Raw genomic sequence first — 43,112 nt, 5'->3', positions numbered from 1 at the left:
CACCAGCCGCTCTCGTGCTCGAATGTGCCCACCGGGCGTTGGAAGTTCGGGCTAGCCAAGCACGACCCGGACCCGGTGCGTGGCGCCGTCGTCCACGAGCGGGATCGCGGCGCCGCCTGCGCTCAGTACGAGTCCGTCGAGCTCCGCCGACGCCACCCCGCGGCTGACCCCCTGCGGGTTCTCCACGACGATCTCGTACCGTGCGGAGTGATAGCGGAAGTCGATCTCGTAGTGCGGCCACGCGCGGGGGATGCAGGGATCGAGCAGGAGCGTCGTTCCGCGCAGCCGGAATCCCAGGATCCATTCGACACCGGCCTGGTACATCCAGCCCGCCGACCCGGTGTACCAGGTCCAGCCGCCGCGACCGACATGCGGCGGTTCGGTGTAGACGTCGGCCGCCATGACGTAGGGTTCCACCCTGTACCGATGGACCCCGGCCCGGGTGCTGGCGTGGTTGATCGGGTTCAGGATGGAGAACAGTTCGCCCGCCTTGTCTCCGTCGCCCAGGGCGGCGAAGGCGAGGACCGACCAGATCGCCCCGTGGGTGTACTGGCCGCCGTTCTCCCGGATGCCCGGCAGATACCCCTTGACGTAGCCCGGATCGACGTCGGAATGATCGAACGGCGGAGTGAACAGGAGAACGAGACCATCGCCACGTCGAACGAGGAATTCCTCGACCGCGGCCATCGCCCGCTCGGCGTGGGGAGGATTGGCTGCTCCCGACAGGACGCTCCACGATTGGGCGATCGAGTCGATCCGGCACTCGGCGTTCATCGCGGAGCCGAGCGGTGTGCCATCGTCGAAGAACGCTCGGCGATACCAGTCGCCGTCCCAGCCGTGGCGCTCGAGGGCCCGCCGGAGCGCCTTCATGTGGGCGCGCCAGCGCTCCGCACGAGGACGCTCACCGCGGGCCTCCGCGATCGGCACGAAGCCGGCCAGGGCCGTGTGCAGGAACCAGCCCAGCCAGACGCTCTCGCCGCGGCCCTCACGGCCCACCCGATTCATGCCGTCGTTCCAGTCACCCGACCCGATGAGCGGCAATCCGTGCACGCCGAGCGCTAGGCTCCGGTCGAGAGCCCCCGCACAGTGCTCCAACAGCGAAGCCGACGCCGATGAGCGTTCCGGCTGGAAGTAGGCGTCCGTCTGGTCCGGCCGCAGCTCCGGCCCATCGATGTACGGGACGGTCTCGTCGAGGACCGCCGTGTCGCCCGTGACCGCAAGGTAGCGATCCACCGCGTACGGCAGCCAGAGCCGATCGTCCGAGATCCGGGTGCGGACGCCTCGACCCGATGGCGGATGCCACCAGTGCTGGACATCACCTTCGGCGAACTGATGTGCCGCGGCTCGCAGGAGGTGTTCCCGGGTGAGCTCGCGCCTCGAGGTCACGAGGGCGATGACGTCCTGGAGCTGGTCCCGGAACCCGTAGGCGCCGCCAGCCTGGTAGAACGCCGTCCTCGCCCACAGCCGGCACGCGAGCGTCTGGTAGATGAGCCAGTCGTTGAGCATGATGTCCATCGAGCGGTCCGGCGTCCGCACCTGGACGGTGCCCAGGGTATCGTCCCAGCGGCGCACCACGTCGCGCAGCGTCGCCTCATGGTCGGCCCTTCGCCCGCGCTGGATGAGGTTGGCCGCCGCCGCGGCGTCGTCCGCCTCGCCGAGGAGCACGAGCACCTGGGTCCGCGCCCCGGCGGCGAGCTCGAAGCTCGTCTGCAGGGCGGCGCACGGATCCATGCCGGCACCGGTGGCTCCCTGGAGACGGTGACCGCGGTCCATCGCGGCCGGCCGGTCCGGAGCGCCATTGCGGCCGAGGAATTCGGTCCGATCCGCCGTCCACGCCGTCTGCCGTCCGCCAAGGTCGAGGAAGGCGACCCGGCCGCCGAATTCGGTATTCCACGGGTTGCGCACGAGGAGCGCCCGGGTCTCCGGCTCCAGCGCGGTGACGATCCCGGGCGCGCTGGCCCCGCGCGAGGTGCCGAGCACCCACTCGGCGTAGGCGGTCACGGACAGGCGCCTGGAGCGACCGGATCGGTTCTCGATGGTCAGCACGGAGATCTTCAGGGGGTCGTCGGGCGGCACGAACTGGACGAGGTCGAGTTGGATGCCGTCGTGCAGGTGCTCGAAGCGGCTGTATCCGGCACCGTGACGGGCGACGTACGTCGATGCCTCGCGGCGGATCGGCAGGATCGTCGGACCCCACAGCTCGCCATTGTCGTCATCCCGGACGTAGATCGCCTCGCTCACCGGGTCGCTGACGGGGTCGTTGGACCAGGGGGTGAGCTGGTTCTCGCGGCTGTTCCCGGCCCAGGTGTAGCCCGACCCCGACTCGGAGACCAGGAAGCCGAATGACGTGTTGGCGATCACATTCGACCAGGGCGCCGGAGTGGATTGTCCGGGGCCGAGGATCGCCACGTACTCACGCCCCCGTTCGGCGAAGCCACCGAGTCCATTGAAGAACTCGAGCTCCGGACGCGGCGCGGACGCATCGCTCGACGTCTCCCGCGAACCAGGCGGCGCTGCGGGAGGAGGCGCGGGCCGCGCGATCCGCTCGGGACGTTCGAGGCGGATGACCTGATCGGCGAGGCTGCCTCGTCGGCTCAGCAGGACGGCCCGGGCGGCGGTCTGGAGGAGCGTGCGGTCCTCCGCGGACAGCTGGTCGCCGCGGAGGATGTACACCCCGCCGCGGCCCGCATGGCCGTCGTGGACGAGGATGGACTGGCTCGTCCGGACCAGGGTCTCGAGCGAATCGTGGAGGCTCTGTGCGTAGGTGGCGCCATGCTCGTTGAGGATCACGAGGTCGACGTCGATGAGTTTCAGCCGCCAGTACTCGTGTGCGCGGAGGAGCTGCCGGACGATGTCAAGGTCCTCGGCTTCGTCGATCCGCACCAGGACGATCGGCAGGTCGCCCGAGATGCCGTGGGCCCACAGGCCGGGTGCTCCCCGCTCGTTGCTGGCCAGCAGGCCTGCGGGTGGCCGCAGCGACGGGTCCGAGTAGAGGATCCGGTTGGCCAGCCGCTGGAAGAGGTGGGCCTCGTCGGACTCGATCCCGAGGTGATGGAGCTGGACCTGCGCCTGCGTCCAGGCCAGGGTCGCGGCGCGTTCGAAGGTGGCCGCCTCTCGGTACTTGTCGGCCAGGTCCAGGACCTGGTCGCGCGATTCGGCGACGACCGTGGAGTAGATCGCGTGGGCCGTCGCGCCGGGGTCGAGCCGGACCCGACAGCGGAGGCTGAAGATCGGATCCAGCACCGCTCCCACCGTGTTCGAGAGCGGACGCCCGTCGATGACCGCGACCGGCGAGCGGACCGCCCGGCCCCGGCCGAGGAAGCGGGCGCGATCCGTTTCGTACTGGATGACCCCGCCAGCCTCCCCCTCGACCGCCGCGACATGGGCGGCCCAGATCGGCTGCTCGTCCCTGGATCGTGGACGACGCGTCGCGAGGAGGGCACCGATCTCGGGGGCGAATTCGGTCTCCACGAAGAGGTTCTGGAAGGCCGGGTGAGCGACATCGGCCGCCTGCGGTGCGAGTGCGATCTCCGCATAGGACGTCAGCTCGATCTCGCGACTGTGCGAGCCGAGATTGGTCAGCGACACGCGGCGGATCTCCGCGTCGTGCTCGGCGGACACGACGATGGTCAGGCTCGTCGCGATCGAGCCGTCGCGGCGGGAGAACTCGGCGTGGTCCTCCGCGTACGTGACCTCGTAGCTGTCCGCTTCGGTGCCGCTTGGCTGATGACCCGCCGACCACACCACCCCGCTGTGCATGTCGCGCAGGAAGAGGTAGCTGCCCCACGAGTCGCGCGTCACGTCCTCGCGCCAGCGGGTGACCGCCACGTCGCGCCAGCGGCTGTAGCCGGATCCGGCCGCGGTCACCATGACCGCGTAGCGCCCGTTCGACAGCACATGCGTGCGCGGGATCGCGTCATGGGGCGAGGTGAAGCGACGGAGGACCGGCGGCACGAGGTCGCGCACGTCGGCGGCACTCTTGACCTCTTCGGCACGTGGGCGGGCCACGAGCACATCGCGCGGCATCCGCTCCTGGAGCAGCAGCTCCGTCGCCTCGACGATCGGGTCGGCATGGAAGCGCTCCACCATCGCGCGGTCGTTGAGGACGTTGCCGAGGGCCACCAGCGCCATCCCCTGGTGGTGGGCCATGTAGCTCTTCACGATCGCGACCGACTCCCCTTCGGGCAGCCGGCGCGGCGTGTAGTCGAGCGCCTCGCGAAAACCGAAGGGTCCGAGCGCTCCGGCGCGCTCCAACCGCGCGAAGTTCCGGACTGCGGCCTCGGGCTGGATCATCGCTCCGAGGGCGGTCGCGTACGGGGCGACGACGACATCCTCACTCAGGCCGCGCTTCAGCCCGAGGCCGGGCACGCCGAAGCTCGAGTACTGGTACGTCTGGCCGAGGTCGCGCGCGTTGAAGGCCGACTCGGAGATGCCCCAGGGGACGCCGAGCTCGGCGGCGTAGCTCATCTGGCGGGCGACCACGAGCCGGTACGTGTGGTCGAGCAGGCTGAGGGCGGGAGCGCGCATCACGAGGACGGGCATGAGGTACTCGAACATGGACCCGGACCACGAGATGAGGGCGGATCCACGGCCGACCGGCGTCAGGGCGCGACCGAGCCGGAACCAGTGCTCCGGGGCGACATCCCCCTTGGCGATGGCGAGAAAGCTGGCGAGGCGGGCCTCCGAGGCGAGGAGGTCGTAGTAGCTCGGATCCAGCGTGCCGTCCCGGACCCGGAACCCGATCGAGAAGAGCTTGCGGGTGGGGTCGAAGAGGAAGCCGAAGTCGGTCTCGCGAAAGAGCTGCTGGGCCTGGTCGGCGATCGCCTGGAGCCGCCGAACGAGCACCGCCGCGGCCGGCGGACTCGCGGCGGCGTCGCTGACCGGCGGATCGGAGAGCTCGGCGATCGTCGGCATGGCCGACGATCGCACGGAGGGTTGGAGCGGAGGAGGCTGGAGCAGCGCGAGGTCGCGAGCGTGGCTGCTCACGGCCAGCCGCGCTGCCTCGGCCCACGTCGCGAGCTCGCCATTCGCTCCCGCTCCACGCTCTGCGGTGAGCGCCGCGGCAACGTCCGACAGCGTCCGGGTGTGCGCGGCGAGCTCGCCCAGGCGGGTCACCCAGGCCTCGGGCGTCGTGGGGACGGCGGCACTCGCCCCTGCAGGCGGCTCGAGGGCTTCGTCGAGGTTCCGCTGGGTGAGCGTCTGACTTCTGCGGTCGTCGACGACCGCGCCGGCGGCCTCCCGGGTCAGCGCGATCGCGTCACCGATCCCGGCCAGCGCCGCCGCCACCGGAAGCGGCTGGTCGATCATCTGGCGGCAGGCGTTGGACAGCACGAGGAGATGGCCGGCGAGGTTGCCACTGTCCACCGAGGACACGTACGCCGGCTCGAGCTGGCGCAGGTCACGCGTGTCGTACCAGTTATACAGGTGCCCCCGAAAGCGGTCGAGACTCCTGACAGTCGCGAGCGTCACCTCCAGGCGCTCCACCATCTCGAGCGTCCCGATCCACCCGAAGTCGCGAGCCGTAACGGTCGCCAGCAGGTACATCCCGATGTTCGTCGGCGAGGTCCGATGCGCGACGACCGGGCTGGGATCGTCCTGGAAATTGTCGGGTGGCAGCCCGTGGTCCTCCGGGCCCACGAAGGCCTCGAAGAATCGCCAGGTCCGGCGGGCGGTCAGGCGGAGGGCCTGGATGTCGCCGGAAGAGAGCTGCTCCGCAGCCGAGTCCGGGGATGGTCGGCTGATCCATCGGGCGACGAGGGGCGAGATCAGCCACAAGAGGACGAACGGCGCGGCGATCCAGAGCGCCCCCGGCTTCATCGCGAGGACGAGGACCGCGGTGGCGGCCGCGATCGCGACACCGCCCGCCATCTGGCGATAGAACCCCGCGAGGTCGAGGTCGTTGCTCGCCTTCGCCTGTGCGGCGGTCGTCCATTCAAGGAGGTTCCGCCGCGTGACATAGAGCCGCACCAGGGTCCGCACGATCGCGTCGACCATGAGCCAGGCCTGATGCGCGAGGAGCGTGAGGCCGACGCCCACGTGAGCCGCGGCGAGCGTGAGGTCCGCGCCCACGGCTCGCAGGTGGCTGCGCTTGGAGATGCCCTTCCGTCGTGGCAGCAGTCCCGCGAGGACGGGCAGCGCCGCGGGGAGGATGACCGAGGCGAGAACGAACGAGGTCCACAGGACGGCCGAGACCGACGGGAGTGTCCAGGCCGCGACGAGCGTGGCCAGTGTGAGCGGGGCGGACATAGTCCGGCGCAGGTTGTCGATCATCTTCCAGCGCGCGATGCCGGGCATGGATCGGCGGCTCGACCGGCCCGTCGCGTCGCGGGCTCGACCAAGGATCCACGGCAGGAGCTGCCAGTCGCCCCGCGCCCAGCGGTGCTGGCGGGCCGCCGAGACGAGGTAGTTGGAAGGAAATTCATCGAACAGCTCGACATCGGTCACCAGTCCGGCCCGGGCGAAGACGCCCTCGAACAGGTCATGGCTGAGGAGCGCGTTCTCGGGCACCCGCTCCGCCATCGCCGCGGCGAAGGCGTCGAGGTCGTAGATCCCCTTGCCGGTGAAGCTCCCTTCGCCGAACAGGTCCTGGTAGACGTCGGAAACCGCCGATGCATAGGGGTCGATCCCGGCCGATCCGGAGTAGATCCGCTGGAAGATCGATGCCTCGTGCTCGGCCGGGAGGGTCGAGGTGATCCGTGGCTGGAGCACGCCGTAGCCGTGGGTCACCCGGCCTGCCCGGGGATCGAACGTCGCCTGGTTGAGCGGATGGGCGATCGTCCCGACGAGGCGCCCCACCGCGCCCCGGGGCAGCCGCGTGTCGGCGTCGAGCGTGACCACGTAGCGCACGTCCGTCGGCGGGGTCGACGCGGCCCGCCCGGTGGTGAGGATGCTCGTCGTCGCAGAGCCGCGGAGCAGGGCGTTCAGCTCGTGAAGCTTGCCGCGCTTGCGCTCCCAGCCCATCCAGCAGCCCTGGGCCTCGTTCCAGCGTCGCTTCCGGTGGAGGAGCAGGAACCGGGCACCTCCACCGGGAGCCGCGCCGTGGCGCTCGTTGAGGCGATCGATCGCCGCCGCCGTCGCCGCCAGCAGCTCGTCGTCGCCCGGGGCACGCTCGCTCGGGGCGTCGAGCCAGTCCGAAAGCAGGGCGAACCGGAGATCGCCCTCACGGTTCCCCAGGTAGTGGACCTCCAGGCCGCCGACCTGAGCTTCCACATCCGCCTCGCTTGTGAGGAGCGTCGGCACGACGACGAGCGTCCGCAGCCCGGACGGCACGCCGTCGTCAAGATCGAGCCGGGGCAGCGGTCTCGGGCCCAGGACCCGGGTGACCTCCCGGTTGACGAGGGCCATCGCGAGGTCGGAGGCCGGGCCGAGCGCGAGGATCGCGACGACGAGGATGCCCCCACCCGTGGCGCCACGATCGCCGGACAGGAGGACAGGTATGGCGAGGATGAGCCCCGCGACGAGCGCGAACGTACCGACGTAGCGACTCGTGGCGTGCCGCACGTAGGCACGCCTCAGCCGGCCCGCCAATGGCACCCGAACGCCGAGAGCACGCTCGAACGCGAAGCGGCCGTCGGAGACAAGGAAGTAGCCGGGATCTCGACGGCCCGCTGGCGGGGACGCCTCGACGTCATCAGTCGAGGGCGGGGCGTCCGCCAGGGCCGCGGCCTTCCGGGCGACCTCGACCTCGGTCAGGCGCGAACCCCGGGCCAGCTCCTCGATGGCGTGCCGGTAGCGATCTCGAGTCGCGAAGTCCATCTCCCCGAACGGACTTCCTGCCCGAAGGACCTCGTCGACCAGGCTCACGCTTTCGACGAACTTGGCCCAGTCGAACCACGAGATGAGGCGCATGCTCGTGATCACGTTGCGGACCGTGACGTTCATCGTCGCCTGGCGCTGGTGCTCGAGACGGACCACCTCCTCGGCGGTGGTCCCCTGCGCCGCGAGGAGCTGTTCGAGCCAGCGGAGAGCGGGCGTGACCGCAGGGTCCTGATCACGCAGGCGCTGGAAGAGCTGGACACGGGCGGCCGTCGGGAGCGCCGCACGCGAGAGCCGACGCAGCGATGCCGCCGCGACCTCCGGGCTGTCCGTACCGAGGCCGAGCAGGCCGTCGGCGAGCTCGTCCGCCTTCTGGCGCGCCGCCCGGCTGCGTACGATCTCCTCCGCGACGCGGCGGAGGTTGTCGACGAGGAGGATCCGGAGGCTGATCGCGATCGCCCAGAGCTCGCCGATCGTCAGCGGCTGCACCTCCTGATAGGCGTGCACCATGCGCCGCAGGCTCTCCGGGTCCAGGCGGCTGTCCGTGTGCGCGACGTAGGCCCAGGCCAGACCGAGGACCCGCGGGTAGCCCGCGAGATGGCCCTCGGCCAGCTTGGGAAGCTCGCGGTAGTAGTCCGGGGGCAGGTCGTCGCGGATCTCACGGAGCTGCTCGTCGACGATGTGGAAGTTGTCGACGAGCCATTCGGCGGCCGGGGTGATGGAACGTTCGTCCTTGATCGCCCGGGCGAGGATGCGATACGACTCCACCAGGACGCGGCCGTTCTCGGCGATGCGGGGCCGGACGGCGTGCCCCCGACGGGGCGTGGCAGTGACCGTCTGGGCGGCGGCGAGAGTCTGCGCGTGCTGCTCCAGCCGCTCCACGCTGAAGAGCTCCGCGACGATCGGCTCATCGAGCTCCGCCTGCGGGCGAACCCGTCGGCGATCGCGGCCGAGCGGGTCTCGGACGGGCTGGTTCGATCTCATCATCCGTTCTCAGGGCATGGCCTGATCCGGCCTGCCGTCGCCTCCACGTGGGAACGTGTCGATGATACCCACCGCTCCGCGTACTCGCGGCGCCAGGCGACTCGGACGTCGCATCTCCGTCGCGCCTCGCCCCCATCGCCGATCGCGAGTGGCTCCCAGCTCAGGTCGCGCGATCCGCGCCACGACCCGATCGCCGTCGGGCGCGATACCAGGCGAGGTACTTGAGGTCGGCATACCGCAGGGCCAGGGCTTCGCTCAGCTGGTGGAGGACGTGCGGCGAGGGGCGCTTGACGGCGTCATTCTCGAGCTTGCTCAGTGGATGTCGATAACCACAGTTGCCAATACACCGGCCCCGTGGTTGACTGCAAGCACGGCAGCGGCCGGAGCGTCGCCCGGCGGAGGTCCTGGTGTCCCCCAGGGTGACGTCACCGAAGCCCCGCCAGGCGAAAGGTCGTGTCCGATGTTGTTCCTGCAACTGTTGGTCTTCGCGATCGCCGCCACGATCGGCCTCGCGATGCTGCGATTGGCCCGCGAGCATGTCGGCCGGACGCCACTCCCGGAGGGCAGACGCAGGCTCGCCTTCATGCTGGCGTTCCTGGTCCTGCCCCCGATCGCGCTCGGGTCGCTCATCGAGCCGGCCGCGGCCGCGGGCCAGGCCGGCGGGATCGCGTGGGTGCCCCTGTACATCGTGCTTCTGACCGTGCTCGCCGTCCTCATGTGGATCGTCGTCCTGATCGTCCGGCTGGTCGCGCCCGGCCGGTCCGGCCGGCTCCTCCTGATCGCGCTCGGCGGGACCGAGCGAGATCCAGAAGAGGTGCACGTCGACCCGCCACTGACCGCCGAGCTGGCGGAGAGCATGGCGCTCGTCGACCGGACCAACGCCGCGTTCCCACGGGGCGCGGAGTTCCCTGCCCAGATCGACCGTCCGGGCTTCCGCTTCGCCTGGGATACCCTCGATGCGGCCACCGCGACCCTTGAGGGCCACATCGCCGACGACTACCGCCTCGGTGTCGGCGTCGCTTCCGCGGCGACGGCCATGGCGAGGGACGCTCGCAGCCGTCTCGACACCCTCCGCGGCCTCGCGGTCGGCCACGGGCAGGCCTGGACCGGCAGCTGACTCGAGCCCGTGGGCCGGCAGTGAGCCGACTCCGGGATGAACGTCGTCACCTTCATCGGTTTCACGTCAGAGCCGGCCGGGAACGCGAAGGAGCGCGCTGCCGAGGCGCAGACCGGCGCCGGCCAGTTCGTGCTCGAGACCCCGGCTGAGCCAGTAGCGCTCGAACAGGACTTTCCCCGCGTGCCAGGTTCGGCCCGGACGACGCAGGGCGACGGCCGGTTCCGGATCGGCGAAGAAGTCGCCCGCGGCGAAGCCCGCCACTCCGGCACCGAGTTCCACCCAGCAGTAGCCGTGACCATCGAACCGGCCGGCCGGTCCACCCTCGATCCGTGATGCGATCTGGGCGGCCGCAACCTCCGCCTCGGCGTGGGCGAAGACGCCGGCCTTCGGCAGGAGCTTGCCGTTGGCAAGCATGATCGCCGTCACGTCGCCGATGGCGAAGACGTTCGGCGCGCTCGTCTCGAGCGTTTCGCGGTCAACCGGGATCCAGCCCGTCGGACCGGCCAGACCGGAGGTGGCGACCACCGCGGGTGGGCGATGGGGCGGGACTGCCGCGAGCAGGTCATAGCCGGCGACCGACCCGTCCGCGAATCGGACCTGGCGCGGCGCCCCGTCGTAGGCCTCGATCGGATGCCCTGGGAAGTAGCCGATGCCTCGTTCCTTGAGGAGGTCCACCACGGCCCGGCCCAGGACGGGGCCGGCCACCGGCATCGGCGCTGGCTCGGGCATGTGGAGCTCGATCGTGCTCCGGTCGCGAAGACCCCGTCGCCGGAGGTCGGCGTCGATGAGGAAGGCGGCCTCGTAGGGCGCCGCCGGGCACTTGAAGGGCAATCCGCTGACGGCCACGATGACGCGGCCGCCGGAGAACCCTGCGAACGCGTTCGCGAACCGCCCGGCCCCCTCGAGCGTGAAGAAGTCGTGGGCGGCATCGGCATAGCCCGCGATCGCCTCCGGGGCGAGCTCGGCGCCGAGGGCGACGACGACCGCATCGGCGGTGAACTCGCCGGCATCGGTCGACACGCGTCGCGCGACCGGGTCGAGCCCGCGAACATGGCTCCGCACGACCTCGATCCCCGGCTGGAGCATCTTCGCCAGCGGGCGCGAGATGGCCGCCGGCCGGCGCCGGCCGACCATGAGCCACAGGAGCGACGGCGCGAAGACCTGGTCGGCGTCGCGGTCCACGACGACGACGCGGTGCTGGCGGCTCAGTCGGCCGCGGAGGGCGTTCGCCGCCGCGGCACCGCCGATACCGCCCCCGAGAACGAGAACCGTCGCCATGGTCGGCCTCCTGCCGGCTAGAAGCTCAGGACCTTGTCCGCCCACAGCGTCCAGGTGGTCAGCTCGGCCATCGATGAGCGATGGGCACCCTCGATGAGTGCCTCGTCGTGCATCCCGCGGGCCGCCATGCACGTCCCGCAGGCACCGATGGGCACCCCCTTGACCCTGAGCCCGGTGAGCATCCGCTCGATGTTGTAGTAGCCCTCGGGGGTCTCCTGACCGCGCTGCCCACAGCGAACCGCATCGGCCATGAGGAAGAGGCGGAGTTCGACCTCGCGCTCCTTCGCCAGGCTGAGCGCGAGTCGGAGGCCGTTGTACGAGCGCTCCGTGCCGTACGGCGGATCGTTGAGGATGACGAGGGCGTTCACGCGGGCATCCCTGCTGCCGGGCCGACGGCGATCGGCAGGCCAGCCAGGCGCCACTCGGGGAAGCCGTCCGCGAGACGCCGCGCGGAACGACCGTGGCTGCGGAGCAGTGCGACCGCCTGGGGGGCGAGGACGCAGTAGGGACCTCGACAATAGGCGACGATCTCGGCGTCCCGCGGCAGGCGGGTGAGCAGATCGCCGAGTTCGGCGAGCGGAACCGACAGCGCACCCGGGATGTGGCCCGCGAGGTACTCCTCACGGGGACGGACGTCGAGGATGGTGACCGCGCCCGATCGAGCGCGATCCCAGAGCTCCCCGCGCGTGACGGGTTCGAGCTCGTCGGGCGTTTCCAGGTACGCGACGACGGCCACCTCGAGTTCGGCGAGCCGCGCTCGTGCCGCGCCGCGAAGGACGCTGAGGAGTCGATAGACATCGTCGCCCGCGAGCCGGTAGTGAACCCGCTGCCCGTCCCGACGGGTCTCGACCAGGCGAGCCGCCCGGAGCGCCTGGAGGTGCGAGGAAGCGAGGGCGACGCTCATGTCGCTGGCGGCGGCGAGCGACTCGACCGGACGCTCGCCCTGGGCAAGCAGATCGAGCAGTTCGATCCGGCGGGGGCTCGAAAGTGCCTTGCCAATCCGGGCAAACTGTTCGTTGAGCGCCGTGGTCGCGGTGCGCTCGGTGGTCATTCGCATAGTCTAACGAGTCTTTGACGATCGGGCACTGCGGTCTCGCGCGTGAATTGCGGTGACGAGCGGCAGGGCGGATCGGCAGGCCCCGGGCAGGCCGAACGACCCTAGCGCCGAAGCACCACGCCGCGCACCGTCCGATGTCCGATGGAGACCGATGCCACAGCCGCCAGCGAGCCGATGACGATCCCGCTGCGCGTCCGTCGGCCTGGCTCCATCGACCTCGATCGGGCGATCCTCGCACTCGGGGATCTCGCCTGGCTCGGCCGACCGACCGACGGACCGCCGGGCGACCCGCAGCTCCGCCACATCGCGACCGACCTCGACCTTCCGATCCTCGACGGCAGCTCGACCGGACCCGTGCGGAAGGCCGCGTTCATCGACCTCGGGCCCGCCCGACATGTCGGCGATCGGGTGCTCGTCGAGATCGCCTGGCGGTCGGCGAGCTTCGCCCCGCTATTCCCGGTCTTCGCCGGCGAGCTCTCCATCTCGGCGCACGACATCGTCCTCGACGGTCGCTACGCGCCGCCGCTCGGGAAGGTCGGCCTCCTCCTCGACCAGACCCTCCTGCACCTGGTCGCCCGCCGCACCGCGGGCGCGCTCGTCGCCCGCCTGGCCAGGAAGTTCGAAACGTAGGCGGTCCCGGTCACGTAGGCGGTCCGCGCTCGGACGACGCAGTTCTCAGGTCGCACTCACCCGGCGCTCAGGTACGTGAGCGAGCCTGTGGGTCGTGCCGCTTCCCCGACCTTTGAGGTTCCTCCATGCGTCCACCGTCTCAGCGCCGGTTCATCGCCTTCGCCCTGGTTTCCGGACTCGCGCTCGGTGTCGCCGGGACCGTCGGCGCCTACTCGCTTCGCGCGACGCCCACAGCGCCGACGGGCGTCTCGTCGGTCGAGCGCGCGTCCCTCGAGCGACTCCTCGCCAACGTCACGGTGAAGCCGACCGGCGAGACACGGCGGTTCGACCTCACGGTGACGAAAGCCGCCTGGGAGCTCCTCCCGGGCCTCGCGACCGAGGCGATCACGTTCAACGGGACGGTCCCGGGCCCGGCGATCCGGGTGACCGAAGGGGACACGGTCGAGGTCGTCGTCCGGAACGCACTCGCCGAGGCCACCTCCGTTCACTGGCATGGCCTCCACGTGCCGAACGACCAGGACGGCGTCGCGGGCATCACGCAGCCTCCGATCGCGCCGGGCGCGACGTTCACCTACCGCTTCACGGCGCCGCATGCGGGCACGTTCATGTACCACGCCCACGGTCCGAACAGTCGCGGGCAGATCGATCAGGGACTCTATGCTCCGTTCATCATCGACCCGCAGGGTGCCGATCCGATCGCGGCAGATCGTGAGTATGTGCTCGCCATCGGCAACTGGATGGTCGGGGCCGGGATGGCCGGCATGGACGCGATGGGCATGGCGTACGACTACTTCACGATCAACGGCAAGTCCTACCCCGCCACCGCGCCGATCGACGTGACCGAGGGCGATCTGGTTCGGCTGCGGTTCATCAACCCGAGCCAGACGATCCATCCGATGCACCTTCACGGGACGGACATGGCGGTCGTGGCCAAGGATGGCGAACGGCTGGCGGCGCCTCAGCGGCTGAACACCTTGTCCATCCTGCCGGGCGAGACGTACGACGTCGTCTTCCGAGCCGACAATCCCGGCGCCTGGCTCCTCCACTGTCACGATCTCCACCACGCCTCGAACAACGGCCAGGAACCGGGCGGGCTCATCGTCGTCGTGAACGTGCGAGCCAAGGGCGGGACCTCCTCGCCCGCGCCTGCCGGGTCGACGAGCCCGAGCCCGAGTCAGGTCCCGGGCCATACGATGGCGCCGGACATGACCGCGATGCCGGGAATGAGCTCGATGCCCGGGATGACCCACTGACGGAGGCCACGTCGCCATGAGCGAGGCCGCTCGCATCCTCGTCGTCGACGACGATCCGAAGATCCGGACGGTCGTCCGCCGCGGCCTCGCCTACGAGGGTTACCGCGTGGTGGAGGCGGCCTCGGGTGAGGAGGGCCTGGAAAAGGCTCGCGAGCACCTGCCCGACCTCATCGTCCTCGACGTCATGATGCCCGGCATGGACGGCCTCGAGGTGACGCGCCGACTGCGCTTGGCCGGCGACGAGGTCGCGATCCTCATGCTCACCGCCCGCGACGACGTCAAGGACCGGGTCGAGGGACTCGAGATCGGCGCCGACGATTACCTCGTCAAGCCGTTCAGCTTCGAGGAGCTCCTCGCCCGCGTCCATGCGCTGTTGCGCCGGCGGACGGCCCCCGCGGGCGAAGTCCTCCGGTTCGGCGACCTCGAGCTCGACGTGGACGCGAGGGAGGCTCGCCGGGACGGGCGGACGATCGAGCTGACCACGACCGAGTTCAGCCTGCTCCTGCTGTTCATGCGCCATCCGCGCAAGGTGCTCACCCGCGACGTGATCATGGAGCACGTCTGGTCGTACGACTTCGAAGGTGAGTCCAACGTCCTCGAGGTGTACGTGCGGTACCTGCGGAACAAGCTCGAGGCGAACGGCGAGGCGCGCCTCCTCCACACGGTCCGCGGCGCCGGTTACGTCCTGAAAGCGTGAGGAGTTCTCCGCGACGGCTGTCGATCAGGACGCGGCTGGCCCTCATCTACACCGGGCTCCTCGCGGCGGCCCTCGTCGCCTTCGGCACGGGCATGTATCTCGTCCTTCGCACCGAGCTCGAGGTGTCGTTCGACGCGGGGCTGCTTGCGAACGCCGAACACGCCGCGGGCGCATTCGCTCAGGACGCCGACGCGAGCGGCCGACTGCGCCCGGCGGCGCGGATGATCGAGCAGTTCGCCTCGACCGGTGGCCGGGTCGTCGTCCTCGACGCGAACGGCGCCGTGCTCGCCGATTCCGCTCCGGCCCGGAGCCCGGGGCTGTCGATCGGGCCCGAGGATCTGGCGGCCGCGGATCGCCACGCCCACGCGATTCGCGAGCTGACCACCGGTGGTGACGTCCTCCGGTTGACGGTCGAGCCCGTCGTCGTCACGAGCGGCAGCCGGGTGGGATACGTGGCATGGGCCGACTCGACCCGTCCATTGCGCGACCTCCTCACCACGGTCAGTGCCGCCCTGGTCATCGGCGGCACCATGCTCATCGGGCTCGCGCTCGTCGGCGGACTCGTCCTGGCGCGGCGCGCCCTGGCTCCGGTCTCCGACGTCACCGAGACGGCCCGCGCGATCTCGCTGTCCGGCGACGTTGCGGCGCGGGTCGAGGCGGGTCGACCCGGCGACGAAGTCGGCGAGCTGGCCGTCGCCTTCAACGAGATGCTCGCGGCGCTCGAGCAGAACCATCAGGCCCTGCAGCGGTTCCTCGGCGACGCATCGCACCAGCTCCGGACGCCGCTGACGACGATCCGTGCGAACCTGGATCTCGCGGAACGGTCGAACCTGCCCGCCGGCGAGCGGGAGGCGATCCTGTCCGACGCACGCGACGAGGCCGAGCGGATGGGCAGGCTCATCGGCGATCTCCTCTCGCTCGCCCGCGCCGAGTCGGGGGCACGGCTCGAGTTCGGTCCGGTCGAGCTCGACGCCGTGCTCGTCGAGTCGGTGCGGCGCCAGCGCCAGGCCGCCCGGCGGGTCCGGATGAGCGTGGCCACCGTGGAGCCGGCGGTCGTCGACGGCGACCGTGACCGGCTGCGCGAGCTGTTCGGTATCCTCCTCGACAACGCCGCGCGCTATACGCCGGACGGCGGGACCGTCACGGCCAACCTGGAGGTCCGCGCTGGCCGCGCGATCGTCAGGGTCGAGGACACGGGCATCGGCCTCGAGGCGACCGACCGGGAGCGGATCTTCGAGCGACTCTATCGCGGAGCTCGGGCGCGTGAGATGCGACCGTCGGGGACCGGGCTCGGCCTGGCGATCGCTCACTGGATCGTCGAGTCGCACGCGGGGACGATCGAGCTCGCGAATCGTGAGGGAGGTGGCACGGTGGCGGAAGTCACGCTGCCCCTGCGCCAGTCGTGACCGCGACGCGGGTGCTCGTCGTGGACGACGAGGCGCCGATCATCGAGCTCGTCCGCGGCTATCTCGAGCGCGAGGGGATGGAGGTGATCGCGGCCGTCGACGGCCACGTCGGACTCCAGCTCATCCGCGAGCGAGCCCCGGACGTGGTCATTCTCGACGTCATGCTGCCGGGCATCGACGGCTTCGAGGTCCTCCGCCGCGCACGGGAGTTCTCCGACGCGTACGTGATCATGCTCAGCGCCCGTGCCGAGGAGATCGACCGGATCGTCGGCCTCTCGGTCGGAGCCGACGACTACCTCGTCAAGCCGTTCTCGCCGCGCGAACTCGTCGCGCGCGTCAAGGCACTGCTCCGCCGCCCGAGACCGGCCAACCGAGCGGGCGTCGACGGGGTCCTCGAGCGCGATGACCTGGCGATCGACCCGAGGCGACGGCAGGTGACCGTCGGCGGCCGATCGATCGCCCTCACGACGATCGAGTTCGACCTCCTCCTCGCCCTCGCCGAAGAGCCCGGGATCGTGCTCGGGCGCCAGCGACTCCTCGACCGCGTGTGGGGTACGGACTACGTCGGGGACGAGCATGTCGTCGATGTCCACCTGGCGAACCTGCGCCGCAAGCTCGGCGACGATGCCGTCACCCCGAGGTTCATCGAGACGGTCCGCGGCGTCGGATACCGCTTGCGCGAGGACCGCGCGTGACCAGGCGCGGGGGGCGGCTCCGCACCCGACTGCTCCTCGCCCACCTCGCCGTCGTGGCCGTCGGCAGCGTCACGCTCTTCCTGACGGTCGGACTCGTGGCGCCCGGCGCGTTCGACGCCGCGATGGGTCATGCCATGTCTGGCATGGGCGGCATGAACGGGATGATGGGCAATCTCGTCCAGGCGGCCTTCCAGGACTCCGTCCGGACGTCGCTGCTCATCGCCGTGCTCGCCGCGTCGATCGCGGCCGTGATCGTCAGCGTGGCGCTGTCCGCCCGCCTGTCGAGGCCGATCAGCCGCCTGGCGCAGGCGAGCCGGCGGATCGCGACCGGTCGGTACGCCGAACGCGTCGAGGTGACGTCCACCGACGAGATCGGCGAGCTCGCCGACTCGTTCAACCGGATGGCGGCGGCCCTGGAATCGACCGAGCGGCGCCGCCTCGAGCTCGTCGGCGACGTGGCGCACGAACTGCGGACGCCGCTCGCGACGCTGGACGGCTATCTCGAGGGACTGGAGGACGGAATCGTCGAGCCGCGTGCCGCCACCTGGACGCTGCTCCGGCTCGAGACCGCCCGATTGGCTCGCCTTGTCGACGACCTCCAGGCGCTCTGGCGGGCGGAGGCACGCCAGCTGCCGTTGACCATGGAACCGGTGGACGTCGCCGCGGTGGCATCGGCCGCGGTGGAGCGGTTCACGGCGATGGCCGCCGAGCGCGGGGTGGCGATCCATCTCGGGTCGGCTCCACGGCCACCATCCGCGCGAGCCGATCGGGAGCGGCTGACGCAGGTGCTGGACAACCTCCTCAGCAACGCGGTCCGCTACACGGCCGAAGGCTCGACAGTGACCGTCGGAGTCCGGGGTGACGGTGCGTTCGTGACACTCTCGGTCGCCGACGAGGGACCCGGTCTCACGGAGGAGCAACGGGTGAGGGTCTTCGAACGGTTCTACCGGGTCGACCCGTCGCGGTCCCGAGCCCTCGGGGGGTCGGGGATCGGCCTGGCGATCGCCAGGGCGCTCGTCGAGGTCATGGATGGGCGGATCTGGGCGGAAAGCGACGGTCCCGGACGCGGCGCGACGTTCCGGGTGGCACTGCCCCTCGCCCGCTGACCTCCCCCGGGCTCACGCGCCGACGGCAGAGGGCTGGCGCCGGGCCAGCCGTTTCTTGATGTGAACTTGAAGTTCGCGGGCACGACCGCTTGACGTCCGACGCCCACGATGGGGCCTGTCAGGCGTCGAACGCACGGCTGGCGATCACGGAGGTGACGCGATGATGACCGGCTTCGGCTGGGACATGGGCCTGGGCGGCTGGCTGTGGATGGTCGTGGGGATCGTCCTGGTGGTCGTGATCGTCTGGGCACTCGTCGCGGCCGTCCCGACGAAAGATCGTCCGGCGGCTGAGGACGCCGCCCGGATCCTCAAGGCGCGCTTCGCGCGCGGCGAGATCAGCGCGCCGGAATACGAGCAGGCCCGTCGCCTGCTCGGCATCTGAACAGAAGGAGCATCGACATGACCTCGAAGCGACGTGGACTGATCATTGGCAGCGTCCTGGCGGGCAGCCTCCTGCTCGGGTCGGCCGGACTGGTCGCGGCCCAGGATCCGACCGCCTCACCGTCGCCGAACGCCACCTGGTCCGGATCGGTCGGGATGATGGGCGGGGGCGGGACGGTCGGGATGATGGGCGGTTCCGGGGCGGCCGGGATGATGGGCCGGATGGACGCGGCCGACATGAAGGCGATGGCCGGGTTGCACCAGTCCATGGCGACGAACGGCACCTGCGACCCGACCCGGATGCGTGCTATGCACCCGCAGGTGCGCCCCAACCGCTGAGCCGGCTTCGTTCGGGAGCGCGCCGCGACCCAACGGCGCGGCGCGCTCCATTGGAGACGGTCATGTGGAGACGGTCCTGCCAGGCGGGTTTCAGTGCCCGCTCAGCCGACTCTCATCTCGAACCCCGATCGTCTGGCCATGAACATGCACGTGCTTCGCACCGCTCTCCTCGCCATTCCCCTGGCCGTCGCGTCCTGCACGGGCACGCCCGTGACGCCGACCCTGGCGCCGAGCGGCGTCGCGAACCCAGCGTCGGTGGGCATGACGAAGTCGAGCGAGGGCGGGCAGGTCACCGTGGAGGCCACCTGGGGTGGACCGGCCGTCGGCGCGACCTTCGACATCAGGCTCGACACCCACTCGGTGGATCTCGACGCGCTCGACCTCGCGGCCGCCGTCCTGCGCAACGACCGTGGTGAGACCCTGACGGCCCGGCCGTGGGCGGCGGCGAAGGGCGGACACCATCGCGAGGGTGCGCTCACGTTCGGGGGCGACACTCCGCGCTTCCTCGCCGGCGCGAGGTGGATCGAACTGAACCTCGTCGGCGTGGGTACCGTCCCCGAGCGGACGTTCCGCTGGACGATCGGCTCGTGACAACCATCGCCCGGCCCGTCCGGCGGACCCTGCCGATCGCTCCCCGATCGATCGCCGCGGGCATGGCCGGTGCGGCATCCCTCCTCGGTACCTACCTCGCCATCGTCGGCATTGCCCAGGGATTCGAGCACGCCGTCGAGCAACTCACGACGGATGCACTGTTCGTCGGGCTCATCGCGGCGGGCTTCGGCGCGCAGATCGCCCTGTTCGTGGAGCTCCGGGCGATCGATCGGCGCCACCGGGCCGCGGCCGCCGTCACTGCGGTGGGTACCGGTACGAGCGCGGCGGCGATGCTCGCCTGTTGCGCTCACCACCTCGTGGACCTGCTGCCGCTCGTGGGCCTCTCGGCCGCGGCCGTCTTCCTCAACGCCTACCGGACCCCGCTCTTCCTGGTCGGCATCGCCATGAACCTGCTCGGGATCGCCGTGATCGGCCGCCGGCTCCGCAAGGCTCGGCGCGTCTGCGCCGTGGTCGAGCGCTCCGGTTTCGGCTGATGCGAAGCCGCTGCGCGCCGCGCGGTTCTTAGCTCCACCTCAGGTCGGTCTCAGCGCGTCAGCCGAACGTGGTGGTCTCGATCCGAGGCGCCAGACTCACGTACGCCGCGGAGGCGCCAGCCATGGAGGTCGAGTGTCGTGAGCAGCGCCGGAGGTCGATCCCACAATGCGGCGTGGGCACACCGAGATGTCCGGGACAGGGCGCTCCTGCTCTGGCCCGGGCTCGACCGGAAGAAGTTGACGCGATCGTGCGGCGATCCGCGTCGAGTGGCCCGACTCATCGAGCGTCGGACCGCTCTGTCGCATGCGGAGATCCTCAGGATGCTCGGAGTACCGCCCTCTCCGAACGAGTGACCGGACGTCGGGCCGCGCGCGATGGGTCCGCGAGGCGAGCGCCTCGTCGGTCCGGCCGCTCGGGGCGGCTCAGCCAGGCGCGACAGCCGACGGACGACCGAGCTGGGGAAGAAACCGCGGCGTGCTCGCTGCGTAGCTGTCCCATTCAGCGCCGAAGCGCTCGCGGACCTCGCGCTCCTCCTCGATCGCCAGCCTCCGGTAGACGAGGACGAGCACCGGGAACATGACCAGGGTCGCCAACGTTGGCCACTGAAGCAGGAAGCCGACCATGATCAGCAGAAAGCCGGCGTACTGCGGATGCCGGAGCCGCGCATAGGGACCAGCCACCGCGAGCCGCCCGCCCCGTTGCGCGTCCCAGAGGATCCGCCAGGCCGCGGTGATCAACCAGAACCCAGCCCCGATGAGGACGTAACTGGCGAGGTGGAACGGACTGAGGTGTGGGTCGCCCGTCCAGCCGATGAGGTCGTTCCAGAGATGGCCGCCGCCGTGGGTCAGGCTGAGCGCCGGGAATGCGCTTCCGAGCCACCCGGAGAGCAGGTAGATCGTGAGCGGAAAGCCGTACATCTCGGTGAAGAGGGCGACGATGAAGGCCGAGAAGGCGCCCATCGCCCGCCAGTCACGCTTGCTCTTCGGGTGAAAGAAGCCGACCGCGAAGATGATGAAGATGGCCGAGTTGATCAGGACCAGGAGCCAGAGCCCGTAGGCCGAGTCATCCACCAGCCAACCTCGCGAGCAGCCCGCCGCCCACGATCCGGACGGCACGTTCGATGGGGCCAAGGCCGCCGCGGCGCCGGTCGGCTGTGGATGTGGACGACATCGTTCGATCCTTTCGTTGGCAGGAACCCTACCGGGGCCCGAACACATCCAACAGAAGCGCGAGTGCGATGAGGACCATCGGCGCGCAGCACACGACCATCCACCACATCGAGTGGGACGGCTCGGGCTCGCCAGCCCCGTCTGATCGTGGGCCGTCGGGTCCGTCGATCGTCGGGCGTGACTGCGGCTCAAGCGTGTGGTTGTGCATCCGTTCGAACCTCCGCCCATCGAGCTCGTCGCTCCTGGGTTATCCGGATCATGGAGTGGCGATCTGAGGCCGACGCGTGGGCGGGCTGAGCCAGGGCTGAGAATCTCGACCGGAGACTGCGAATGTGCGTCTGGAGCCGTCAGGCGACGCACGAGCCCGCGTCGCCTGCGCGCCCCAGGCTCAAGTCTCAGGCGCGACTCACCCTCGGCTCAGCCTCCGACGCCAGGCTTGCCGCATGGACGTCAAGCGTGGGCTGCGGATCCCGATCCATGGCCTCGGTTGCGGCGGAGCGGGAGTGACGACGATCGGGCGCGCGCTGGCCGCGACCGACGGCGTGGTCCGCGTCTATGTGAACCCGGCGACCGAGATGGCCTACATCGACTACGACCCGGCTGAGACCGACGCCTGGTCGCTTGTCCGAGCGGTGGAGAAGGCGGGCTATCGCACCGCCGGCCCGATCGAGGCGTGAGCGGTGCTCTCGAGGATTCGCCAGCTGTCACTCAGGTCGCAGTCACGGAACCGACCTGCCCTCCTCGAACGTCGCGCCGGCGGTCTGGTCGGTCCGGCGCTCCGCCGCACGGGTCAAGAGGAGGATGAGCGGTCGAGCGACGAGCCTCGCCGGGCTCGTGGCGATCGTCTGGGGATTGTGCTTCGTGCTCATTCAGGCGTCGCTGCCGAGCTCGACCCCGCTCCTTCTGGCGGCGCTGCGAGCGCTCATCGGCGGGGGCGCGGTGGTGGCCTGGATCGCGGTGAGCCGGCGGCGACCCGGGACGCTTCGACCGGCCAGGCCGCCAGTCCAGCGTTCATGGCTTCCAGGCTTACCGTCGATCTCCCTGCTCTTCGTGCTCGCCCTGACCAACGCCGCCCTCGCCCTCGGCGCTATGTACCTCGCCGCCGGCCGGGCCGAGGCGGCGGTCGCGTCGATCCTCGCCGCTGGTCAGCCGCTCATCCTGGCCGTTGCCGGGTGGACCCTGTTCGGCGAGCGACTCGCGGCGCGCACCCTGACGGGGCTCGTGGTCGCCATGTTCGGCGTCGTCCTCGTCGCGGGCGCGAGCTCGGGCGTGACGACCCTGGAAGGGGTGGTCCTCGCCGTGCTCGCCTCGGTCGCCCCAGCCGCCGGCACCATCCTCATGCGGAGACTCGCGCCATCGGTGGACCTGCTCGTCACGACCGGCGTCCAGTTCCTGCTCGGCGGAGCCATCCTCCTGGCGGTCAGCGCGGTGCTCGAGCCGTGGGCCACTGTCACGTGGTCCCCGGCGATCCTCGCCGGGCTCCTCGTCCTCGGTGTCCTCGGAACGGGGCTCGCGTACGTGGCCTGGTTCTGGCTGCTCGACCGCGTCTCGCTGGTCGGGCTCGGCGCGGCCCTCTTCCTCGTCCCGGTCGTGGGCGTCATCGCCGCGATCGTCACCGGGGACCGCCCTGCGCCCGTCGGGCTGGCCGGCATCGCGGTCGTGCTCGTCGGGCTCGCGATCGTCTCGGTCGGCGGCTCGACCGCGCCGGCATCGGCGGACCCGATCAATAGAGGCCGAGCGGAGCGACGAGACCGCCGTCCATCCTGATCCGAAGGTCGAGGTGCGGACCAGTGGACCAGCCGGTCGACCCGATGAAGGCGATGGTCTCGCCTCCGACGACCTTGTCACCGCGCTCGACGGTGACCTTGCTGTTGTGGTTGTAGGTCGAGCACATCCCGTCCGGGTGTGGTCCCCCCGGCGATCGCCCGGACGGGCGTCCTCAGGGGTGCCGCGATGTCGATCCCCGGGTGCGCCGACGAGAACCGGCGCGTCAGGTCTCCTCGAATCGGGAGTGGCCAGAGGTGGACGCCGTCCCGGGCCCGCGGCGCCGACGGCCGATCGACCGAAGCGGGCCGAAGGATCGCCGTTCGCGGCATGACAATCCGCTGAGAAACCACGCCCCGGGACGGATCGCCGTCGCGGATCGAGCGCCAGGGTCAGTCCGGAGCGCGAGCCGCTGGCCGGCCTCCGGTTCCGTTTCCGAGCGGACCACCTCCGGGAGGTGTAGCTCGCGGTGGTCGAGCGAGCGCCGTCGCGGTCGTCAATGCCGCGAGAACCATGCCGCTCCAGAACAACGGCCAGCCGGTCCAGCCAGACGTGTCACCGCTGAGGACCCGGTTCGAGTCGACGAGAAAGCTCAGGATCACAAGGCCGCCGCCGGCGAGCGCCGCGAGCAGTCGGCCACGCCCGACGGCGATCGGCCGGCCGGTTCGCAGCCGGTGCGCCCCCGCCAGGCCGAACCCGACAAGGGCGGAGCTCACCACGAACGGAGCCCACACGGGCGCGAGCCAGGGCATCGGCGAGAGGAACAGCACATCCCATGCCGCCGGCGACGGGGGCCAGCCGATCAGGAGCCGGAGACCGAGGTAGTAGACGATGTCCCAGACTCCGAACACGACAGCCGCCCACGCGAGCCGTTCGAGCCCGCGGCGGCCAGCGAGCCAGCCGACGGCGGCGATCATGACGAGAGTGGCGAATTCGCGGGCAACCTCGACATCGGCAAAGGCCCGGAACGCGGTCGGGTCGTGGATGGGGACCATCCCGGCCGGTGTCAGCCCGATAGCCGCGCGGAGGTAGACGACGACGGCTGCCTCGAGATAGCCCATCGCGACCCCGTACGCCAGTACGACGAAGGCCGTCGACCCGAACCCGCTGCGCGGCGCCATCCGTCAGCGCAGCGCCGTTCCGACCACTACGCCGATCCCGTACGTGATCGTGGCTGCGACGGCGCCAAAGGCGAGCTGCCGGAGCCCCGACCGGATGGGATGCGTGCCGGTGAGCCGGGTGATCCCGGCGCCGAGCGCGAAGAGGGCGGTGCCGCTCAGGACGGCTGCCGCGATCAGGGCGGCCGGTGCGCCGCCGACGAGGAACGGCACCAGGGGGACGAGCGCGCCGAGTGCGAACAGGGCTAGCGAGGTCCCGGCCGCTACCCAGGCCGAACCGCCGAGCTCATCGGGGTCGAACCCCAGTTCCTCGCGAGCCATCGTATCGAGGGCAAGACGCGGATCGCTCCGGACCATGTGCTCGGCGAGGTCCCGTGCCATCGGGCCCGGCACCCCCTTTCGCTCGTAGATCTCGCGGAGCTCGGCAACCTCGGCATCCGGCGACTCCGCGAGCTCGCGTTCCTCGATCGCCAGCTCGTTGGCGAAGAGCTCGCGGGCGCTCTGCACGGAGAGGTATTCACCGAGAGCCATCGACAGCGATCCCGCCACGAGGCCGGCAAGACCGGCGACGATGATCGCTTCTCGTGGCGCGCCGGAGCCGGCGACGCCCATGACGAGGCTCAGGTTCGAGACGAGCCCGTCCGTTGAGCCGAGCACCCCGGCCCGGAGGGCGTTGCCGTGCCGCGCACGGCTTGTGCCCGGCGTCATGTCGCCGACCCCTGCGTGCCATAGCGGCGGATCCCTTCGAGCTTCGTGCGCTTGAGAAGCAGCGCGTTGACGGCGACGAGGAACGAGCTGCCGGCCATGCTGATGGCCGCGATCTCGGGCCGCAGGATCAGCCCGAACCAGGGATAGAAGAGACCCATGGCGATCGGGAAGGCGACCGTGTTGTAGCCGACCGCCCAGACGAGGTTCTGGCGCATCTTCCGGACGGTCGCGCGGCTGAGCGCGATGGTGCCGAGCACGTCGACGGGGTCGCTCTTCATGAGCACGACGTCCGCCGTCTCCACGGCGACGTCGGTCCCGGCGCCGATCGCGATCCCGACGTCGGCCTGGGCGAGCGCCGGCGCGTCGTTGATCCCGTCCCCGACCATCGCGACGAGCTTGCCCGTTGCCTGGAGCTCCTTGACCTTGTCTGCCTTCTGGCTCGGCAGGACCTCGGCGAAGACCGTGTCGAGCCCGAGCTCGGCGGCGATCCGCTCGGCGGTCGCCCGGTTGTCACCGGTGAGCATCGCGACCTGGATTCCGAGGTTGTGCAGGCGGTCGATCGTTTCCTTCGCGCTCGAGCGGACCGCGTCGGCGATGGCGATGAGGGCGCCGGCCCTGTCGTCGACGGCGACCCGGACGACCGTCCGCCCGGCGCTTTCGAGCTCATCGGCCCGTGAGCCGAGGCCGTCGAAGTCGATCGCGCGGTCGCGCATGAGCCTGGCATTCCCGACGAGGACCGTGTGGCCGTCGACCGTCGCCTCGAGGCCGTGGCCCGGGACGGCCTGGAACTCGGTGGCGTCGACGAGCCGGAGCATGCGCTCCTTCGCCGCGTCGACGACGGCCTGGGCGAGCGGATGCTCGCTCGAGCGCTCGGCCGAGGCCGCAAGTCGAAGGACCTCGTCTTCACCAACGAGGTCGCCTGCGCCGATCAGCTCGACGACGCGCGGCTGACCGACGGTCAGCGTGCCGGTCTTGTCGAAGATGACGGCACCGATCTTCGAGGCCTGCTCGAGGGCGGTCGCGTTCTTGAACAGGATCCCGTTGAGGGCTCCCAGTCCCGTGCCCACCATGATCGCCGTCGGCGTGGCGAGGCCGAGGGCATCCGGGCAGGCGATGATGACGACGGTGATCGCGAGGGTCAGCGCGAAGATGAACGTCGACCCGCCGATCGTCAGCCAGCCGACGAAGGTGAGAAGGCCGAGGATCACGGCCGCCGCGACGAGCCACTGAGCCGCGCGGTCGGCGAGTCGCTGGGCCGGCGCCTTCGAGTTCTGGGCAAGCTGCACCAGCTTCACGATCTGGGCCAGCGCGGTATCGGCGCCGACCTTCGTCGCCCGGAAGCGGAACGTACCGGTCTTGTTGATCGACGCGCCGATGACGTTCGAACCGGCCGTCTTCTCGACCGGAACACTCTCGCCGGTGATCATCGATTCGTCGACGCTCGACGCGCCATCGACGACGACGCCATCGACCGGGACCTTGTCGCCGGGCTTGATCAGGACGATGTCGTCGAGCACGACTTCCGAGGTGGAGACCTCCACCGGCTCGCCGTTGCGGATGACGGTCGCTTTCGGCGGCGTCAGGTCGAGCAGCGCCCTGATGGCATCCGACGCGCCTGCCCGAGCGCGCATCTCCAGCCAGTGCCCGAACAGCACGAACGTGAGCAGGACGACCGCCGCTTCGTAGAAGACCTCGCCGGCGAACAGGAAGGTCGCGGCGACGCTGAACAGGTAGCCGGATCCGACCGACAGGGCGACGAGGACCGACATGTCGAGCGTCCGGTTGCGGAGTGCCCGATACGCGCCGACGAAGAACATCCTGCCGCTCCAGGCGACGGCCGGCGTGGCCAGCAGAAAGGCCAGGATGTTCGCGTCGATCCCGAGCGGGGTCCCGAGGCGGACGTTGAAGACCTCGGTCGCGAGCGGCGAGTAGAGGAAGATCGGGACGGCCAGGACGAGCGCGACGATGAAGCGGTTCCGCATGTCGCGGACCATCTCGTCCATCGTCATCCCGCCGCCGTGACCCATCGCGTGGGCCATCTGGGCCGTCTCGCCGTGCACGGGGGCGCCCACGGCCGGCACTGCCATCGCGTGGCCGGCGTGTTGGTCCGAAGGCCCGTGCACCGCTCCGCGCGGAACCGCACTGCCGAGGACGGCGGATTGCTCGTCCGCGCAGAGGCGGCACGGGACGATCTCGCCGCCGCAGCTGCAGCCGAAGCGCTCGATCAGCGCTCGTACGTCGTCCGCCGTCAGCGTGGTCTCGTTGTACTGGACCGTCACCGTCTGGGAGACCGGATTCGCCTCAGCACCCGCGACCCCGTACTGCCGCCGCAGGAAATCCGCGAGGGCGCCCGCGCTGCTGGCGCGCAGCAGACCGCCCGCTTCAAAGACTCTACTGGTCACACGCGTTCTCCGTTTCGCGATCGTTGAGGATGGTCGAACCACGGCGGGCCGTGCCGTGAACACCTCAGTCGGCTCGACCGGCTGGTTCGTCTTCATCGTATCGTCGCCGTGGCGAATGAGGGATCGATGAGCGCTGCCTGAGAAGGTCGACGTCGATGCGGTGCTGCCCGCTCGGATCGCCGGAACGAAGCTCAGCCGGTCGCGAAGAGGCGGTAGATGACGGCCCCGAGCGCGACGAACGCGACGAGGAGCAACGCAGCAGCCCTGTGGGCGCTCTCCCGACCGACAAACGAGCGGGCCAGCGGTATGAGCGCGATGGCCACGACCGCGTACAGCAGGTGCAACCCATCGGCCGGTCTCGCGCCGGTGGCGAGGAGGACCAACCCGCTCGCAGCGCCCACGACGAGCGCGCTGACCATCGCGGCCTGGAACCGTTCGAAGGCGGGTCCGCCGGGCCGCCGGGTGACGACGGAGAACATCGACCAGCCGATCCCGATCACGGTGAGGGCGACGATGGCAAAGGCGAGGAGGCGATGGATCCCGTCCAACGCAGGTGAACCGCTCAAGGTGGTGCTTCGCCATGCAGGTGTCGTTGGGGAGTTTCGGTTGTCAGGCTCCTGAGCCGCAGGATACCGGGAGCGATGCAGCGGCGTGCGGTGAGGGATCCGAGGCCGCTCAGGAAGTCCCCAGATTGGCCTCATGTGGCTCTCAGGCGTCGGGCGTCCAATACCGATGCAGGTGACCGGCCGTCGGCGCGGTGCCGACGCGGAACGATCGCAGGCAGCGAGGAGTGGGACATGGCAGCCGGCGCGACCGCGACCCGGGGAGGGCGCTGGCGCAGGATGTGGGAGGCGGTCGACGAGCGCCTCGGCCTGAGCGGGCTCGCGTACCCGGTGCCGGCCCACGCCAACGGCCTCGCTTACATCCTGGGCGGGATCACGTTCTTCGGATTCCTCATCCTGGCCGCGACCGGCGTCTGGCTCGCCCAGTTCTACCACCCCACGCCCTCGACGGCCCGCGAGAGTGTCGTCTACATCATGAACGTGGCGCCGCTCGGAGACGTCGTCCGCGGGATCCACTTCTGGGTGGCGAACGTGGTCATGGCGACGGTGCTCCTCCACATGGGCCGGATATTCGTGACGGGCTCCTACAAGCGTCCGCGGGAGGCGAACTGGCTCATCGGACTCGGGCTCCTCGCGGTCACCCTCGGCTTGATCTTCACCGGCACCGTCCTCAAGTGGGACCAGGAGGGCTACGAGGCCCTCGGGCACAACGTCGAGATCGGCAATCTCCTCGGCGCCTTCGGATTCTGGTTCTCGGCGGATTTCGCGGCGAGCCTGCCGATCCTCGGCCGCCTGTACATGGCCCACATCGTCATCCTGCCGGCCCTTGGGACCCTGCTGCTCGTCGCCCACTTCCTGCTCGTCAAGCGGCACGGGATCTCCGCCCTGCCGGCACAGGCCGACGCTGCGGTCGGCGGCGGGCCGCTCCCCGCGAAGGGCGGCTCGACGTTCACGGCGCATCTCGTCCGGATGGCGGGGTTCGGGCTCGTCATGCTGGCCCTCGCGACGGTGCTCGCGCTGGTGGTGCCGGCCGGAATCGGCCCACGACCGATCCCCGGGACGGAGACCACGAAGCCACCGTGGATGTTCCTCGTGTTCTATCCATTCGAGGACTGGTTCGGCCTGCCCGCCCTGCTCTGGGCGCCGGCGATCCTCTTCGGGGCTCTCGCACTCGTACCCTTCATCGACCGAAGCCCGTACCGCTCGCCGGCCCGCCGTCGGGTCGTCGTCGGGATCGGCGTCGTCGTCGCGGTCGCCGCGGTCGCCCTCGTGATCTACGCGCTCGTCACGGTTCCGCAGGCGCACATCCAGGGGGCGATGTGATGGCCGCGGTCGTCTTCCGACTGGCGCTGCTGACGATCGGCATGGGCGCCGTCGAGATCGGCCTCGGGAGCGCCCTCGTCGAGCACTCCCTCACCGGATGGGCGCTCGTGCTCCTCATCGGGCTTCCAGCGATCGTCGCCGGCTCGGCCGGCTTCATCGGCCCTCTGCTCGGCAGAGGGCGACAGAAAGGCTCCACCGATGCGTAAGTCTGTACCGTTCGCCATGGTTCTCGGTCTCGGACTTTCATTCGTGACCGCCACGTCCGGGATGGCTCACTCAGGCAGCGGGACCCCGACGATCGGCGTCGAGCCGGCCAGTGTCACCGCTGGCGGCACGGTCATCCTCGCCGGGAGCGGACTCGAGCCCGACGCCGACCGCGTCCTGGTCCTGGCCGGCGAAGGCCTGACCGTCGAGTTCGGCACGGTCAGGACCGACGCCGAGGGGATGTTCTCCAGGACGCTCACGATCCCGAGTCACCTGCCGACCGGCGCCTACGAGCTGCGCGCCATCGGCGACGAGACGCTGACGACGCCGCTGGCCGTCACAGCGGCCGCGGGCGCCGCGCAAGGGTCGTCGCCGTCGAACCCGGCGACCGAGATGGTGGTCGCTCGCGACCGCTCGCCGATCGACCTTTCGTTGATCCTCGCGTTCGCCGCTCTCGCGGCCATCGCCGGCGTCCTCCTCATCTGGCGCGCCGAGCGCTTCCGGGGTCCAGCCCAGGGCTGATCGTCGAGCTCTCACCCATGGCTCCGCGATCTCTCAGGTGCCGCGCCGGCTGATTCTCAGCCGGCACTCAGCCCCGGCTCACGACCGGCTCACCGCGCACGGCCAGGCTCGCCGGCAGGCGCAGGGAGATCGTTTGACGTGAAGGCCATTGGCTGTCTGCTCGGAGTGGGACTCGTCGCGGTCGTCCTCGTTGCGGTGGTCGCGACCGGGGCGCGGTTCAGCGGCCCGGTCGCGGTCAACCGGTCGGCGACGGTCGTCCTCGAGGACTTCCGGTTCACGCCCAACCGGATCGACGCGAAGGTCGGCGTGCCGCTCACGGTGTGGCTCACGAACCGGGGCACCGAACGCCACGACCTGAACTTCCAGTCCATCCACATGCCGGGTCTCGGCGGCGTCGAGTCGATCCTGAACCCGGGCGAGACCCGCTCGATCACGCTCACCTTCGACCAGCCCGGGGCGCACGTCTTCATCTGCACGCTGGCCGGACACGCGGCCGCCGGCATGACCGGCGCGGCCTATGTGACGCGATGACCGTCCCGGCATCTTGCGAGCGAGGCGCCGTCGGGAGCGCGCCCGCGCGGAGCGGCATCCGCGTTCGTCGGGCACGGGTAGGTGCTCCATCCCATCCTCAGTTCACAGAAGGGACCACGCCATGACTCGTCGATCCAGGGCCACCCGCCTCGCGGGCCAGCCACCTGCAGCCGGCCACCGCGCGGCCACGCCTCCCGAGTCGCGGCCGGGCGGACTTCAGTCGCGGCCCCTCCGACTCGCCGCGTTTGCGACGATCGCGCTCGTCGTCGGCGGGTTGGCGATCGGCCTGGTCGTGAGCCGGTTGCAGGGCCCCGGCGGGAGCGACGTGGCGGCGATCCAGGTCCACGCGAGCATGGGCGGCTTCGATCCGCCCGGCCTGACCGTCAAGGCGGGGCAGGCAGTCCAGATCGAGCTCAGCAGCATGGACTCCTCATTCCACAGCGACGGAGGCGGCTGGCACGAGCTCGCGATCGATGCCCTCGGCATCGACTGGAAGGTCGGCCCCCAGAGCAGCAAGGTCTTCGGGTTCACGGCACCCGCGACGGCCGGCACCTACACGTTCTACTGCAACATCTGCTGCGGCGGCAAGGAGAACCCCTCGATGGTCGGCAAGCTCACGGTGACCGCCTGATGCGGGCGTCAGTCGGCACCGTCGTCGCCCGCCCCCGGCTGCTCCTCGCGCTCATCGGCGGCACGGTCATCGCGGCATCCGCGGCAGCGATCCTCGTCGCCTCTCCCCGGATGGCGGACCACCAGGCGATCTCCGAGCTCAGCGTGCCCGCGATCGTGGCCGCCGGCGTTCTCGACGGCTTCAATCCGTGCGCCTTCGGCGTCCTCATCCTGTTCGCGACGTTCGCTCTCGGGCTGGCGACACGACAGTCGCTCGCGACCGAGGGGGCGAGCGGCGCGCCCGATGCGCGCTCGGCGAGCCGAACCGTCCTCGGCCTCGGCGCCTTCTTCGTCGTCGGCGTGCTCGTCACCTACTTCCTGCTCGGGCTCGGGCTCCTCACCGCGGTCGCCTCGCTGACGAACTTCGGTGGAAACCACCTCCCGAGCCGGGTCGCGGCCCTGATCGCGATCGGCATGGGGCTCTGGATGGTGCGCGACGTCCTCCTGCCCGACGCCAGCTGGAGGCTCGAGGCGCCACACGCCCTTCATGGGCGGATGCGCGACTGGGCACGTTCGAGCTCGCCGGTCGCGTTGTTCGGCGGCGGGATCCTCATCGGGCTGTGCACGGTCCCCTGCAGCGGCGCGGTCTATCTCGGCGTCGTTGCCCTCCTCGGCTCGGGCGGGACGGTCGCCGCCGGTCTCGGCGGGCTCGCGCTCTACAACCTCGCCTACATCACGCCGCTCGTCGCGCTCCTCGTCCTCGCCAGCCGGCCGGGGCTCATCCGGGTCGTCAACCGCTGGCACCTCGAGCACGCGGGCGGGACGAAGCTCGTCCTCGCGGTGGTCGTGCTCGCCCTCGGCTTCGCCATCCTCCTGACCGTCTGAAGTTCTCAGCACGGCGTTAGGAGCCGCTCAGGGGACGCTCAGGTCGGCGCGCTGAACTGGACGTCATGGATCTGCTCGTCGCGCTCCTCGTGGTCGCCGCCATCCTCGTCGTCGCCGACCTGCTCCTCGCGGGCGGCGCGATGACGATGACGGGGATGTCTGCGATGGGAGGCGCGGTCGCCCATCCGCTCGCTGCGGGCGCGCTCGTCGTCCTCCTCGCCGTTCTCGTGCTCCTCGCCGGGGGTGCGAGGTAGCCATGCTGGAGCAGCGAGTCCAGGCGCGATTCGATCCGAGCGGCCACCAGATCGTTGACGTCACCGTCCATCGCGGCTATCAGCCGGCCTCGATCCGTGCGCAGGCGGGCGTGCCGCTGCGGATCGTCTTCCGGCGCGAGGACGATGACGCCTGCTCCGAGCGGGTCGTCTTCTCCGCCCCAAGGCTGGATCGCCGACTCACGCCCACCGGCATGACCACGATCGATCTGCCCGGACAGCCGGCGGGCGAGATCCGCTTCACGTGCGGCATGGGCCGCTACCGCGGCCGGATCGAGTTCGTCGACGACCGCACAGCGTCGCTCGTCACGCGGATCCGCGCCGCGGCCAGCCGCCGGTGGGCCTCCCGCGGCTCTCATCGATCCAGGTAGGAGTCCCGGATGCCCTTCGTCATTGACATCGACCCCGTCGCGTTCTCCCTCCTCGGGATCCCGATCCGCTGGTACGGACTCACCCTGGCCGTCGCGGTCGCGGTGGCGTTCTGGCTCGCCCAACGCGAGGGACGGCGGCACGGGATCGCGCCTGATCTCATCGGAGACGGAGCCGTCTGGGTGGGCGTCGCTGCGCTCATCGGTGGCCGGGCCCTCTATGTGGTTCAAAACGAGCTGGCGACGCTCGCCGACCACCCGGCCCATGTGTTCATGGCCTGGACCGGCGGCCTCTCCTTCTACGGTGGCCTGATCGGGGCCGTCGTCGCGCTGGTCGTCTTCGCGCGGCGGCGGCGGATCTCGCTGCTGCCCGCGCTCGACATCGTCGCGCCGGCGGCGGCGATCGGCCAGGCGATCGGGCACCTCGGCTGCCTGATCGGCGGCGATTCGTCCGGGATCCCGACCGATCTGCCGTGGGCGGTGATCTACCGGAACCCTGGCGCGATGGCGCCGCTGAACCTCCCGCTGCATCCGACCCAGGCCTATGAGGCGATCCTCCTGGCGGCGCTCTTCGTCGGCCTCTGGTTCGGGCGACGGCGCCTGGCCGGGATCGGCGATGGGGTCCTCGCGAGCGGCTACCTCCTCGGGCTCGCCGTCATCCGGTTCGGGCTCTTCTTCCTTCGCGACGAGCCGGCCGTCTTCCTCGGGCTCAAGACCGCGCAGTGGTTCGGTCTCGGGATCGCGGCCTTCGCGGTCGCCCTGTTCATCGTCGCGCGCCGTCAGGCGCGTCCGGTCCAGCCACGTTCGATCCAGCTGGAGGTCAGCCGACCATGACACCACAGGCTCAGGACCATTCGAGGCACACCGTCGACCAGCGTGCCGCGCCGCGGGCCACCGCTCCTCGGTGGCTGCTCCCCGGACTGACCGCCGCGGTCGTTGTCGCGGGGCTTGTCCTCGCTGGCGTCGTCCCGCTTTCGGCGGTGCTCTACATCGGCCTCTTCGGCGGCATGCTCCTCATGCACGCAGGTGGTCATGGCGGTCATGGCGGCGGTGGGTCGGCGCGAGATCGCGAGGACGACATGCCGCCGGACTCGGAGGATCTCAGCCACCGCTCACATGGCGCTCAGCCGGAGCGATCAGGCTCCACCGCGGGGCTCGATGATCGAGCCACGAACGACCCGAAGGCCAGCGAGACACAGGATCATGACGAGCACCGCTCGCACGGGTGCCACTGACCGGCCGGTCCGGCTCCTCTTCCGTCGCGAGGAGACGGCCGCCTGCTCCGAGCACGCGTTCACCTGCCAGATGGGAATGCTCCGGGGTCGGATCGTCGTGGAGGCTGCATGATGGCTGTTCTTCAAGAGCTCATCGTCCTCGACTCGCGCCACGAGGCCGCCGCGCAGTGCGTCGTGTGCGGCAACGACATCGCGGCAGGTGAGGGCGTCACGGCCAGATACCAGGACCGCACCCTCCGCTTCAAGTGCCCGGGTTGCGCTGCACGGTTCGAGGCCGATCCCGATCGCTGCCCGCCGCATGACGGCTCGCCGGCGAGCGAGTGGCGCTGCGACTGACCGCCGGGAACGCGGACCGAGCCGGGTGACGCCAACGAGCCAATGAGCCGGCCGCACGGGTCGCCCGCCCGGGACTACCCTTCGCTCATCGGTCGAGGACAGGCAAAGCGGAGGTTCACCAGCGGTGCGGACGATCCTGCTCTGGATGGCACGCAACCCGTGGCTCCGGGAGCGACTGCCCCGACTCGCGTTCGTTCGGCGGGCCGTCCGCAGCTTCATGCCGGGCGAGGACCTCGCGGCCGCGATGGCGGCCGCGGAGGCGGACGCCGCGGACGGCGTACACGCCGTCTTCACGAGGCTCGGCGAGAATGTCACGGACCTCTCCGAGGCACAGGCCGTCGCCGACCACTACCACGCCGTCCTGGACGAGATCGCGTCACAGAAGCTGAACGCCGAGATCTCGGTCAAGCTCACCCAGCTCGGCTACGACCTCGACGTCGAGGCGGCCCAGGCCCACGTCGACGGCCTGGCCCGACACGCCGCGGAGCTGGGCACCTGGGCATGGATCGACATGGAGGGCAGCCCGTACGTCGAGGGCACGATCGCCTTCTACGAACGCGTGCGCGCCGCCCACGAGAACGTCGGCCTGTGCCTCCAGGCCTACCTCCACCGGACCCCGGCCGACGTCCAGCGGCTGCTCCCCCTGCGGCCGGCGATCCGGCTCGTCAAGGGGGCCTACGACGAGCCGGCCTCGATCGCCTACCGGACCCGGGGCGAAGTCGACGCGGCCTACCTCGCGATCGCGGCGACCCTCGCCCCGGCGGTCCGCGACGGCCGCGCCCGGTTCATCGCGGCGACCCACGACGTGGACCTCATCGAGCAGTTCGCCCGCTTCGCGGCGGCGATCGGTCTCGCGCCGGCGCGGATCGAGGTCCAGATGCTCTACGGGATCCGGGCAGACCGCCAGCGTCAGCTCGCCGGGCGCGGCTTCGACGTCCGCTGCCTCATCGCCTACGGCGAGCACTGGTACCCGTGGTACATGCGCCGCCTCGCGGAGCGTCCGGCGAACGTCCTCTTCGCGCTCCGCCAGATCCTCCCGCGGTAGGTCCGACGGAGGGGCCTGTCGCAGCTCAGGTGCGGAGCAGCCTGAGAGCCATGTGAACGGAGCGCCCGGTGGCCGACGCTCAGTCCGGCGGACCGGCGCTCCCGGTGGCGGGCGCGGCCGCCCCTGCGGACCCGCCTGCCGCCGCCGCTTCCTCGGCGAGGACCCGCCGCAGGACCTTGCCCACGAAGGAACGCGGCAACTCCGCGCGCACCTCGACGATCGCCGGCACCTTGTACGGGGAGAGGTTCTGGTGGCAGTGAGCGATGAGCTCCTCGGGCGTGACGGTCGTGCCCGCGCGGAGCACCACGAACGCGTGCGGAACCTCGCCCTTGAGCGGATGGGGCTCCCCGATGACCGCCGCCTCGACCACCGCCGGGTGCTCGTGCAGTACATCCTCGATCTCGCGCGGGTAGACGTTCACGCCGCTGACGATGATCATGTCCTTGCGTCGGTCGACGATGCGGAAGTAGCCCTCGGCGTCCATCGAGCTGATGTCGCCGGTGTAGAGCCAGCCGTCCCGCAGGGCCGTCGCTGTCTCCTCAGGTCGCTCCCAGTAGCCGCTCATCACCTGGGGGCCGCGGACGCGCAGCTCGCCCACCTCACCGGGCGGCAGGACGCGCGCGCCGGCCTCGAGGTCAACGACCTGGGCTTCGGTCGAGGGGAAGGGCAGACCGACCGTGCCCAGCCGACGCTCCCCGTGAACGGGGTTGCAGTGGGTGACCGGGCTCGCCTCGGTCAGACCGTAACCCTCCGAGACGCGCCCGCCGGTGAGCGCCTCGAAGCCGTCCTGCACCGGACCGGGCAGCGGCGCCGAGCCGCTGATACAGGCATCCACCGAGTGCAGATCGTACTTCTGCGTCTCCGGCAGCTGCAGCAGCGTCGCGTAGAACATCGGTGCGCCCGGGAACAGCTGTGGCCGATAGCGCGCGATGGACTTGAGGACCGCGTGCGGGTCAAAGCGTGGGTGGAGGATCTGGGTGGCGCCCATCAGCAGCGCATAGTCGAGCGCGACGGTCAGGCCGTAGATGTGGAAGTAGGGCAGCGCGCAGAGCACGGTGGCCTCGCCCGGCCGGGCGCCGGGGAACCAGGCCGCCACCTGGATCGCGTTGGCGACGAGGTTGCGGTGGGTGAGGGTCGCCGCCTTGGGGGTGCCGGTGGTGCCGCCGGTCGGCTGCAGGACCGCCGGGTCCACGGACCGGGCGGGCGAGTCGATCCGCTCGGCCGGCGAGGCCGACAGGAGCCGGAAGAGGTTGGGTGTCTCCGCGGAGTGCGGAACGGGCCTCCAGCGTCCCTCGCGGCGCGCCTTCAGCGGGTAGAGCATCCGCAGGAGGCGCGGGAGAGAGTCCTGGATGCCGGTCGAGATGACGCCCGAGGTGCCGGTCGCGGCGGGGAGAACATCGCCCAGTTCGGCACGGGCGGCCCGCACCCGCGGCACGAGCAGGTCCAGGCAGATCGAGACACGCGGCCGCGTCTGGGCGAGGAGCTCGCGGATCTCCCGCTCCACCGAGAGCGGACTGACGGGTGCCGCGATCGCACCGGCGCGCAGGGTGCCCAGGAAGCCGATGACGAAGGCCGGCGTGGTCGGCAGGTGGATGCTCACCCGGTCACCCGGCGCGACGCCCATCTGGTGCAGGGCAGCCGCCATCCGGTCGACGGCCCGGTCGAGCTCCGCGTAGGTCGTCCGCGCACCGAGGAAGACGAGCGCAACGCGGGCCGGCCAACGGGTCGCCGCGTCCCGCAGCAGCCGGTCGAGGGTGACGGGCGGCACTTCGATCTCGGCCGGGACGCCGGGCTCGTAGTGGGCCAGCCAGGGCCGCTCCTCGAGCAGGTCCGGCGACTGGCCGGTTGGCACACCGGTCGGCGGAACGGAGGTCGGTGCGTTCATCCCGCGTGCTCCCTTGCGGGTACTCCTCAGACCGGATAGCCGCCGGCCGTCTCGACGGCCGCCGCGACGCGCCGCGCGATGGCGATCCGATCGACGGGTTCGCCGCGCAGCAGGCGTCGGATCCCGGACTGGAGCATCCGCGCCTCATCGCCATCCGCGACGCGGGTGGCGAGTGAGCGGGCGATCAGCTCGGCCGGCCCGACGCGCTCGAGGACGACCAGTCGCGCCAGGTCCAGGTGGCGGGAGGCCGTCGCCGCGTCCGTCTCGCCACGTGCCTGGCGGGCGCGGACGAGGGCGCTCTCGGTGGTGAAGAGCGCGATGGCCAGGTCGGCCAGTCCCGCCAGCACCTCCTGCTCCTCCTCCAGCGTCGTCCCGTAGCGCTGGACCGCGCCACCGGCGAGCAGGAGCGTGACCTGGCGCAGCCCCTCGACGAGCACCGCCTCGGACCCCAGCGGATCATCTGCGGCGCGATCGAGTCCCGCCGTCGACGGGGCCAGGAGCGCCTCCTGGGCCCGTCTGGCCGGCCCCAGGAGGTCGAGCCGGCCCTTCACGGCACGGCGGATGAGGGTCCCCGGTACGAGCAGACGGTTGATCTCGTTGGTGCCTTCCCAGATGCGGTTGATCCGCGCATCGCGGTAGGCCTGCGCGGCCGGATATCCCTCGATGTAGCCGTAGCCACCGTGGACCTGCACGAGCTCGTCGACCACCCAGTCGAGGTCCTCACTGGCGGCGACCTTGGCGATCGAGCACTCGACTGCATATTCCTCGAGGGCAGCCCGGACCGCCTCCGCCGAGCCGCCAGCCTCGACGCCGCCGAGCCGCCCGTCGATGAGCCCCGCGATCCGGTACACCATCGATTCGATCGCGTAGGTTCGGACGGCCATGCCCGCGATCTTCTCGGCCACCAGCGGGAACCCGAAGATGGGCCGGCCGAAGGCGACCCGCCCCTGCGCGTATTCGAGGGCCGTGCGCACTGCCGGGCGCATGCCGCCGAGAGCTGCCGCCGCCAGCTTGAAGCGCCCCACGTTGAGGACGTTGAAGGCGATCCTGTGGCCCTCGCCGATGGTGCCCAGCAGGTTCTCCGCCGGGACGATGACGCCGTCGAGCGTGAGGGGGCAGGTCGAGTTGCCGTGGATGCCGAGCTTGTGCTCTTCCGCCCCGACCTCGAGGCCCGGCGTCCCGCGCTCGACGAGGAAGGCGGCGATCCCCCGCGGCTCGCCGACGCCCTCGACGCCCTCGCCGACGCTTTCGACGCCCTCGACGCCCTCGACGCGGGCGTAGACCGTGAAGAGGTCGGCGAAGCCCGCATTGGTGATGAACTGCTTGGCGCCGTCGAGGCGGTAACTCCCATCCGTCTGGCGGACCGCCAGCGTCCGGATCGCCTGCGCGTCCGAGCCGGTGCCCGGCTCCGTCAGGGCATAGGCGGCGATGGTCCTCCCAGCGGCGAGGCCCGGCAGGTGACGGCGTTTCTGTTCGTCCGTGCCGAAGAAGACCGTCGGCAGCGTCCCGATACCGGCGTGCGCCGCGTACGTGACGGCCAGCGCACCGGCCGGCGAGAGCGCCTCGATGACGACGACCGCGGTGACATGGTCGAGTCCCGCACCGCCGTACGCTTCGGGGACCTCGATGCCCACGAAGCCATCGTGCCCGAGGATCGCCATCAGCTCGCGGTGCGTCGCGTAGTCCCTCGCCTCGAGCCGCTCGCGGCGCGGCTCGACCTCCCGGGCAACGAACTCGCCGATCGATTCGCGGATGGCGAGGTGCTGGGGAGAGAGACGCTCGGGGGTGAAGACGCTCCCTGTCGCGACGGGCGCGACGAGGAAGGCGCCGCCCGCCGGAGCGGTCACCGCGGTCGGCGGTCGTGGATCGATCCCGGCCATCATCGCGCCGCCTCCTCGTCCGCGGCGCGTGCCGCGCCGGCCGGCCGCATGCGGCCACCCAGCCACTCGATGATGCCGGCCGCGCCCTGGCCACCGCCCACGCACATGGTGACGATCCCGTAGCGGGCCTCCCGGCGGGCCAGCTCGTTGAGCAGCTGAACGCTGAGCTTCGCCCCGGTCGCACCGAGGGGATGCCCGAGCGCGATCGCTCCGCCGTTGGGGTTGACCCGCTCTTCGTCGAGTCCCAGCTCGCGCACCACCGCCACGACCTGTGCGGCGAAGGCCTCGTTGAGCTCGATGGCCGAGATGTCGGCGAGCGAGAGGCCGGCCTTCTTCAAGGCCCTGGGGACGGCGCCGACGGGACCGACGCCCATGATCTCGGGCGCCACACCCACCGTCGCGAAGGCCGCCAGCCGCCCCAGCGGCTCGATGCCCAGCTGGGCCGCCCGCTCGCCGCTCATGACCACGAGCGCGGCGGCGCCGTCGCTCATCTGCGAGCTGTTGCCGGCGGTGACGGTGCCGTCGAGCGCGAAGGCGGGACGCAGCCGGGCGAGCGCCGCGGCGTCGCTGTCGCGGCGGATCCCCTCGTCGGCGTCGAAGGGCCGATGCGAGACGCCGGGTCGCCCATCGGTGAGTGTCGTCTGGACGGCCTCGACCGACACGATCTCGTCCGTGAAGCGGCCGGCATCCTGGGCCGCTGCCGCGCGCTGATGCGAGCGCAGCGCCCAGGCGTCCTGGTCGTCGCGGCTGACGCCGTAGCGGCGGGAGACCTCCTCGGCGGTCAGGCCCATATTCATGAACACCTGCGGCCACTGGGCGGCGATCGCGGGCCCCGGCGCGAAGTGAAAGCCGGTCATGGGCACGAAGCTCATCGACTCCATGCCCCCGGCGACGACCACGTCGGTGACGCCCGACGCGACCGACTGCGTCGCCAGGGCCAGCGCCTGCAGTCCGGAGGCGCAGAAGCGGTTGACGGTCATGGCGCTCGAGCCGACCGGCAGTCCCGACGCGAGCCCGACCTGGCGGGCGATGTTGAGGCCCTGGGCTCCCTCGGGCATGGCGCAACCGAGGATGAGATCCTCGACCTCCGCGCTGTCGAGGGCCGGGACGCGGGCCAGCGCCTCGCGCACGGCGGCGATCGCCAGCTGCTCGGGGCTCGTTTCGCGGAGGGCGCCGCGGGGCGCTCTGCCGACGGCAGTCCTGGCGGCTGAGACGATGACGGCGTCGCGCATGATGCGGGTCCTCGGTTCGCGGTCAGTTGCGGAGCGGCTTGCCGGTCTTGAGCGTGTGGCGGATCCGGTCGCGCGTCTTCGGCTCGCCGAGGAGGCGCAGGAAGGCCTCGCGCTCCAGGTCGAGCAGGTACGCCTCCGCGACCGGCGTCCCCTCCGCGAGATCGCCGCCGCTCATGACCCCGGCCAACTCGAGGACCACCTTCCGGTCGTGCTCCGAGAGATAGCCGCCACCGAGTTGATTGAACGTGAGTGCCTCCGCGGCGGCGATGCCGCGCCGGCCCACGACGGGGATCGACCGCGGCAGGGGCGGGTGGTAGCCGACCTCGGCGAGATGCCGGGCGGTGGCCGCCGCATCCGCCCACTGCCGGTCGGGGTCCGCCGTCACGAGGTCGGCAGGCGTGAAGAGTCCCCACGAAACCGCCTCCTCCGCGCTCGTCGCGACCCGCGCCAGGGCGATCGTCTCGAGCGCATGCTGGAAGAAGGCAAAGAGGTCGGCGTTCGAGCCCTCGGGGACGCCCTCGGTGGCGCGGCGTGTCATGGCGGTCGAGCCGCCGCCGGCGGGCAGCAGCCCGACACCCGTCTCCACGAGCCCGATGTACGTCTCGCCGAGCGGCTGGCAGCGCGTCGCCGCGAGGCAGAACTCCGCGCCGCCGCCGAGCGTCAGACCGCGTGCCGCCACGACGACCGGTACACCGGCGTAGCGGATCGCTCGCGTCGCCGCCTGGAAGCGCCGGACCGCGAGGTCGAGCCCATCCCAGTCGCCCTCCTCGGCCTCCACGAGGATGAGCGCGAGGTTCGCGCCGGCCGAGAAATCGTTGGCGCGCGTGCCGATGACGAGGCCGTCGTAGGCGCGCGAGGCCAGCTCACAGGCGCGCGTCACGAGCTCGATGACGTCCATCCCCAGCACGTTGAGCTTGCCGTGCAACTCGAGACCAAGGATGCCCCGGCCCAGGTCGAGCAGCGAAGCCGAGGCGTTGGAGGGGAGTCCCGGATCGGCGGCCGAGCGCGCATCGAGGTCGAGCGTGCCGGGGCGCTCGGGGATCGGACGGAGCTGGCCGCTGCTGAAGTCGAGCGCAGCACGGTCGCGGTAGAAGGCACCGGGGCCGGCCAGGACCTGCTGAACGAGCGCGGGGACCACGGGGAGCCGCATCGCGACCCGCTCCACGCCCAGAGCGTCCCAGGTCTCGAACGGCCCGAGCTGCCAGCCGAAGCCCCGGCGCATCGCCGAATCGACATCGGCCGCGCCGTCGGCGATCCCGGGTCCGACCGTCGCGGCGTAGCCGAGCGTCGCGTCGAAGAGCCGTCGCAGGTACGTGCCGGCGCGATCGTCGGCGGCGAGCAGCAGGGACAGGCGCCGGCGCAGGTCGGGCTCGTTCCTGGCCAGCTCCAGCGCCGTCGAAGCGACGCGCCGCCGCGGCCGGTACGCAGCGGTCTCGAGGTCGAAGGCGAGGATCTCCGCCCCCTCGCGCCGAAAGAAGCCGGCCCCGGTCTTCTCCCCCAGCGCCCCCCGCTCGACGAGCTGGCGGAGCACGGGTGCGACGGCGAAGACCTCCCGCTCGGGATCGTCGGGCAGGTCGGCGTGGCAGTGATCGGCGACGGTGACCGCGACATCGAGACCGACCAGGTCGAGGGTGCGGAAGGTCGCGCTCCGCGGCCGGCCGATGAGGGTCCCCGTCAGCTCGTCGACCTCGTCGACCCCGAGCCCCAGCTCCTGGGCCAGGCTCAACGCCCGCTGCATCGCGTACACGCCGAGGCGATTGGCGATGAAGGCCGGCGTATCCCTGGCGCGCACCGTGCCCTTGCCGAGATGGCGGCTGGCGTAGGCCTCCAGACGCTCGATCGTGGCCGGGTCGGTCGACTCGGTCGGAATCAGCTCCAGGAGTCGCGCGTAGCGCGGCGGGTTGAAGAAGTGTGTGCCGAGGAAGGCGCGGCGGAAGACATCGGAGCGACCCTCCTCGATGGCGTGGATGCTGATGCCGCTCGTGTTCGTGCTCACGATGGGCCAGGTGTCGATGGCGCGGGGGGCGAGGGCAGCCTCGAGGTGAGCGAACAGCTCGCGCTTCGGGGCGAGCTGTTCGACAATCGCCTCGAGCACCCAGTCGGCGTCCGCGACGGCGTCGGCCAACTCATCGAAGCCGCCCGTCCGGATCCGTTCGGCGTCGATGGCCCGGTGGACCGGGCTCGGGCGGAGCTTGAGCGCTCGTTCGAGGCCTCGGGCGGCGATGTCGGCATCGAGATCGAGCAGGCGGACCCCGGCCCCGGCGGTGGCGAGCAGGCACGCGATCTGGGCGCCCATGGTGCCCGCCCCGAGGACCACCGCAGAGCGGATGCGGGGGATCATCGAGCGGCCGCCGGCCAGGGCGAGTCGTGGGTCGAGGATCCCCCGGTCGCGCGCATGCCGTCCAGGTAGAGCTCGGCAAAGACGGAACCGATCTCCCCGGCGCTGAGCGGGCCGTCGGACCGGTACCACTGGGTGAACCAGTTGCAGGCCGAGAGGATCGCGATCGTTGCGAGCGTCACGTTCATCGGGCGCAGCTCGCCCGCAGCGATGCCGTCGTTGACGACGCGCCGCCACGCAGCCTCGTAGGCGTCTCGCCGACGGATGATCTCGCGACGGCGCTCGTCGTTGAGCGAGCGCAGCTCGATCTGGATGAGCGCCAGCTCGTCGCCGTGCTCGACCGCGAAGGCGAGATGGGCGTCGATGGCGCGGCAGAGTCGCTCGCCGGCCGATGCGTCGGCCTCGATCTCGGGACGAACGCTCGCGTCGAGCCGCTCGAGCGCGCCGCTGACGATCGTCCAGAGCAGGTCGTCCTTGGACTCGATGTAGTGATAGAGGCTGCCGCGGTTCATGCCCAGCGCCTCTGCGAGATCCTGCATCGAGGTGGCGTGGAAGCCGCGCTCACGGAAGAGCCGCGTGGCGGCTCCGTGGAGCGCCGCTTCCCGAGGGCGGGTGAGGGTCATCGCGGCTCCGGTCCGGGTCCGTGGCGAACCGACGTCCCTGCGTCTGTCAAACGAACGTTTGGTTGAGACAGACTAGCGGTGCTCGGGAGTCGGGTCAAGGGTCGCCCCCGCCCGATGTCCGCCCGCCCGATGTCGCAGCCCGCCTGCGGCCGGGATCGGGGAGCTACGGCGTGACGAACACCGCACCGGTCATCCCGGCTGCGGCGTGGCCCGGGATCGTGCAGAGGAACTGGTAGGCGCCCGGGTGATCGAACGTCATCGTCAGCGTCGTCGATTGACCAGGGAGCGTGAGCGTCTCCACGCCCCGCAGGCTCGG

Annotated in this window: 41 protein-coding genes; 25 read left to right on the top strand and 16 right to left on the bottom strand. The window is 70.8% G+C overall.

Annotation, left to right across the window (positions count from 1 at the left end; all coding sequences use genetic code 11):
- Positions 1-51 precede the first annotated feature (51 nt).
- The gene (locus tag IVW53_12195; protein MBF6606333.1) at positions 52-8,739 is read right to left on the bottom strand and encodes a hypothetical protein; all 8,688 of its coding nucleotides are present in this window, start codon (positions 8,737-8,739) and stop codon (positions 52-54) included.
- Positions 8,740-9,199: 460 nt separating this feature from the next.
- Here IVW53_12195 and IVW53_12190 point away from each other — a divergent pair, with 460 nt between their 5' ends.
- Positions 9,200-9,856: a hypothetical protein gene (locus IVW53_12190; protein MBF6606332.1), complete on the top strand. Its 657-nt coding sequence runs from the start codon at positions 9,200-9,202 to the stop codon at positions 9,854-9,856.
- 66 nt (positions 9,857-9,922) lie between these two features.
- On the opposite strand, the gene IVW53_12185 is transcribed toward IVW53_12190, so the two are convergent.
- The 3 genes from IVW53_12185 to IVW53_12175 are packed head-to-tail and all read right to left on the bottom strand — an operon-like array spanning position 9,923 to position 12,185.
- The gene (locus tag IVW53_12185; protein ID MBF6606331.1) at positions 9,923-11,134 is read right to left on the bottom strand and encodes an NAD(P)/FAD-dependent oxidoreductase; all 1,212 of its coding nucleotides are present in this window, start codon (positions 11,132-11,134) and stop codon (positions 9,923-9,925) included.
- Positions 11,135-11,151: 17 nt separating this feature from the next.
- Positions 11,152-11,502 carry a DsrE family protein gene (locus tag IVW53_12180; GenBank protein MBF6606330.1) on the bottom strand — a complete coding sequence of 117 codons (351 nt, stop codon included), beginning with the start codon at positions 11,500-11,502 and terminating at the stop codon, positions 11,152-11,154.
- Complete coding sequence (locus IVW53_12175) at positions 11,499-12,185, bottom strand: metalloregulator ArsR/SmtB family transcription factor (GenBank protein MBF6606329.1); 687 nt, start codon at positions 12,183-12,185, stop codon at positions 11,499-11,501. Before IVW53_12175 ends, IVW53_12180 begins: the two co-directional genes overlap by 4 nt.
- A 147-nt stretch (positions 12,186-12,332) precedes the next feature.
- On the opposite strand from IVW53_12175, the gene IVW53_12170 reads away from it, so the two are divergent.
- The 10 genes from IVW53_12170 to IVW53_12125 all read left to right on the top strand — a co-directional run bounded on the left by IVW53_12170 (position 12,333) and on the right by IVW53_12125 (position 19,783).
- Positions 12,333-12,821 carry a hypothetical protein gene (locus tag IVW53_12170; GenBank protein ID MBF6606328.1) on the top strand — a complete coding sequence of 163 codons (489 nt, stop codon included), beginning with the start codon at positions 12,333-12,335 and terminating at the stop codon, positions 12,819-12,821.
- A gap of 125 nt (positions 12,822-12,946) precedes the next feature.
- Positions 12,947-14,074: a multicopper oxidase domain-containing protein gene (locus IVW53_12165; protein ID MBF6606327.1), complete on the top strand. Its 1,128-nt coding sequence runs from the start codon at positions 12,947-12,949 to the stop codon at positions 14,072-14,074.
- A gap of 16 nt (positions 14,075-14,090) precedes the next feature.
- Positions 14,091-14,771, top strand: coding sequence for a response regulator transcription factor (locus tag IVW53_12160; GenBank protein ID MBF6606326.1), 681 nt, complete (start codon positions 14,091-14,093; stop codon positions 14,769-14,771).
- Positions 14,768-16,177, top strand: a complete 1,410-nt coding sequence (locus IVW53_12155; protein ID MBF6606325.1) for a HAMP domain-containing histidine kinase — start codon at positions 14,768-14,770, stop codon at positions 16,175-16,177. The genes IVW53_12160 and IVW53_12155 overlap by 4 nt, the downstream gene beginning before the upstream one ends.
- Entirely contained in the window at positions 16,174-16,872 is a 699-nt protein-coding gene (locus IVW53_12150) for a response regulator transcription factor (protein ID MBF6606324.1), read from the top strand. The genes IVW53_12155 and IVW53_12150 overlap by 4 nt, the downstream gene beginning before the upstream one ends.
- Positions 16,869-17,978, top strand: coding sequence for a HAMP domain-containing protein (locus tag IVW53_12145; protein MBF6606323.1), 1,110 nt, complete (start codon positions 16,869-16,871; stop codon positions 17,976-17,978). The genes IVW53_12150 and IVW53_12145 overlap by 4 nt, the downstream gene beginning before the upstream one ends.
- Positions 17,979-18,138: 160 nt before the next feature.
- Positions 18,139-18,360, top strand: coding sequence for an SHOCT domain-containing protein (locus tag IVW53_12140; GenBank protein ID MBF6606322.1), 222 nt, complete (start codon positions 18,139-18,141; stop codon positions 18,358-18,360).
- A gap of 17 nt (positions 18,361-18,377) precedes the next feature.
- Positions 18,378-18,698: a hypothetical protein gene (locus IVW53_12135; GenBank protein MBF6606321.1), complete on the top strand. Its 321-nt coding sequence runs from the start codon at positions 18,378-18,380 to the stop codon at positions 18,696-18,698.
- A gap of 138 nt (positions 18,699-18,836) precedes the next feature.
- The gene (locus IVW53_12130; protein ID MBF6606320.1) at positions 18,837-19,289 is read left to right on the top strand and encodes a hypothetical protein; all 453 of its coding nucleotides are present in this window, start codon (positions 18,837-18,839) and stop codon (positions 19,287-19,289) included.
- On the top strand, positions 19,286-19,783 hold the full coding sequence (locus IVW53_12125; protein ID MBF6606319.1) for a hypothetical protein: 498 nt from the start codon (positions 19,286-19,288) through the stop codon (positions 19,781-19,783). The genes IVW53_12130 and IVW53_12125 overlap by 4 nt, the downstream gene beginning before the upstream one ends.
- Before the next feature lie 423 nt (positions 19,784-20,206).
- On the opposite strand, the gene IVW53_12120 is transcribed toward IVW53_12125, so the two are convergent.
- A complete protein-coding gene (locus IVW53_12120) occupies positions 20,207-20,854 on the bottom strand; it encodes an isoprenylcysteine carboxylmethyltransferase family protein (GenBank protein MBF6606318.1) in 648 nt (215 codons plus the stop codon).
- A 542-nt stretch (positions 20,855-21,396) separates the two neighbouring features.
- Between IVW53_12120 and IVW53_12115 the strand changes: the two genes are divergently transcribed.
- Positions 21,397-21,630 carry a heavy-metal-associated domain-containing protein gene (locus IVW53_12115; GenBank protein ID MBF6606317.1) on the top strand — a complete coding sequence of 78 codons (234 nt, stop codon included), beginning with the start codon at positions 21,397-21,399 and terminating at the stop codon, positions 21,628-21,630.
- 124 nt (positions 21,631-21,754) lie between these two features.
- Complete coding sequence (locus IVW53_12110) at positions 21,755-22,720, top strand: DMT family transporter (GenBank protein MBF6606316.1); 966 nt, start codon at positions 21,755-21,757, stop codon at positions 22,718-22,720.
- Here the strand turns inward: IVW53_12110 and IVW53_12105 are convergent.
- The 5 genes from IVW53_12105 to IVW53_12085 all read right to left on the bottom strand — a co-directional run bounded on the left by IVW53_12105 (position 22,677) and on the right by IVW53_12085 (position 27,493).
- Positions 22,677-22,847: a M23 family metallopeptidase gene (locus tag IVW53_12105; GenBank protein ID MBF6606315.1), complete on the bottom strand. Its 171-nt coding sequence runs from the start codon at positions 22,845-22,847 to the stop codon at positions 22,677-22,679. The two genes, IVW53_12110 and IVW53_12105, sit on opposite strands and share 44 nt — an antisense overlap.
- Positions 22,848-23,109: 262 nt before the next feature.
- Positions 23,110-23,838 (bottom strand): hypothetical protein, encoded by a 729-nt coding sequence (locus tag IVW53_12100; GenBank protein ID MBF6606314.1) that lies wholly within the window; start codon positions 23,836-23,838, stop codon positions 23,110-23,112.
- Positions 23,839-23,841: 3 nt separating this feature from the next.
- On the bottom strand, positions 23,842-24,543 hold the full coding sequence (locus tag IVW53_12095; protein MBF6606313.1) for a VIT1/CCC1 transporter family protein: 702 nt from the start codon (positions 24,541-24,543) through the stop codon (positions 23,842-23,844).
- Positions 24,540-27,041, bottom strand: a complete 2,502-nt coding sequence (locus IVW53_12090) for a copper-translocating P-type ATPase (protein MBF6606312.1) — start codon at positions 27,039-27,041, stop codon at positions 24,540-24,542. Before IVW53_12090 ends, IVW53_12095 begins: the two co-directional genes overlap by 4 nt.
- A 95-nt stretch (positions 27,042-27,136) precedes the next feature.
- Entirely contained in the window at positions 27,137-27,493 is a 357-nt protein-coding gene (locus tag IVW53_12085; GenBank protein MBF6606311.1) for a hypothetical protein, read from the bottom strand.
- 249 nt (positions 27,494-27,742) lie between these two features.
- On the opposite strand from IVW53_12085, the gene IVW53_12080 reads away from it, so the two are divergent.
- The 12 genes from IVW53_12080 (at position 27,743) to IVW53_12025 (ending at position 34,838) form a co-directional block, all read left to right on the top strand.
- Entirely contained in the window at positions 27,743-28,831 is a 1,089-nt protein-coding gene (locus IVW53_12080) for a cytochrome bc complex cytochrome b subunit (protein MBF6606310.1), read from the top strand.
- Positions 28,831-29,037: a hypothetical protein gene (locus IVW53_12075; GenBank protein MBF6606309.1), complete on the top strand. Its 207-nt coding sequence runs from the start codon at positions 28,831-28,833 to the stop codon at positions 29,035-29,037. Before IVW53_12080 ends, IVW53_12075 begins: the two co-directional genes overlap by 1 nt.
- A complete protein-coding gene (locus IVW53_12070) occupies positions 29,030-29,557 on the top strand; it encodes a hypothetical protein (GenBank protein ID MBF6606308.1) in 528 nt (175 codons plus the stop codon). Before IVW53_12075 ends, IVW53_12070 begins: the two co-directional genes overlap by 8 nt.
- 138 nt (positions 29,558-29,695) lie before the next feature.
- Positions 29,696-30,088: a cupredoxin domain-containing protein gene (locus IVW53_12065; protein MBF6606307.1), complete on the top strand. Its 393-nt coding sequence runs from the start codon at positions 29,696-29,698 to the stop codon at positions 30,086-30,088.
- A gap of 121 nt (positions 30,089-30,209) precedes the next feature.
- Positions 30,210-30,719, top strand: coding sequence for a cupredoxin domain-containing protein (locus IVW53_12060; GenBank protein ID MBF6606306.1), 510 nt, complete (start codon positions 30,210-30,212; stop codon positions 30,717-30,719).
- A complete protein-coding gene (locus IVW53_12055; protein ID MBF6606305.1) occupies positions 30,719-31,582 on the top strand; it encodes a hypothetical protein in 864 nt (287 codons plus the stop codon). The genes IVW53_12060 and IVW53_12055 overlap by 1 nt, the downstream gene beginning before the upstream one ends.
- 65 nt (positions 31,583-31,647) lie before the next feature.
- Entirely contained in the window at positions 31,648-31,836 is a 189-nt protein-coding gene (locus IVW53_12050; GenBank protein MBF6606304.1) for a hypothetical protein, read from the top strand.
- A 2-nt stretch (positions 31,837-31,838) separates the two neighbouring features.
- On the top strand, positions 31,839-32,225 hold the full coding sequence (locus IVW53_12045) for a cupredoxin domain-containing protein (GenBank protein ID MBF6606303.1): 387 nt from the start codon (positions 31,839-31,841) through the stop codon (positions 32,223-32,225).
- A 9-nt stretch (positions 32,226-32,234) separates the two neighbouring features.
- Positions 32,235-33,056, top strand: a complete 822-nt coding sequence (gene lgt / locus IVW53_12040; protein MBF6606302.1) for a prolipoprotein diacylglyceryl transferase — start codon at positions 32,235-32,237, stop codon at positions 33,054-33,056.
- A 369-nt stretch (positions 33,057-33,425) separates the two neighbouring features.
- Entirely contained in the window at positions 33,426-33,569 is a 144-nt protein-coding gene (locus tag IVW53_12035) for a hypothetical protein (GenBank protein ID MBF6606301.1), read from the top strand.
- Positions 33,569-33,793 (top strand): hypothetical protein, encoded by a 225-nt coding sequence (locus IVW53_12030; GenBank protein ID MBF6606300.1) that lies wholly within the window; start codon positions 33,569-33,571, stop codon positions 33,791-33,793. Before IVW53_12035 ends, IVW53_12030 begins: the two co-directional genes overlap by 1 nt.
- A 124-nt stretch (positions 33,794-33,917) precedes the next feature.
- Complete coding sequence (locus IVW53_12025; GenBank protein ID MBF6606299.1) at positions 33,918-34,838, top strand: proline dehydrogenase family protein; 921 nt, start codon at positions 33,918-33,920, stop codon at positions 34,836-34,838.
- A gap of 79 nt (positions 34,839-34,917) precedes the next feature.
- Here the strand turns inward: IVW53_12025 and IVW53_12020 are convergent, their stop codons facing one another.
- From IVW53_12020 to IVW53_11995, 6 genes are all read right to left on the bottom strand, one after another.
- Positions 34,918-36,723 carry a long-chain fatty acid--CoA ligase gene (locus tag IVW53_12020; GenBank protein MBF6606298.1) on the bottom strand — a complete coding sequence of 602 codons (1,806 nt, stop codon included), beginning with the start codon at positions 36,721-36,723 and terminating at the stop codon, positions 34,918-34,920.
- 26 nt (positions 36,724-36,749) lie between these two features.
- Positions 36,750-38,603, bottom strand: coding sequence for an acyl-CoA dehydrogenase family protein (locus tag IVW53_12015; GenBank protein ID MBF6606297.1), 1,854 nt, complete (start codon positions 38,601-38,603; stop codon positions 36,750-36,752).
- Positions 38,603-39,835: a thiolase family protein gene (locus IVW53_12010; protein MBF6606296.1), complete on the bottom strand. Its 1,233-nt coding sequence runs from the start codon at positions 39,833-39,835 to the stop codon at positions 38,603-38,605. Before IVW53_12010 ends, IVW53_12015 begins: the two co-directional genes overlap by 1 nt.
- Positions 39,836-39,857: 22 nt before the next feature.
- Complete coding sequence (locus IVW53_12005) at positions 39,858-42,176, bottom strand: 3-hydroxyacyl-CoA dehydrogenase (protein MBF6606295.1); 2,319 nt, start codon at positions 42,174-42,176, stop codon at positions 39,858-39,860.
- Positions 42,173-42,796, bottom strand: coding sequence for a TetR family transcriptional regulator (locus IVW53_12000; protein ID MBF6606294.1), 624 nt, complete (start codon positions 42,794-42,796; stop codon positions 42,173-42,175). The genes IVW53_12005 and IVW53_12000 overlap by 4 nt, the downstream gene beginning before the upstream one ends.
- A 163-nt stretch (positions 42,797-42,959) precedes the next feature.
- Positions 42,960-43,097, bottom strand: coding sequence for a multicopper oxidase domain-containing protein (locus IVW53_11995; protein ID MBF6606293.1), 138 nt, complete (start codon positions 43,095-43,097; stop codon positions 42,960-42,962).
- Between the last annotated feature and the right edge of the window lie 15 nt (positions 43,098-43,112).

This window comes from Chloroflexota bacterium (assembly GCA_015478725.1).
In the GTDB taxonomy this organism is placed as follows: Bacteria; Chloroflexota; Limnocylindria; order Limnocylindrales; family CSP1-4; genus C-114.
The sequence above is the reverse complement of the archived record's forward strand: the minus strand, read 5'-3'. Positions and strand labels throughout refer to the sequence as shown.

Excerpts from the sequence above, each read along its gene's own strand:
- IVW53_12030 (MBF6606300.1), top strand. The coding sequence starts at position 33,569 with ATGGCTGTTCTTCAAGAGCTCATCGTCCTCGACTCGCGCCACGAGGCC.
- IVW53_12115 (MBF6606317.1), top strand. The coding sequence starts at position 21,397 with ATGGACGTCAAGCGTGGGCTGCGGATCCCGATCCATGGCCTCGGTTGC.
- IVW53_12160 (MBF6606326.1), top strand. The coding sequence starts at position 14,091 with ATGAGCGAGGCCGCTCGCATCCTCGTCGTCGACGACGATCCGAAGATC.
- IVW53_12045 (MBF6606303.1), top strand. The coding sequence starts at position 31,839 with ATGCTGGAGCAGCGAGTCCAGGCGCGATTCGATCCGAGCGGCCACCAG.
- IVW53_12035 (MBF6606301.1), top strand. The coding sequence starts at position 33,426 with ATGACGAGCACCGCTCGCACGGGTGCCACTGACCGGCCGGTCCGGCTC.
- lgt (MBF6606302.1), top strand. The coding sequence starts at position 32,235 with ATGCCCTTCGTCATTGACATCGACCCCGTCGCGTTCTCCCTCCTCGGG.
- IVW53_12015 (MBF6606297.1), bottom strand. The coding sequence starts at position 38,603 with ATGGCCGGGATCGATCCACGACCGCCGACCGCGGTGACCGCTCCGGCG.
- IVW53_12190 (MBF6606332.1), top strand. The coding sequence starts at position 9,200 with ATGTTGTTCCTGCAACTGTTGGTCTTCGCGATCGCCGCCACGATCGGC.
- IVW53_12095 (MBF6606313.1), bottom strand. The coding sequence starts at position 24,543 with ATGACGCCGGGCACAAGCCGTGCGCGGCACGGCAACGCCCTCCGGGCC.
- IVW53_12165 (MBF6606327.1), top strand. The coding sequence starts at position 12,947 with ATGCGTCCACCGTCTCAGCGCCGGTTCATCGCCTTCGCCCTGGTTTCC.
- IVW53_12010 (MBF6606296.1), bottom strand. The coding sequence starts at position 39,835 with ATGCGCGACGCCGTCATCGTCTCAGCCGCCAGGACTGCCGTCGGCAGA.
- IVW53_12055 (MBF6606305.1), top strand. The coding sequence starts at position 30,719 with ATGCGGGCGTCAGTCGGCACCGTCGTCGCCCGCCCCCGGCTGCTCCTC.
- IVW53_12080 (MBF6606310.1), top strand. The coding sequence starts at position 27,743 with ATGGCAGCCGGCGCGACCGCGACCCGGGGAGGGCGCTGGCGCAGGATG.
- IVW53_12130 (MBF6606320.1), top strand. The coding sequence starts at position 18,837 with ATGAACATGCACGTGCTTCGCACCGCTCTCCTCGCCATTCCCCTGGCC.
- IVW53_12170 (MBF6606328.1), top strand. The coding sequence starts at position 12,333 with ATGGAGACCGATGCCACAGCCGCCAGCGAGCCGATGACGATCCCGCTG.
- IVW53_12185 (MBF6606331.1), bottom strand. The coding sequence starts at position 11,134 with ATGGCGACGGTTCTCGTTCTCGGGGGCGGTATCGGCGGTGCCGCGGCG.
- IVW53_12090 (MBF6606312.1), bottom strand. The coding sequence starts at position 27,041 with ATGAAGACGAACCAGCCGGTCGAGCCGACTGAGGTGTTCACGGCACGG.
- IVW53_12000 (MBF6606294.1), bottom strand. The coding sequence starts at position 42,796 with ATGACCCTCACCCGCCCTCGGGAAGCGGCGCTCCACGGAGCCGCCACG.
- IVW53_12060 (MBF6606306.1), top strand. The coding sequence starts at position 30,210 with ATGACTCGTCGATCCAGGGCCACCCGCCTCGCGGGCCAGCCACCTGCA.
- IVW53_12070 (MBF6606308.1), top strand. The coding sequence starts at position 29,030 with ATGCGTAAGTCTGTACCGTTCGCCATGGTTCTCGGTCTCGGACTTTCA.
- IVW53_12175 (MBF6606329.1), bottom strand. The coding sequence starts at position 12,185 with ATGACCACCGAGCGCACCGCGACCACGGCGCTCAACGAACAGTTTGCC.
- IVW53_12020 (MBF6606298.1), bottom strand. The coding sequence starts at position 36,723 with ATGAACGCACCGACCTCCGTTCCGCCGACCGGTGTGCCAACCGGCCAG.
- IVW53_12050 (MBF6606304.1), top strand. The coding sequence starts at position 31,648 with ATGGATCTGCTCGTCGCGCTCCTCGTGGTCGCCGCCATCCTCGTCGTC.
- IVW53_12140 (MBF6606322.1), top strand. The coding sequence starts at position 18,139 with ATGATGACCGGCTTCGGCTGGGACATGGGCCTGGGCGGCTGGCTGTGG.
- IVW53_12135 (MBF6606321.1), top strand. The coding sequence starts at position 18,378 with ATGACCTCGAAGCGACGTGGACTGATCATTGGCAGCGTCCTGGCGGGC.
- IVW53_12075 (MBF6606309.1), top strand. The coding sequence starts at position 28,831 with ATGGCCGCGGTCGTCTTCCGACTGGCGCTGCTGACGATCGGCATGGGC.
- IVW53_12100 (MBF6606314.1), bottom strand. The coding sequence starts at position 23,838 with ATGGCGCCGCGCAGCGGGTTCGGGTCGACGGCCTTCGTCGTACTGGCG.
- IVW53_12110 (MBF6606316.1), top strand. The coding sequence starts at position 21,755 with ATGAGCGGTCGAGCGACGAGCCTCGCCGGGCTCGTGGCGATCGTCTGG.
- IVW53_12195 (MBF6606333.1), bottom strand. The coding sequence starts at position 8,739 with ATGAGATCGAACCAGCCCGTCCGAGACCCGCTCGGCCGCGATCGCCGA.
- IVW53_12005 (MBF6606295.1), bottom strand. The coding sequence starts at position 42,176 with ATGATCCCCCGCATCCGCTCTGCGGTGGTCCTCGGGGCGGGCACCATG.
- IVW53_12105 (MBF6606315.1), bottom strand. The coding sequence starts at position 22,847 with ATGTGCTCGACCTACAACCACAACAGCAAGGTCACCGTCGAGCGCGGT.